General features: G+C 67.4%; 49 protein-coding genes (2 of these 49 running past the window's edge). 32 read left to right on the forward strand and 17 right to left on the reverse strand.

The genetic code is table 11. The features are described from left to right. Both ABD210_RS19865 and ABD210_RS19870 read left to right on the forward strand, forming a co-directional pair. A protein-coding gene (locus tag ABD210_RS19865; RefSeq protein ID WP_344113255.1) for an ROK family transcriptional regulator crosses the window boundary here: on the forward strand, positions 1-605 show its 3' end. It extends 700 nt beyond the left edge of the window; 605 of the gene's 1305 nt are visible here — the last part of the coding sequence; its start codon lies beyond the left edge, outside the window; it ends in the stop codon at positions 603-605. A 7-nt stretch (positions 606-612) separates the two neighbouring features. Further along, positions 613-1896, forward strand: a complete 1284-nt coding sequence (locus ABD210_RS19870; protein ID WP_344113257.1) for a glycoside hydrolase family 125 protein — start codon at positions 613-615, stop codon at positions 1894-1896. A gap of 14 nt (positions 1897-1910) precedes the next feature. On the opposite strand, the gene ABD210_RS19875 is transcribed toward ABD210_RS19870, so the two are convergent. The 5 genes from ABD210_RS19875 to ABD210_RS19895 form a co-directional block, all read right to left on the reverse strand. Next, entirely contained in the window at positions 1911-2756 is an 846-nt protein-coding gene (locus tag ABD210_RS19875; protein ID WP_344113259.1) for an ABC transporter permease subunit, read from the reverse strand. Further along, positions 2746-3666: an ABC transporter ATP-binding protein gene (locus tag ABD210_RS19880; RefSeq protein ID WP_344113260.1), complete on the reverse strand. Its 921-nt coding sequence runs from the start codon at positions 3664-3666 to the stop codon at positions 2746-2748. The genes ABD210_RS19875 and ABD210_RS19880 overlap by 11 nt, the downstream gene beginning before the upstream one ends. A 308-nt stretch (positions 3667-3974) precedes the next feature. After that, positions 3975-4640 carry a response regulator gene (locus ABD210_RS19885; RefSeq protein ID WP_344113261.1) on the reverse strand — a complete coding sequence of 222 codons (666 nt, stop codon included), beginning with the start codon at positions 4638-4640 and terminating at the stop codon, positions 3975-3977. Positions 4641-4705: 65 nt separating this feature from the next. Further along, positions 4706-5365, reverse strand: coding sequence for a response regulator (locus tag ABD210_RS19890; RefSeq protein WP_344113262.1), 660 nt, complete (start codon positions 5363-5365; stop codon positions 4706-4708). Further along, positions 5362-6513 carry a sensor histidine kinase gene (locus ABD210_RS19895; protein WP_344113263.1) on the reverse strand — a complete coding sequence of 384 codons (1152 nt, stop codon included), beginning with the start codon at positions 6511-6513 and terminating at the stop codon, positions 5362-5364. The genes ABD210_RS19890 and ABD210_RS19895 overlap by 4 nt, the downstream gene beginning before the upstream one ends. A gap of 93 nt (positions 6514-6606) precedes the next feature. On the opposite strand from ABD210_RS19895, the gene ABD210_RS32495 reads away from it, so the two are divergent. Beyond that, positions 6607-6885 (forward strand): methyltransferase domain-containing protein, encoded by a 279-nt coding sequence (locus ABD210_RS32495; RefSeq protein WP_425552690.1) that lies wholly within the window; start codon positions 6607-6609, stop codon positions 6883-6885. On the opposite strand, the gene ABD210_RS19900 is transcribed toward ABD210_RS32495, so the two are convergent. Then, positions 6864-7637 (reverse strand): FadR/GntR family transcriptional regulator, encoded by a 774-nt coding sequence (locus ABD210_RS19900; protein ID WP_344113264.1) that lies wholly within the window; start codon positions 7635-7637, stop codon positions 6864-6866. The genes ABD210_RS32495 and ABD210_RS19900 overlap by 22 nt on opposite strands. 77 nt (positions 7638-7714) lie before the next feature. On the opposite strand from ABD210_RS19900, the gene ABD210_RS19905 reads away from it, so the two are divergent. Beyond that, positions 7715-8926, forward strand: coding sequence for an alpha-hydroxy acid oxidase (locus ABD210_RS19905; RefSeq protein WP_344113266.1), 1212 nt, complete (start codon positions 7715-7717; stop codon positions 8924-8926). A gap of 128 nt (positions 8927-9054) precedes the next feature. Here ABD210_RS19905 and ABD210_RS19910 read toward each other — a convergent pair whose 3' ends face one another. The 3 genes from ABD210_RS19910 to ABD210_RS19920 all read right to left on the reverse strand — a co-directional run bounded on the left by ABD210_RS19910 (position 9055) and on the right by ABD210_RS19920 (position 11390). After that, a complete protein-coding gene (locus tag ABD210_RS19910) occupies positions 9055-10182 on the reverse strand; it encodes a sensor histidine kinase (protein ID WP_344113268.1) in 1128 nt (375 codons plus the stop codon). 108 nt (positions 10183-10290) lie between these two features. Beyond that, positions 10291-10929: a pyridoxamine 5'-phosphate oxidase family protein gene (locus ABD210_RS19915; protein WP_344113269.1), complete on the reverse strand. Its 639-nt coding sequence runs from the start codon at positions 10927-10929 to the stop codon at positions 10291-10293. Continuing rightward, positions 10929-11390 carry a hypothetical protein gene (locus ABD210_RS19920; protein WP_344113270.1) on the reverse strand — a complete coding sequence of 154 codons (462 nt, stop codon included), beginning with the start codon at positions 11388-11390 and terminating at the stop codon, positions 10929-10931. The genes ABD210_RS19915 and ABD210_RS19920 overlap by 1 nt, the downstream gene beginning before the upstream one ends. Positions 11391-11658: 268 nt before the next feature. Here ABD210_RS19920 and ABD210_RS19925 point away from each other — a divergent pair, with 268 nt between their 5' ends. Beyond that, complete coding sequence (locus ABD210_RS19925; RefSeq protein WP_344113272.1) at positions 11659-12093, forward strand: hypothetical protein; 435 nt, start codon at positions 11659-11661, stop codon at positions 12091-12093. A 140-nt stretch (positions 12094-12233) separates the two neighbouring features. Here the strand turns inward: ABD210_RS19925 and ABD210_RS19930 are convergent, their stop codons facing one another. Further along, complete coding sequence (locus tag ABD210_RS19930; protein ID WP_344113274.1) at positions 12234-12878, reverse strand: alpha-ketoglutarate-dependent dioxygenase AlkB; 645 nt, start codon at positions 12876-12878, stop codon at positions 12234-12236. Positions 12879-13088: 210 nt separating this feature from the next. Beyond that, on the reverse strand, positions 13089-13955 hold the full coding sequence (locus ABD210_RS19935) for an oxidoreductase (protein ID WP_344113275.1): 867 nt from the start codon (positions 13953-13955) through the stop codon (positions 13089-13091). Between the two features lie 149 nt (positions 13956-14104). On the opposite strand from ABD210_RS19935, the gene ABD210_RS19940 reads away from it, so the two are divergent. Further along, entirely contained in the window at positions 14105-14671 is a 567-nt protein-coding gene (locus tag ABD210_RS19940) for a TetR family transcriptional regulator (RefSeq protein WP_344113277.1), read from the forward strand. Positions 14672-14771: 100 nt separating this feature from the next. Here ABD210_RS19940 and ABD210_RS19945 read toward each other — a convergent pair whose 3' ends face one another. Further along, positions 14772-17654 carry a S8 family serine peptidase gene (locus ABD210_RS19945; protein WP_344113278.1) on the reverse strand — a complete coding sequence of 961 codons (2883 nt, stop codon included), beginning with the start codon at positions 17652-17654 and terminating at the stop codon, positions 14772-14774. 151 nt (positions 17655-17805) lie between these two features. On the opposite strand from ABD210_RS19945, the gene ABD210_RS19950 reads away from it, so the two are divergent. From ABD210_RS19950 to ABD210_RS19960, 3 genes are all read left to right on the forward strand, one after another. Further along, entirely contained in the window at positions 17806-18180 is a 375-nt protein-coding gene (locus tag ABD210_RS19950; RefSeq protein WP_344113280.1) for a YciI family protein, read from the forward strand. Positions 18181-18266: 86 nt separating this feature from the next. After that, positions 18267-19079, forward strand: coding sequence for a dienelactone hydrolase family protein (locus ABD210_RS19955; protein WP_344113281.1), 813 nt, complete (start codon positions 18267-18269; stop codon positions 19077-19079). A gap of 314 nt (positions 19080-19393) precedes the next feature. Further along, on the forward strand, positions 19394-20641 hold the full coding sequence (locus ABD210_RS19960; protein ID WP_344113283.1) for a hypothetical protein: 1248 nt from the start codon (positions 19394-19396) through the stop codon (positions 20639-20641). An 86-nt stretch (positions 20642-20727) separates the two neighbouring features. Here the strand turns inward: ABD210_RS19960 and ABD210_RS19965 are convergent, their stop codons facing one another. Next, complete coding sequence (locus ABD210_RS19965; protein WP_344113285.1) at positions 20728-22269, reverse strand: lectin; 1542 nt, start codon at positions 22267-22269, stop codon at positions 20728-20730. 355 nt (positions 22270-22624) lie between these two features. Between ABD210_RS19965 and ABD210_RS19970 the strand changes: the two genes are divergently transcribed. From ABD210_RS19970 to ABD210_RS20005, 8 genes are all read left to right on the forward strand, one after another. Continuing rightward, positions 22625-23905 (forward strand): ROK family protein, encoded by a 1281-nt coding sequence (locus tag ABD210_RS19970; protein WP_344113286.1) that lies wholly within the window; start codon positions 22625-22627, stop codon positions 23903-23905. Continuing rightward, on the forward strand, positions 23902-25407 hold the full coding sequence (locus ABD210_RS19975; RefSeq protein ID WP_344113287.1) for a sugar ABC transporter ATP-binding protein: 1506 nt from the start codon (positions 23902-23904) through the stop codon (positions 25405-25407). The genes ABD210_RS19970 and ABD210_RS19975 overlap by 4 nt, the downstream gene beginning before the upstream one ends. After that, a complete protein-coding gene (locus ABD210_RS19980) occupies positions 25407-26570 on the forward strand; it encodes an ABC transporter permease (RefSeq protein WP_344113288.1) in 1164 nt (387 codons plus the stop codon). The genes ABD210_RS19975 and ABD210_RS19980 overlap by 1 nt, the downstream gene beginning before the upstream one ends. Positions 26571-26650: 80 nt before the next feature. After that, entirely contained in the window at positions 26651-27694 is a 1044-nt protein-coding gene (locus ABD210_RS19985; protein ID WP_344113290.1) for a substrate-binding domain-containing protein, read from the forward strand. An 18-nt stretch (positions 27695-27712) separates the two neighbouring features. Then, entirely contained in the window at positions 27713-28876 is a 1164-nt protein-coding gene (locus ABD210_RS19990) for a Gfo/Idh/MocA family protein (RefSeq protein ID WP_344113291.1), read from the forward strand. Then, positions 28873-30036 carry a xylose isomerase gene (gene xylA / locus ABD210_RS19995; protein WP_344113292.1) on the forward strand — a complete coding sequence of 388 codons (1164 nt, stop codon included), beginning with the start codon at positions 28873-28875 and terminating at the stop codon, positions 30034-30036. The genes ABD210_RS19990 and xylA overlap by 4 nt, the downstream gene beginning before the upstream one ends. Before the next feature lie 124 nt (positions 30037-30160). Further along, positions 30161-35557, forward strand: coding sequence for a ThuA domain-containing protein (locus tag ABD210_RS20000; protein WP_344113293.1), 5397 nt, complete (start codon positions 30161-30163; stop codon positions 35555-35557). Between the two features lie 227 nt (positions 35558-35784). After that, the gene (locus ABD210_RS20005) at positions 35785-36786 is read left to right on the forward strand and encodes a sugar phosphate isomerase/epimerase family protein (protein WP_344113294.1); all 1002 of its coding nucleotides are present in this window, start codon (positions 35785-35787) and stop codon (positions 36784-36786) included. A 246-nt stretch (positions 36787-37032) separates the two neighbouring features. Here the strand turns inward: ABD210_RS20005 and ABD210_RS20010 are convergent, their stop codons facing one another. Continuing rightward, positions 37033-37965 (reverse strand): DUF1996 domain-containing protein, encoded by a 933-nt coding sequence (locus ABD210_RS20010; RefSeq protein WP_344113295.1) that lies wholly within the window; start codon positions 37963-37965, stop codon positions 37033-37035. Positions 37966-38273: 308 nt separating this feature from the next. Here ABD210_RS20010 and ABD210_RS20015 point away from each other — a divergent pair, with 308 nt between their 5' ends. Beyond that, positions 38274-40457: a discoidin domain-containing protein gene (locus ABD210_RS20015; protein ID WP_344113297.1), complete on the forward strand. Its 2184-nt coding sequence runs from the start codon at positions 38274-38276 to the stop codon at positions 40455-40457. 94 nt (positions 40458-40551) lie between these two features. Then, positions 40552-41580, forward strand: a complete 1029-nt coding sequence (locus tag ABD210_RS20020; RefSeq protein WP_344113298.1) for a LacI family DNA-binding transcriptional regulator — start codon at positions 40552-40554, stop codon at positions 41578-41580. Here ABD210_RS20020 and ABD210_RS20025 read toward each other — a convergent pair. Next, positions 41553-42428 carry a hypothetical protein gene (locus ABD210_RS20025; protein ID WP_344113299.1) on the reverse strand — a complete coding sequence of 292 codons (876 nt, stop codon included), beginning with the start codon at positions 42426-42428 and terminating at the stop codon, positions 41553-41555. The genes ABD210_RS20020 and ABD210_RS20025 overlap by 28 nt on opposite strands. Positions 42429-42551: 123 nt before the next feature. On the opposite strand from ABD210_RS20025, the gene ABD210_RS20030 reads away from it, so the two are divergent. The 4 genes from ABD210_RS20030 (at position 42552) to ABD210_RS20045 (ending at position 45665) form a co-directional block, all read left to right on the forward strand. Next, a complete protein-coding gene (locus ABD210_RS20030) occupies positions 42552-43061 on the forward strand; it encodes a MarR family winged helix-turn-helix transcriptional regulator (protein WP_344113301.1) in 510 nt (169 codons plus the stop codon). A gap of 413 nt (positions 43062-43474) precedes the next feature. Next, positions 43475-44272, forward strand: a complete 798-nt coding sequence (locus ABD210_RS20035) for a GNAT family N-acetyltransferase (protein ID WP_344113303.1) — start codon at positions 43475-43477, stop codon at positions 44270-44272. A 324-nt stretch (positions 44273-44596) separates the two neighbouring features. Next, positions 44597-44986, forward strand: coding sequence for a YciI family protein (locus ABD210_RS20040; protein ID WP_344113305.1), 390 nt, complete (start codon positions 44597-44599; stop codon positions 44984-44986). A gap of 211 nt (positions 44987-45197) precedes the next feature. Further along, positions 45198-45665, forward strand: a complete 468-nt coding sequence (locus ABD210_RS20045; RefSeq protein WP_344113306.1) for a GNAT family N-acetyltransferase — start codon at positions 45198-45200, stop codon at positions 45663-45665. On the opposite strand, the gene ABD210_RS20050 is transcribed toward ABD210_RS20045, so the two are convergent. Next, positions 45637-46428 carry an SGNH/GDSL hydrolase family protein gene (locus ABD210_RS20050; protein WP_344113307.1) on the reverse strand — a complete coding sequence of 264 codons (792 nt, stop codon included), beginning with the start codon at positions 46426-46428 and terminating at the stop codon, positions 45637-45639. The genes ABD210_RS20045 and ABD210_RS20050 overlap by 29 nt on opposite strands. A gap of 338 nt (positions 46429-46766) precedes the next feature. Here ABD210_RS20050 and ABD210_RS20055 point away from each other — a divergent pair, with 338 nt between their 5' ends. The 5 genes from ABD210_RS20055 (at position 46767) to ABD210_RS20075 (ending at position 51419) form a co-directional block, all read left to right on the forward strand. Continuing rightward, the gene (locus ABD210_RS20055) at positions 46767-47261 is read left to right on the forward strand and encodes a DUF2231 domain-containing protein (protein ID WP_344113308.1); all 495 of its coding nucleotides are present in this window, start codon (positions 46767-46769) and stop codon (positions 47259-47261) included. Between the two features lie 182 nt (positions 47262-47443). Next, positions 47444-47587, forward strand: a complete 144-nt coding sequence (locus ABD210_RS20060) for a hypothetical protein (protein ID WP_344113309.1) — start codon at positions 47444-47446, stop codon at positions 47585-47587. 81 nt (positions 47588-47668) lie between these two features. Continuing rightward, entirely contained in the window at positions 47669-50665 is a 2997-nt protein-coding gene (locus tag ABD210_RS20065) for a sacsin N-terminal ATP-binding-like domain-containing protein (protein ID WP_344113310.1), read from the forward strand. An 89-nt stretch (positions 50666-50754) separates the two neighbouring features. After that, positions 50755-51216, forward strand: a complete 462-nt coding sequence (locus tag ABD210_RS20070) for an ATP-binding cassette domain-containing protein (protein ID WP_344113311.1) — start codon at positions 50755-50757, stop codon at positions 51214-51216. After that, positions 51216-51419, forward strand: coding sequence for an ABC transporter ATP-binding protein (locus ABD210_RS20075; protein WP_344113312.1), 204 nt, complete (start codon positions 51216-51218; stop codon positions 51417-51419). The genes ABD210_RS20070 and ABD210_RS20075 overlap by 1 nt, the downstream gene beginning before the upstream one ends. Before the next feature lie 59 nt (positions 51420-51478). Here the strand turns inward: ABD210_RS20075 and ABD210_RS20080 are convergent, their stop codons facing one another. Next, on the reverse strand, positions 51479-53530 hold the full coding sequence (locus ABD210_RS20080; protein WP_344113313.1) for a phosphocholine-specific phospholipase C: 2052 nt from the start codon (positions 53528-53530) through the stop codon (positions 51479-51481). Between the two features lie 249 nt (positions 53531-53779). Here ABD210_RS20080 and ABD210_RS20085 point away from each other — a divergent pair, with 249 nt between their 5' ends. The 4 genes in view from ABD210_RS20085 to ABD210_RS20100 are tightly spaced (each overlapping or abutting the next) and all read left to right on the forward strand, a layout consistent with a single transcriptional unit that may run on beyond the window. After that, entirely contained in the window at positions 53780-56053 is a 2274-nt protein-coding gene (locus ABD210_RS20085) for a GAF domain-containing protein (RefSeq protein WP_344113314.1), read from the forward strand. Then, on the forward strand, positions 56050-56433 hold the full coding sequence (locus ABD210_RS20090; protein WP_344113315.1) for a response regulator: 384 nt from the start codon (positions 56050-56052) through the stop codon (positions 56431-56433). Before ABD210_RS20085 ends, ABD210_RS20090 begins: the two co-directional genes overlap by 4 nt. Further along, positions 56430-57560, forward strand: a complete 1131-nt coding sequence (locus ABD210_RS20095; protein WP_344113317.1) for an adenylate/guanylate cyclase domain-containing protein — start codon at positions 56430-56432, stop codon at positions 57558-57560. The genes ABD210_RS20090 and ABD210_RS20095 overlap by 4 nt, the downstream gene beginning before the upstream one ends. Then, a protein-coding gene (locus tag ABD210_RS20100; protein WP_344113318.1) for a peptide ligase PGM1-related protein crosses the window boundary here: on the forward strand, positions 57557-57671 show its 5' portion. Its footprint extends 1475 nt past the window's final position; only the first 115 of its 1590 coding nucleotides appear in the window; its start codon is at positions 57557-57559; its stop codon lies beyond the right edge, outside the window. Before ABD210_RS20095 ends, ABD210_RS20100 begins: the two co-directional genes overlap by 4 nt.

The raw sequence follows: 57671 nt of genomic DNA on the forward strand, positions 1-57671 counted from the left end.
CCGGTCTGGTGATAGGCGACGAGGTCGTCCGGGGTTCGTCGAGCAACGTCGGCGAGATCGGCCACGTCATCGTCGATCCTGACGGCCCGATCTGCTACTGCGGCCGGCGAGGCTGCGTCGGCGAGGCCAGCCAGCCCCGCTTCCTGGTCCAGCAGGCGATGCAGGCCGGAATACTTGCCCAGGGCATCGACTTGGACGATCGGCGCGCGGTCGATGGTGCCTTCGCCGCCCTGTGCTCGCAGGCTGGTGAGGGTGTCGAAGCCGCTCGGGAGATCATCACAGCGTTCGCGGCGCGGATCGCCAAGGTGGTCGAGGACATCGCGAATCTGCTGGACCTCGAGCGGGTGGTCTTCGGTGGTCCGCACTGGGACCAGCTGGCGCCCTTCTTCGGCGAGTTCGTCCGAGCGGCGATGGTGGAGCGCTTCCTGGTCCGCTCCGTGCACCCGTTCGTGGTCACGGGCACCGCGCTCGGCGCGGATGTCGGCGCTGTCGGGGCGGCGAGTCTGGTCCTCGACCACACGTTCTCGCCGAACCCCTCTGTCTTGCTGCTAGGACCCGCGGAGAGCGCTCTCGCTGCCGCGCAGGTCGTCTCTGTGGAAAGGTGATGTGTTCATGACCGGTATCGATCGCGAAGTCCTCGCCCGCGCTGTCGACGAGGTTCGTCGCGCGACCGGCGACCCAGTGATCGCGGCCATGGTCGAGCGCTCGATGGCCGAGAATCTTCCGGCGGTCGCCGAACGGTTGCCGGACGGGACCACCTTCGTGCTCACCGGCGACATCCCCGCGATGTGGTTGCGCGACTCCGCCGCCCAGCTCCGCCCCTATCTGATGCTGTGCGGTGACGACCCCGACCTGCAGGACGTGCTGATCGGCGTACTGCACCGCCAGCTCGACTACATAGCGATCGACCCGTATGCGAACGCCTTCAACCGTGAGGCGAACGGCGCCGGTCACACGACTGACGAGACCGAGATGTCGCCCTGGGTCTGGGAACGCAAGTACGAGATCGATTCGCTCTGCTACCCGATCGAGCTGGCCTACCGGCTTTGGCGGATCACCGGCCGCAAGGATGTGGTGGACCAGCGTTTCGCAACCGCGGCAACGGCAATCCTCGATCTCTGGACGGTCGAGCTCGACCACGAGGCAAGATCGCAGTACCGGTTCCAGCGCCACGATGAGGCGCCGACGGACACCCTTGTGCGGGACGGCCGTGGCCGGCTGACCCAGCCGACGGGAATGTCGTGGAGCGCTTTCCGACCGAGCGACGACGCGACCGAGCACGGGTTCAACGTGCCGGGAAACATGTTCGCGTCGGTTGTGCTCGGCTATCTCGAGGTGATCGCCGCCGAGGTGCTGAGGGACCACTTGCTGGCCGCCCGGGCGAAGGAGCTCAAGGCCGGCATCGATGACGGCATCGCCCGGCACGGCACCGTCGACCACCCGTCGCTCGGACGTGTCTACGCCTACGAGGTGGATGGCACGGGGGAGCGGTTGCTGATGGACGACGCGAACATGCCGAGTCTGCTGTCCATCCCGATGACGGGATTCGCGAGGGCCGACGACCCGACGTACCTGGCGACCCGGCAGCTGCTGCTGAGCCCCGAGAACCCGTTCTACTACAGCGGTTCACACGCCTCCGGTATCGGCAGCCCACACACTCCACCGTCGCACATCTGGCCGATCGCGCTGGCTGTCCAGGGACTCACCAGCACGTCCGCGGCCGAGCGGCAGCGACTGCTGGAACTCCTGCGCGACACCACCGGCGGCACCGGCCAGATGCACGAGTCCTTCCACTGCGACGACCCGACGGTGTTCACCCGAGAATGGTTCTCCTGGGCGAACGCCATGTTCTGCGAACTCGCCCTCACCCACGCCGGCCTGGCCATCCCGGAGTGATCACTACGGCGAACTCAGGTGACATCGCGGCGGCGGGTGGTGACCACGGCCAGGACGACGAAGACCACGGTGTAGGCGAGGAGCGTCAGGAGAGCGCGCTCTCCGCCGACCGCGTCACGGACTCCGGGTGGCGCGTTGGTCACGGCCATTCCCGTGACGCTGAGGACCAGGGCGCCTGCGTTCGCCCCGGGCATGGCGTCGGACAGGAACTCCAGGTCGGGCAGCAGGCTGCTCACGAGGCCGGCCAGCAAAGCCTCGATTCCCAGGATCCAGACGACTCCGAAGCCGATCGGCAGGGCAACGTTGCGGAAGGCAACGGCCAGGACGGCTCCGGCCAGACACCACATCGTCAACACCAGCCAGCCCCCGGCCAGACCTTGTAGCAGCTCCAGAGGTCCCGGCCAGTTCATCGGCGCCCCCTCTGCAGCGGTGATCCCGACGCTGCACAGTGCGCAGGCTGCGAAGATTCCCAGCACCCAGAGCGCGATTACCGTGAGCAGGCCGAGCAGCTGTCCGCCCAGCAGAGCACCGCGGCCCGGGCGCTGGGTGAGGATGGTCTTGAGCGTTCCCCAGGCGTATTCGCCACCGACCACGATCGCGCCGAGAACCAGAGCGAGCGCTCCCGCGAAGACCGGGAACCCGCCGATCGTGTTGTCCATCACGCGTTCGGGCAGCACTCCGCGTAGAACCTCGGCCCGCGGGATGCCGTTCGTCTGCTGGTTGTCGTCGCCGGTCACGTAGCCCAGATAGGGCAGCAGATAGCCGAAGATCAGGCTCAGCACGAGGCCGGCGGCGAAAAGCACCCAAACGGCTGATCGTTTGCGGAGCTTGAGCAGCTCGGCGCGATAACTACCTATCATCGGCCTTCTCCTCCGAGTCGGTCGTGGTCAGCTCGAAGAACACATCCTCAAGAGCCCGTTCGGTACTGCGCAGCTCCGAAACCGCGATCCCGGCCTCGACCAGGACGCGGTTGACCTCCGCCGCCCGGCTGGGATCCACCTTGATCCGGAGCGTGTCGTCGTACAGGTGGACGACGTCGCCGAGAACGCCTCGGAGAACCGAGCGAGCGCTCTCTGACGGCGCTGCCCGGATCACGAGCTCCTGCTGGCCGCGGAGTTCCTCGACGTGGTGCTCGGCGATCATCCGGCCCTCGTTGATGATCCCGACCCGGTCGCAGAGCTGCTGCACCTCACCGAGCAGGTGGCTCGACAGCAGCACGGTCCGGCCGTCGGAGCCGAGCTCGCGGATCAACCGGCGCATGTCGCGCATCCCGGCGGGATCGAGCCCGTTGGTCGGCTCGTCGAGGATCACCAGCTCGGGATCCTTCAGGAGTGCAGCCGCGACGCCGAGCCGTTGCTTCATGCCGAGCGAGTACGTCGAGAAGCGGTCCTGCGCGCGATCGGTGAGATCCACCAGCTCGAGTACCTTCTGGATCCGCGCTCGTGGCACGTCGGCGTACTCGGCCAACAGGCGCAGGTTGTCCAGCCCGGACAGGTACGGGTAGAAGGCCGGCGACTCGATCATCGAACCGGTCCGGGCCAGCACTCGGGCCTGTCCGGGGGAGCCGCCGAGCACCCGCACGGTTCCACTGGTCGGCGCGATCAGGCCGGTCAGGATCCGTAGCGTGGTGGTCTTGCCGGCGCCGTTCGGGCCGAGGAACCCGTAAACCTCACCGGGCTGGACCAGCAGATCGACACTGTCGACCGCGAGGGTGTCGCCATAGCGTTTCGTCAGTCCGGAGACCTCGACCAGCGGGGCAGTTTCACTCATACCCCCGACCTTGCCGCCCGGACCCCCGCCCCCGCGTCCCCTCCCAGTAGTCACCTCACCTACCGCCCCGGGAGTATCCACCTCCACACGCGGCGTACAAGAGCCCCAGCTCACCGGCCGACCTCGCCCCGATCCACCAACCTCGGGCGCACAAACAGCCCCAGCTCACCGGCCGACCTCATCCGAACCCGTCCAAGCTCACCCCGAGGGCGCAGCAGGCCCAGGTCGCCAGGCCAGCTCAGCACGGGCCTAGTTCACGCCGGGTGCAACCGATCCAGGTTCGATCGAGTCCTGTGCCGGACTCCGGGTCAGCCGAGCCAGCCGGGGCGGACGAGGCCGGTTTGGTAGGCGACTACGACCAGTTGTGCGCGGTCGCGGACGCCTAGCTTGACCATGGCGCGGCTGACGTGAGTCTTGGCGGTGGCTGGGCTGAGCACGAGGCGGCTGGCGATCTCGTCGTTCGACAGGCCCTCGCCGACCAGCGCGACGATCTCCCTCTCACGCTCGGTCAGTACATCCAGTTCCTTGCTCGCGTGCGGCTGTCGACTGCGGGCCGCGAACTCCGCGACCAGCCGGCGCGTCACGCCCGGCGAAAGCAACGCGTCGCCTTGCGCCACCACTCGCACGGCCTGCAGCAGTTCAACCGGCTCGGTGTCCTTGACCAGGAACCCGCTCGCACCAACCCGCAGCGCTTCGAAAACGTACTCGTCCAGGTCGAACGTCGTCAGGATCACGACGTGAACATCGCAGAGCGCTCCATCGGCTCCGATCTGCCGGGTCGCCTCCAGCCCGTCGGTGCCCGGCATCCGGAGGTCCATCAGTACGACGTCCGGCTTCTCGGCGCGGGCGACCTCGACCGCGGCCGCGCCGTCGGAAACCTCACCGATCACCGTGATGTCGTCCTCGGCGTTCAGCAACGAGCGGAACCCGGCGCGCACCAGCGCCTGATCATCGGCCAGCAGTACGCGGATCATGCGCACACGCTAGAGCATCCCCCGGTCACCCCACCGGCTCAGCCTCACCCGTCCGGAGCCGGGGGTCAGGCGAGGCCGGCGTCGTGGGCCAGGAGCGCGATCTGGGTGCGGTTGCCGAGGCCGAGCTTGGTCAGAATGTGCGAGATGTGCGCCTTCACGGTCGCCACGCTCATGTAGAGCTCGACCGCGATCTCCGCGTTGGCCTTGCCCTGCGCAACGGACAGCATCACGTCGTACTCCCGCGGGCTCAGCTGAGAGAGCGCTTTCTGTGCCTGCGTATGAGCGCCCGCCTGCGTCGCCGCACGATCCATCAGCCGCCGAGTGATCGCGGGCGACAGGATGGGATCACCCGCCGCGACCCGCCGTACCGCCTCGACGATCTGGGCCGGCGGCGTGTCCTTCAGCAGGAACCCGCTCGCTCCCGCGCGCAACGCGTGCAGAACGTTCTCGTCGGTGTCGAAGGTGGTCAGCACCACGACCTCGGGCGGGTTCGTCCTCGCCCGCAGCCGCCGCGTCGCGACGATCCCGTCCACCCGCGGCATCCGCAGATCCATCAGCACCAGATCGGGGAAGTGAGCATCGATCGCCGCCGGCACCTCGTCCCCATCGGCCGCCTGCCCCACCACGGAGATGCCGTTCGCGCCGTCGAGCATCATCTCCAGACTTGCCCGGACCAGTGCGTCATCATCCACGACCAGGACCCGGATCGTCTCGGCTTCGCTCATGCCGGCCACGGTAGCGAGGCGTGCAGTCGAAACCCGCCATCGGCTGCCTTCCCGTGATCCAGCGTGCCGCCTGCCAGGTGTACCCGCTCGGTGAGTCCGACGAGCCCTGTACCGCTGCCAGGAGCAAGCGGTACGCCGTTGCTGCTGGGATTGGTCAGCTCGATCTGGAGCGTCCCGCCGGGTTGACCTCTGACCAGGAGCGTGACGGGATACCCCGCGGCATGTTTCCGCGCGTTGGTCAGACCTTCCTGAACCACCCTGTACGCCGTACGCCCCGTTGCTGGTGGCAACGACTCCGGCGCGGTGACGGCTTCGTCGTACCGGATCTCGGCGCCGGCATCCCTGGACTCGGCGACCAACTCCGTCAGGTCGCTGAAGGTCGGCTGGGGGCGGCCGCCGGGCAGGTCATCGCTCTCGGTGTCGCGCAGCACACTGATCACCTCTCGGAGTTCGTCGAGCGCCTGGTGGACCCCGGTGCGAATCACGCCCGCGGCGCTGGCCAGCTTCTCCGGAGACGAGTCAGGCCGGTACTCCAGCGCGCCCGCGTAGGTCGCAAGCAGAGAAAGGCGATGTGCCAGTACGTCGTGCATCTCGCGGGCCATCTTCGTCCGCTCCAGCGTGCGTGCTTCGGCGATCCGGCGACCTTGCTCGTTCTCAGCCCGGAGAGCGCGTTCTCGCAGGGAATCGAGGAGTGCCCGCCGGGCCTGGGTCCATTGGCCCCAGCCGAGCAGTGCGGCGTGAACAGCGAGGTCGAGGATCACGTACCACAGCAGGCTCAACCCATCGATCGGCCGCCAGATCCCTTGCACTAGATGGCCGGCGACTCCAGCCAGTGCGACCAGCGCGGCAAGTCGGAGCGGCCGGCGCTGAGCGATTGTGAGAGTGCCAACCGTCGATGGGGGTGTGGCAGCCGGAGAGAGGGCGGCGAGTGCGGCCAGCAGCACAGCGGCCGGCACGGGACGTCGCGAGAGCAGCGGCAGAAGGGCACAGGAGATCACGCCGACCGAGATGTCGAAGATCAGCCAGCCGATTCTCTCGGCGCTGAATTGGCGGCCGACGATCGTGAGCGCGGAGAGCGCTCCAATCGTGATCACCGCGACGGCGTCCGCCCCCCGACTCCGCCTCGCAGTACCGCAGGTCTCCTCCATGCCGCCGAGAGTAGGCGCGCTGCCAACCCACCGCTACCGACCAAAGTAGAAGCCTCACCGACTTACTGCCGTGCCACTCCCGCCGCACGGCCGATGCTCAGGATCGTGCTCTCCCAGAGTCTTGCCTCATCAGTCACCAGATCTCGTAGAACCCAGCGGGACTCAGCGGAGAGGGCGCGACACCTCGGGAGCTGGCAGGTCGTTGCTGCGCCTGCTGAACCAATCCCGTTGCCTGCAGCAAGCGTCGACGCGGTTCTCTGCTCGGTGGACGACCTGAGCGCAGTACTGGATGAGGTACTGCGAGTTCTGCGGCCGGGCGGGGCGGCTCGTGTTCTTCGAGCATGTCGCGGTCAGAGGCGGGCTGCGCGGTAGAAGCCTTCGATGTGGTCGACGACGAGTCGCGCGGCGTCGTCCGGTTGGCCCGCACGGATCGCGGCGAGGATGGCGCGGTGCTCTGCGCGCAGGCCGACAGCGGTCGCGTCCCAGTCGGCGAGGTTCGGCACCGCGGCCAGTACATATCCGTGGATCGCGGTCCGGAGCGATGACATCACCGCGGCGATCAGCACGTTGCCCGCCAACGCCGCCATGGCGACATGGAACTCGGCATCGAGCAGATGGAATTCCTCCGGCGTGAGCCCCTCCACGTCCATCCGATCCAGCAGCCCTTCCGCAACAGCAAGCGCAGCACGATCAGTACCCCGGTCGGCGCCCGGCACAGTGCCGGCGGTGGGATTCGGTGCTGTCGCGCCGTCAGGTTCGGCGGTTTGCTGTCGGGCCGCCTGGCGTGCGGCGGCTTGGCGGGCGGCCCAGGATTCGAGCAGTACGCGGGTCTGGACGATGTCGCCCATCGGCAGGTGGTTCGTTGCCAGATGCAAGCGAAGAAGGGCGGTCAGCGGCGAGGCCGGTTCGGCCACGATCACCGCGCCCGCGTCAGGCCCGGAACCAGTGGCCGTCCGGACCACACCCATCGCCTCGAGCACCCGGACAGCCTCGCGGACGGACGGGCGGCTGATCCCGAGCTGTTCCGCCAGGGAGCGCTCTCCGGGCAGTCGCTCACCGAGCCGCAGCCGGCCGGCGGCCAGATCTGCCTCGACCCGGTTCAGGACCAGCTCGTAGTTCTTCACGTGGCGACTATAGCTGTGTGGTCAGACCACAGGCTATGCTGTGGTCCGACCACACAGTTCCCGCCTGGAGAGCCCCGATGACTGATCGCCAGATGCCTCGCTGGTCCGAGCTGAAGCCGCTGCTCCGGGCCAAGCCGGTGACCCTGAATCCGACCGACCGGCGACTCGAGAGAGCGCTGACCATCGCGGACCTCCGCGCGATCGCGAAGCGCCGGACGCCGCGCTCGGTGTTCGACTACACCGACGGCGCGGCCGAGTCCGAGATCAGCCTGCAGCGGGCCCGCCAGTTGTTCTCCGAGATGGAACTGCAGCCGTCCATCCTGCGCAACGTCTCTGACATCGACCTCGGTACGACGATCCTGGGCAAGCGGTCGGAGTTGCCGTTCGCGTTCGCGCCGACCGGGTTCACCCGGATGATGAACCACGAAGGCGAGAGCGCGGTGGTCAAGGTCGCCGAGCGGATCGGCATCCCGTACGCGCTCTCCACGATGGGCACCACCTCGATCGAAGATGTGGCAGCCGCTGCTCCGGAGGCCCGGAAGTGGTTCCAGCTCTACGTCTGGAACGACCGCTCGGCCGGCGAGGACCTGGTGAAGCGTTCGGCCGCGGCCGGCTACGAGGCGCTGATGCTGACTGTCGATGTTCCGGTCGCCGGAGCACGCCTCCGCGACGTACGGAACGGATTCACGATTCCGCCGTCGCTGACGGTCAAGACAGTGCTGGACGCGTCGATGCATCCGGCTTGGTGGGCGAATCTGCTGACGACCCGGCCGTTGACGTTCGCGTCGCTGTCCAGCTGGGGCGGAACGGTCGCGGACCTGCTGAACCAGCTCTTCGACCCGACGATGACCATCGATGACCTGAACTGGCTGCGCTCCATCTGGGACGGCCCGCTGATCGTCAAGGGCATCCAGACCGTCGAGGATGCTCGCCGGGTCGTCGATGCAGGCGCGGACGCGATTGTGCTGTCGAACCACGGCGGCCGCCAGCTCGACCGGGCGCCGACGCCGCTGCGGATCCTGCCGGCTGTCCGAGAGGCCGTCGGCACCGATGCCGAGGTCTACCTGGACACCGGCATCATGAGCGGCGCTGACATCGTCGCGGCTCTGGCGCTGGGTGCGGATGCCTGTCTGGTCGGACGCGCCTACCTGTACGGGCTGATGGCAGGGGGAGAGCGCGGCGTTGCCCGGGCTGCGGAGATCCTCACTACCGAGGTCCGGCGCACCATGGCCCTGCTCGGCGTCCCCAGCGTGGCCGACCTCAACCCCTCCCACGTCCGCCTGCCCTAGAGGACCCCGCGGCTCCTGGCCTCCCTGGCGTAGCAGCCCCCGCCCGGAAACTGTTGCGCCAGGACTTGCCCTGCTCTAGCAAGGCCCTGGCGGCCCGTTGCGTTGGCAAGGAGCTTGCTGGGGTTGGTCTACAGCGGCAGCTGGGCCGTGATCCTCAACCCGCCGGTCGGAGTACGGCTGGCTGTCAGCGTGCCGCCGAGCGCGGTGGCACGCTCGCGCATTCCGATGATGCCGTTGCCTTCCTTGGGCGGCCCCACGAGGGAGTCGCCGTCGTCGTCCACCTGCAGCACGAGCGCCTGCTCGCCGTACTGGATGCGTACGGTCGCGGCGGTGGCCTTCGCGTGCCGGACGACGTTGGTGAGCGACTCCTGGATGATGCGGAATGCCGCGCGGTCGAGGCCGGTCGGGAGAGGTCGCGGGTCGCCGTGGACGATCGCGTGCACCTCCAGCCCGGCGCGCGACGTCCGGCTGATCAAGTGATCGAGGCGATCGAGGCCTGCCACGGGTTGGCGTGGTGCTGCCTCGTCGGGCTGGCGCAGGATGCCTACGATCGAGCGCAGGTCCACCAGCGCCTCCTTGCTGGCCTCCTTGATCGCTGCGAGCGCCGGACCGGCTTGCTCCGGCTGCCGATCAACCAGGTGTAGCGCCGTCGACGCCTGCACGTTGATCAGCGAGATGTGGTGAGCCACCACGTCGTGCAACTCCTGTGCGATCCGCAGACGTTCCTCGCCTGCCTTGCGAAGTTCCTCCTCGCGACGGGTCTCGTTGGAAGCCATCACGCGCTCCCGGTGGCCACGGAAGAGCTCGGCCACGAATCCGAGCACGACGAAGCAGGTACCGACCAGCAGGATCTGGTAGATGCCCTGCCCGTTGATCCCGAGGACCAGCCGGCCCAGGACGTGCCCGGCGTACAGCGCGACGATCGCTGTCCAACCGGCCAGTCGGTGGCCGGTGCGGATCGCTGTGAAGACGGCTATGACGAAGCTGAAGATCACCGGGCCGTACGCGTATTGCATCAGCATGTAGACCAGCGTCGAGAGGACTGTTGCCCACAGCACCGGGACGGGCCTGGTCCGGAGCCAGTAGAGCGACACCGAGCCGATCAGCACGAGCACGATCATGAACCAGTCGGCGGCCCGCCGGTCCTGCTCGCCGCGTGATGCTCCCAGCGAGCCGAAGACCGCCACGAACGACACCACCGCAGGCAGCAGTACCCGCCTTGCGCGGGTCGCGAGCGAGGGCTCAACAGCGGTCACCCTCGAACCGTAAGGGCCAGTACGACCCGCTGTCATCGGCGCCACGGCGTACTTCGCGCTGCTTCGTCTGCAGTACGCCGAACTGCGCTTGGGTGGCCCAGTACTGGCTCAGTACTTCGTCTTGTAGATGTTTTCCTCGTAGCTGGGCCCGTAGTAGTTCTCCAGCTCGGCCAGGTCGTCGCCCTGTCGGTCCAGCGCCTTCGCGATCTTGGCACGACTCGGTACTGCGTCCGGGTTCCACGTCTCGGGCTTCCACACCTTCGACCGCAGGAACGCCTTCGAGCAGTGGTGGAAGATCTCTTCGATCTCCACCAGCAGGGCCAGCTGCGGCCAGCTGCCCTTCACCACCATGTCGTCGAAGAACGGCGCGTCCCGCACGATCCGGGCCCGGCCGTTGATGCGCAGGGTCTCGCCCCGCCCCGGCAACAGATAGATCAGCCCGACGTGCGGATTGCTGATGATGTTGGTGAAGCCGTCGATGCGGCGGTTGCCGGCCCGCTCCGGGATGGCGATCGTGGTGTCGTCCAGCACCTTGGTGAAGCCAGCCGGGTCGCCCTTGGGGGAGACGTCGCAGCTGCCGTCGGCGGCCGAGGTGGCGATCAGGCAGAACGGCGATTCCGCGAGCCACTGCCGGTCGAGCTCGTGCAGCTCCTTGCGGGTCTTGTCCGAGGCGTGCTGCAACGGCTGCGGTACGACCTCGCGCAGCTCGTCGTACGAGGTGATCTCGACCATTCCGGCGATGTCCATCAGGCGGCGCACTCCTCTACCTGAGACGACTGGGCCACCCTGCTGGCGGACCGCGTCCGTGCGGCCCATCGTACGGCGGGACCAGTCGCGCAACTGGTCCCCAGGAACAGTGCACCGACCACCATCCAGCCGATCGGACCCCAGCCGAGTACCAGTGTCGTCAACAGGGCTGGGCCGAGCATCCGGGCGATCGCGGGTCCCGTACCGAAGAAGCCTTGGTACTGCCCTTGCTTGTCGGCCGGAGCCAGTCCGAAGCTGATTTCCCGCGCCCCGGAAGCCAGCTTCATCTCACCAACGGTCAGTAGCGCCGCAGCGATCGCCAGTACTGCGGCAGCGCCGGCAGGGGCCATCCCGAAGGCGGTGAGGGCGAAGACTCCGCACGCCGCCAGCATCGCGACTCCGGCGAACCGGATAGAGCGAGTGGCCGTACGGAGGTTGGCGACGCTCCGGGCAATCCGCACTTGGAACAGCGTGACGCCAAGCGTGTTGATGATCAGCAGCGACGGGTGAAGAAGAGCGCCGAGGTGACGATGAATTTCGATCTGTCACCGTGCTGGTCATCTCGGTCTCCTCGGTCTCGATGATTCGAGCCTAGGAGCGTGGCGGCCCAGAGGTCAGATCCACTTCTGGGCGGTTTCGATGGGCCAATCTCCACGGATCGTGGAGCTTGGATCGATTGCCCCTGTGGACAACCACGGATCGCGCCGAAAGCGACGGCACCTTTTAGGTATGAGCTTTCAAGACCTTCCCAAGAACTGGTCCGAGTTCCCCCTCTCGGACCCCACCCTCGCCGCCGATGTCGTCGATCTGCAGATCAACGTGGGGGACCGGCGGCTCGGCATCTTCAAGGCCCTGCTCTGCGACCAGGAGGACCGCTTCTTGATGACCGTCGACCTCAACCTGCCCGGTCGCATCCAGGATGTGCGACCGAGTTCCTGCAGCAAGCTCCTCGAGCCCGTGGCGATACCGCTGCAAGACCTGCCGGGTGGTGGTGCCCTCGTACTGGCGCTGGGGCGACCAGGGCCGGCTGAGTGGCCCGCGGTCGACAGCGAATGGGCCGAGGCGGCCACCCAGGCCTGCCGCGCGGTCGGCGTGCGACTGATCGGCTTCTACATAGCCACGACCTACCAGGTCCGAAGAGCGGAGGTCTCCGCCATCGCATAACCCCGACCTACTGCAGCCAACTGCGCCCGCCTAGATGGCCGAGTACAGCTAGAAGCGGAGCGGCCGTGGCGTCGTGCCGACCTCTGTCGCCTCTTCGTCCGTGTTGCCACCGTCGGACTGGCGACGTCTGTCCGTCGGGACTACCTGACGCCGCGGGGACGGAACTGAATGCTGATGCGCGGGCCGATCCGGCCGGACGCCTTGGGAATTGCGTGTTCCCAGGTGCGCTGGCAGGAACCGCCCATCACGATCAGGTCGCCGTGCCCGAGCGGATACCGGATCGTCGAACTGACCGGACCGCTCGCGCTTCCGGGGCGCGGGCGCAGGGCCAGGACCCGAGGCTCGCCCACCGAAAGGATCGCCACCATGGTGTCCTCCCGATTACCCCGGCCGATCCTGTCGCCGTGCCAGGCGACGCTGTCCCGCCCGTCGCGGTAGAAGCACAATCCGGCGGTCCGGAACGGTTCGCCGAGCTCGTCGACATAGTGCTCGGTCAGTAGGTCGCGCGCCTCGTCGAGGATCGGCATCGGAAGGTCGTCGGTCTCCCCGTAGAAGCACAACAGCCGGGGCACGTCCACGACCCGGTCGTACATCCGCCGGCGCTCCTCGTGCCACGGCACGTCGGCGGCCAGCCGCTCGTACAACTGATCCGCTCCGGTCAGCCACCGGGGCAGCACATCGATCCACGCACCTTGACTGAGTTCCGTCCGCTGGATCCCGTCCAGCGAACCCAGCGCCGGATCCTCGAACGCGTCCAACAAGGAGGCCTGAAGGTCAGCAGCCATACCCCTACAGTACCTGAACTCGAACAGACGTTCGTATCGAACCCAGATGTCCCGTCCCAGCCGAATCGTCTCGATGCCTCTGGCCGGCCGCCGGCGGCACGTCGACGCGTTGGTGGGTGTCGTGGTGTCACCGGCGTATCGCCCGCCCAGGATGTCGCGGCGTCGCCGACTGTATTGCCCGGCAAGGATGCCGCTGCATCGTCGCCGGTGCTACCCGCCGATGGAATCGAGCTCCGCGACCGCGTCGGCCGGCAGGACCAGGTCGGCGGCGGCGAAGTTCTCGCGCAGGTGGTCCACGGAGGAGGTGCCAGGGATCAGGACAGTGGTCGCCGAGCGCTGTAGAAGCCAGGCCAATGCGACCTGCTGCGGCGAGGCGCCCAGCCGGGCGGCGACGTTGGTGAGCGTCTCGGACTGGAGTGGGCTGAAGCCGCCGAGCGGGAAGAACGAGGCATAGGCGATGCCCTCGGCTGCACAGCGGGCCACGAGCGCGTCGTCGCTCCGGTTGGCCAGGTTGTAGAGGTTCTGCACGGTGACGACCGGCGCGATGGTCTGCGCCTCGGTGAGCTGGGCATCGGAGACGCCGCTAAGGCCCAGGTGGCGGATCAGTCCCTGCTGCTTGAGCTCGGCCAGAACGGTGAACTCCTTCTCGATGGACTCGTCGGTCGGGCCCTCGACCGCGCCGACGCGCAGGTTGACGGCGTCCAGGGTGTCCAGGCCGAGGTGTTCCAGGTTCTCGCGAACCTGCGCCTTGAGGTCCCCCGGCTCCAGTGAGGGAATCCAGCTGGCGTCGTCGCCGCGGCGAGCGCCGACCTTGGTGACGATGTGCAGCTCCGCCGGATAGGGGTGCAGGGCTTCCTTGATCAGTTCGTTGACGACAACCGGGCCGTAGAAGTCGCTGGTGTCGATGTGGGTGATGCCCAGCTCGACCACCTCGCGCAGTACGGCGAGGGCCTGGTCGCGGTCCTTCGGGGGTCCGAAGACGCCGGGGCCGGCCAGTTGCATAGCGCCGTAGCCCATCCGGCTGATGGTGAGGTCATCCGCGAGCGGGAGGGCGCCGCCGGGAAGGGTGGAGGTCATGGTGTCGCGCCTTTCGGTTTGCTCTGGATACTGCAGCTCGGCTACCTGGTCGCCGCAGGAGAATTGACTAACCGGTTACCCAAAACACAGTACTTATGGCTAACCAGTTAGTCAATCGCTAGACTGCGGCCGACAGGAGAGGTGATCTGATGGGCAAGGCGGAGGCGACCCGGGAGCGGATCCTGGAGGCGGCCATGGCGGAGTTCTCCGCATACGGCGTGGCCGGGGCGCGGGTCGATCGGATCGCCAGGAACGCCGGGTGCAACAAGAACCTGATCTACGTCTACTTCGATAACAAGGAGACGCTGTTCACCACGGTGCTGGAGAAGAATCTCCTACGGGTCTACGAGGACCTTGCGTTCACGGCGGACGACTTGCCGGGCTACGCCGCGCGGGTATTCGACTACACGATGGCGCATCCCGACCTGATGCGGCTGATGGCGTGGTCCAACCTCGAACTGAAGGCGGCCAACCCGGCCACGCGAGCCGAGGTCCACGGAGGCAAGGTCGCCGAGCTGGCAGCGGCGCAAGACAACGGCAAGGTGAACCCGGCCTTCCCGCCGACGTTCCTCCTGACGACCATCATGACGCTGGCCACCGCCTGGACCGCGGCGAATCCCTACGGTCCGTCCCTCGACCCCGAAGCGGTCAAGGATCCCGCTGCACTACGCGAAAACATCGTCGAGACCATCAAGCTGATCACCCGACCCGAGTAGCGCAACCCGTCCGCGAACTGTTCGGCCGGCGACTGCCCGCGAACAGCAAGGTGCCCTGGTCCCCGAACGGAGAGCAGGGCACCTCTGCAGCTGGAGGAAACTAGCTGACGCTGAACGTCTTCGTCGCGGACACGCTGGTTGCGTGATCGGCGTCGGCCTGGAAGACCGCTCGGTAGGTGTAGCTGCCGCGGGCGGTCGGCTTGATGCCGAAGGCGTAGTTGCCCGTCGAGTTCAACTTGGTCGAGGTGATCGTCGTCCAGGTGGATCCGCTCAACCGCTGCAGATAGATCGGCGAACCGGCATGCTGCGGGCGGACGTATCCGTAGAAGCTGGTCGACGACCCCAGCTTGATCGCTGTAGAGGTGAGGTTCGCCGTGATCGTCGGCCGGACATCGATGGTGAAGTTGCCCGTTCGCGAGCCCAGCAGGTCGGGCGAGCCGTCATAGCCCCACGCGACCACGGTGTTGACGCTCGGCTTGTAGGACACGCTGAACGTTCCGGTCGCACTGGTCGTCAGCCAGGTGATCGCGCGCCAGGTCGTGCCGTTCTTGTCCCGCCCGTAGAGGGTGATCTTCTGACCAGCCACCGGCGCCTTCGTGTCGATCCGGGTCACGGCGCCGCTCAACGTGACCGCGCTGCCGTAGTTGATGATCGTGGCGCTCCCGCTCAACGTGGTCGCCGTGCCGATCAGCCGCGTTGTGACCGGAGCACTCAACTTGCCGCCCCGGTCCTTCACGAAGGCACTGAACGCGTAGCTGGTCGCGTTCGACAGACCTGTTGCCGTGACCGAGCCGCCTTCGCCCGCATAGACCGCGGTACCCGCGTCCGCCGTCGCCGGGGGAGTCGTGCCCGACAATCGACGGATCACGACCTGGTCCAGGTCGGTGATACCGACTGGCAACGTCCACGACAGTGCCGCGGTCGTGTAGGCGCCGGTCGCGTCGAACGCACTCACCGCGGCGGGCTTCTCGTCGACCGTGCGGAAGACAGTGCTGAACCCCCCGGTGTAGAGCTCCGTCGTCGCGCTGTCCTGAACCGCGCCGACCGAGACCCGGTACGGCGTGTTGTCCACTAGCGGCGCATCCGGCGTGATGCTGGCCGTCCTCGTGGTCTCGTCGTAGGCAACCGCACTCGGGACTGCACTGCCGGTCTTGCCATTGAGCAACCGGACCGTTTCCGCGGTGACGCTCGCGGGCGTCAGATCCCGCGCAAAGGTGACCGTCGGCTTGGCAGTTAGGGCTGCATCACCTGCGAAGTCGGCGGGCGAGATATCCCTGATCCAGAAGCGGTCGGACGTGTTGGTCACCGGCGATCCGTCACCGACGGTCACGGTGTACGCGCGGCCGTCCCGTGAGCCGTTGTAGTTGCGAACCGCGATGTAGTTGTCGCCGGCCTCGAGGTTGGCGTCGACGTAGACGCTCAGCGCCGTGGGGGTGCTGGGTTCGGTGGCGACCTGCGCTGCGCTGAGGAGTTGGAGCTGGAAGTTGCTGTACACGGAGAGGACGGGCGCGAAGTTCTGCGCGCGATTCGCCCAGTCGTACACCGGTCCGGTGACCGTCACGCGGACGGTGCGTGCAGCAGGCTCGGTGACCTTGTACCAGTCGACGTCGCCCTCCGGGCCGATGCTGCCGGTGGCGGAATTGTTGGTGATCGCCGTGGCGCGAGCTGCGACGTCGTTGCCGTCCGGGCCCGCGCTCCAGAACTCGGCCGCCCACGAACCACCCAGTGCCCTGGCGGCGTCGAGGATGCCGGCGCCGTAGTACGGGTCGAGACCGCGCGGTCCGGCGTCACGCGCCGTCGACTTGAGTCGGGCCTCGATCTGGGCGGGCGTGTAGCTCGGGAACTTGTTGCGCAGTAGCGCTGCGACTCCCGCGACCATCGGAGCCGAGAAGGAGGTGCCGCTGTTGATCCAGTACGGCTCGTAGTCGGGATCCGTCAGCGCGCGCGGCCCGGGAGCGATGATGTTCCAGCCGGGGGCCGCGATGTCGACCCAGTCGCCGTGGGTGCTGAAGCTCGTCAGCGCGGCGTTGTTGTCGGTCGCGCCGACCGCGATGACCTCCGGGTAGGCGGCCGGGTAGTTCGGCGCGTCGACACCGGTGTTGCCGGCCGCCGCGACCACGACGATGCCCTTGGCGACCGCGGCGCTGATCGCATCGTGCAGCAATGAGTTGTCGCCGTCACCGCCCAGCGACATGTTGATCACCCGGGCGCCGTTCGCCGCGGCCCAGTTGATGCCGTCGATGATCTGGGAGTCCGTCCCGCTGCCGGAGGAGTCGAGGACCTTGACCGGAAGGATCTTCGCGTTCCAGGCGACCCCGGCGACTCCGACCGCGTTGCTCGTGCTGGCGCCGATGATGCCGGACGTCATCGTGCCGTGCCCGTTGTCGTCGTTCGGCGCCTGGCCGGGGGAGATCACGTTGCGGCCCGCCAGCACCTTGCCGGCCAGGTCCGGGTGGCCGGCGTCGATGCCGGTGTCCAGCACGGCGACGGTCTGCGTGCCGGCGCTCTTGCTGAGGTCCCAGGCCTCGGGCATCCGGATCGTTGTCAGATAGGGCTTCTGGTACTGCGTGTAGAACTGGTCGTTCGGCACGGCGGCCGCCTTGCGGATGTAGTCCAAGGAGGCGAGCGCGACACTCGGGTCGGCCTTCAGCTTCTTCAGCAGGTCAGGAGCCGCCTGGTCGCTGGTGACCTTGACGACGTCGCTCGTGACCGAGTCGGCCGTGCGGCCCTGGGCCTTGCCGAGCGCCTTCTGCCGGGTCGCGGACGACGTACGAGCCTTGAACTTCACGAGCACGGACTTCGCGTCATAGGCGGGTTTCCCCGCGTCCGCGGAGCGACCGGCGGACTTCACGTGGTACGGCTGCGGTTGCGCGGCGACACCGGACGAGCCTGTGACGGTGACCAGGGTGGCGGCTACCAGAGCAGCGGGCACGCCGAGGCGGAGCAGTGAAACAGGGCGGATGAACAACGTGGACCCCCCCAAGGGGCTCAGAGTGACATTCTGGCGGGAGTATGTCAGAGGCGGGGACCAACTTTCGGGGAAGCCAGGATGTCAATAGCTGCAACTGTGCTCCGACGTTCCGGCGGAACCGCCCGTGCCGGGCGGGATTTCCGGGAGCTGGCGAGGAGAATCCATGAAGTACATGCTGCTGATCCGACCAGACGTCGACTTCTCCGGTGAGGTGCCGGCCGATATGGTGGCCGCCACCGAGGCCTGGGTGAAGGAGATGACAGAGCGCGGCGTGCGGCTGCACGGGGATGCGCTCCGGCCGGCCGCGGAGGGGAAGGGCGTCAGTCGGCGGGCGGGCAAGGTGGTCACGACGGACGGTCCGTTCGCGGAGGCCAAGGAGCAGATGGGCGGGTACGACCTGATCGACTGCCGCGATCTGGACGAGGCGGTCGAGATCGCGTCGAAGCATCCCGTCGCCGCGATCGGCATGGTCGAGATCCGTGCCGTCCAGGACCTCGGCAGCCGCGCTGATCACGGTGATCCGGGAGGGACTCGGTAGCACGGGGCGCAGGTGACGTGTCTCGCGGTGGTGAGCGGGAGTTGCGGCCCTACGCTGGGATCCCGACTGCGAGGAGACCGTCGACCATGGCTGGATCCGCACCGAGTTCCGACCTGACCGGCTGGCAGAAGGCGCCCTTCTCGGGCGGCGGACTGACCTATGACTGCTACGAGAAGGGCGCGGGCCCGGGCGTCGTCCTGATCCCTGAGATTCCAGGGATCACGCCGTATCTCCTGGGATTCGCGGATCACCTGGTCGACGAGGGCTTCACCGTCGTGATCCCCTCGCCGTTCGGCGAGCCCGGCCGCCCCGAATCTCTGGGCTATGTACTGCGAGTCGTCGCGCGGCTCTGCGTCTCCGCGGAGTTCCGCGCATTCGCCGCAGACGCCAAGCGCCCGATCACGGCGTACCTGAGAGCGGTTGCCGGCGATCTCGCAGCCCGTACTCCGGGACGCGGGGTAGGCGTGATCGGCATGTGTTTCACCGGGGGATTCGCGCTGGCGACAGCAGTCGACGACGTCGTCCTGGCGCCTGTCATGAGCCAGCCCGCGACGCCGTTCCCGCTGGGCGCCAAGCGGCGCCGCGATGCCGGGGTGTCCCACGAAGAGCTCGAGCGCATCGTGGAGCGCTCTCGCACGGACGGTCTCTGCGTTCTCGGCATGCGCTTCAGCGAGGACAGGGCAGTCCCGCCGGAACGGTTCGCCACGCTGCGCGAACAGTTGGGCGACGCCTTCGAGGTGATCGAACTCGACTCGAGCCCCGGCAATCCGGGTGGGTTCCGCAAGAGCGCCCATCAGGTCCTCACTGCTGAGGTACGCGAAGAGCCTGGCAACCTGGCCCTGGCAGCTCGCCAACGCACAGTGGAGTTCCTCCGCCAGCACCTGACCGCGCCCGCTTGATCCATCGATGGTCGAGCACGGTCGCCGGTACTTACAGGCGTTGTGCGATTACCGTCGGTGGGCATATTCGTTAAGGCGGGGTATGCAATTCCGGGGCTGTGATTAGCGCCTACGGAGATGGGGAACCGGAACAGCAAACTCAAGGTGCGTCGGTGCGGTGGGCCTACTTCCAGGCGGCGGAGTGAGTCAATTCGTTGCTCTGCGCAAAGCGGTGGGAGCCCTGTGTGAACCTCGTTGATTTGCTCTGGTCGCACCCCCTCCGGGCATGACACCATCGGCCGTCGGGGGAGAGTCTGTTATCAGGGGGCAAACGAATGGCGAAAGCCAAGCGGGTGGACCACGAAAACGGTTCCGAAGGACCGAGCTGGTCGCTGGACCGTTCGGCAGGAGACGCGGAGGTCGATTATTCGGACTGGGATCCGGACGACACCGAAGAACGTCGTGTCCTCAGCTCGGGCCAACACGACGGGTCACCTGATGAAACCGGCCGGCCGGCCAAGAACGGTCATGGCCAGAACGGAGCGGCTGACGTGAACGGATTGTCCGCCGCCAGCGTGGACCAGCCAGGCGGCCACAACACCCGAGGCGCGCGGAAGCCCCGCAGCAGCCAGAACACTGACGACAGCGAGAAGACGAAGGCCGACCAGAGCGGCGGCGCCGACGAGAGCCCCCAGGCCGACCAGCCGACTCCGATGGACGAAAACACCGAAGCCGGCCAGACCGCTGAGATGGACGAAAGCACCGAAGCCGGCGAGACCGCTGTGGCGGACGAAAGCACGGAAGCTGTCCCGGCGACGGTAGTGGACGAGAGCGCCGAGAGCGACCAGGTCACTGCGGTTGACGAGGGCACCGAAGCCGACCACACCACGGCGGTAGATGAAGGCACCGAGGCCGACCAGACCACGGCGATTGACGAAGGCACCGAGGGCGGCCAGGATCTGCAGTCCGACCAGGACGTGCGGGGCGGCCAGAACGGAAACGACGCCGGCGTCGACGGGCAGGACGATCAGGTCCGCCCAGGTGGTTGGCAGGCGGAGTACGAAGCTGGTCACAGTGCTCAGGAGGTCACGCAGCCGCGTCCAGCGCACTTCGGGACGCCGGTCCGCGTGGACGAGATCGCCCTTGCTGCCAAGGCGTTGTCCGAAGAATTGCACTCTGCGGTCGAGGGGCTGTCCCAGTCAGTCGAGTCCCGGCAGTTCCGGCGCGAGCTGGATGAAGCCGCCGACACGATCCGTTCGATCGCCACTGAGCTGGAGACGACCGCCGGCAACCTGGTTCGCCTTGTTGCGAACGAAGGTGAGTCCTGCGGAGTCACCTGGGGCGTCTGCCCAGAACACGGCCTCACCTTGATGAACGTCGGTGAGACCGTCAGCTGCCACGTGCTCGGCTGCTACCTCGAGCCCGAGGGATCGGTCGAGCGCTGCGCTCACCCCGTCGCCTACAAGGTCGTCGATGCGGCCGGGCCGGCGTTGTTCGCCTGCTCAGGTCACGCGATCGCTTGCCGGCTGCACTTCGAAGGCGCCGTCATCACCTTGGCCACAGATAACCTCGAGCTGCTCTGACAGCTACCTGCCGTTCCGGCAGCATCCTGACAGGTTGGTCCGCCGTCTCGACGGACCAACCTTCACCGTGGAACGTCAGAGAGCGGTTACTGGATGCGGCAGGACGTCAACTGGTCGTTGGCGTTGGGGCTGAGTGTGGTGAAGTTCTGGGTGTCAGCAGTTCGGGTCCAGCTCTGACCGGTGAAGTTGTCCTCAGCGTAGATGGTGACCGACCAGCCCGCTGGAACACGCACCGAGGACGCCCAGTTGTCCTGGACGCCGGCCGCTTGCAACTGGGCTCGGGTGTAGTTGCCCTTGGCAAGCGTGCTGCCGGCTGCCCCGCCGTAGTCCACGTGCTCGAAGAAGATCACGCCACCGGTGCCCTGGCTCGGCATCGGCGGCGTCGGCCTGGTCGCGGTCAGCGGGATCTGGCCCTTGAACATCCGGCCCCCGTCATTGGTGAGCCGCAGGTAGTAGTCCGACGAGCAGGCCGTGCCGTCCTCGTTGAGCGCGCGGATCCCTGAGCCGGTGGGAACCCAGGCAGAGGTCTCGGCGGTCTTGGCGATCTGGTTGCCCTCGTTGTACTCGTCGAACATCGAGATGTAGAGGCCCTGCACGCCGACCCTTTTGAGGTTGTAGAACTGTCGCCACATCAGGTCGCCGTGCCGCCGGTGACCCGACTGCAGATCGCCCGGGATCACGCACGGCTGATAGTCGATGCCGTGCGCGTTGCAGTCGGCCTGGTCCTGCTGATTCACGTTGTTGTAGTAGTGATCCGCGCCTGCGACGTCGCTGATCCGGCCGACCATCCAGGGCGAGATCATGTTGAACGCGTGGTAGACGTCGAGGTAGCCGGGGCGCGAGTCCTCGTTGCCGGGCAGCCAGTGCGTCGGCACCCCACCGATGACGTAGCAGCCCTGGCCCTTGAACCAGTTGATGACGTCGAGACAGGCCGAGGCGGGGAACGCCTTGTTGGCCTCGTTGAACCCGAAGCCCCAGATGCAGACGACCGGCTTGCCGTTCTGTCGCGCGTACGCCGGGGACGACGTGTACGCCGACATCTTGTTGGTCCAGTCGGCTTTCATCTCCGGCTGCATGTTCGTCCAGCCGGTCGCGTCGTACATGATGTAGAACTTCCGGCCGTACTGCTCGGCGGCCTGCCGGACCTTGGCCGCCATCGCGTCGCGAGTGGGTCCCTCGTCGCCGGTCGGATTGAACCGCTGTAGTGCGGCCGTATCACAGCCGTTCTGCTGCATCCAGAGGAAGTGCGTGTTGACGGTTTGCTGGTCATACGACGAGAACAGCTTGGCCGGCTGGCCGTTGCCGAGGTTCGCGTACGCCGTCTGGAAGGTCCTCGTGTACTCGCGGACGTCGGGCCAACTGGCGATCGTGGTGTTGCTGGGTGACGGCGGCTGGGAGCTGTCGCGACTCCAGTGCCACCATCTGTTGATGGGGGAGCCGTCGCCGGTGCAGGCGAACCAGCCCTGGTAGCCGACGCTGATCTTGCCGACGACGTCGCCGACAGGACTGGCCATCGGGGTGGCTGTCGTGGAAGAGGCCGCGGAGGCGGCGACCGATCCGGCGACCGTGGTTCCGGCAGCTGCGGTGGCCGCTGATGCGGCCAGGAAAGTACGGCGTGTGAGTGCCATGTGCAGGCTCCTGGTGGGGGCGGGCAGGACTGCGGAGAGTGGCGCCGAGCGTACAAACGGTCGCTAGACAGCGCAAGTGCTCGCTGCAAAAGCTTGACGAAGTTCTGCAAAATCGGGATCTATCTCTCTCAGAGACCGTTCCCGCATGGCGGAGAGCGCGGTCTCGCCGCCTGACGGCAATCTGATGGTGATCCGAAGAAACTTGCGCGCAACATCTTGACGCAGCGTGTGCCCGTACTTAGTTTGTTGGCTCAACAGACAAAGTCTGTGATCGGCATCACAGTCCTGTTCCGACCGTCCATCGGTGCAGGCGCAGCGGAGGTGCCGTTCTCCTGTCGGGAGGGGGTGGGGCGAAATGATGCTGTCCGACGGCAGCCGTCCGGGCCGTGGTGTGGTCGCCGCGGACCACGTGTCGCTCCGCCGCAACAACCTGTCCGTCGTCCTGCGGCACGTCCGGGAGATGGGATCGCGCTCTCGCGCTCGCATCGCCGCGGACACGGGGCTCAACAAGGCAACCGTGAGCAGCCTCGTCGCTGAGCTCGTCGAGCGCGGCCTGCTCCGCGACGGCCGGGCGGAGTCGGAGCGCGGTGCTCTCGGCCGCCCGGGCCAGCTCGTCGAACTCGACGGAAGCGCCGTGTGCGGTGTGGGCGCCGAGATCAACGTCGACTACCTCGCGGTGACCGCACTGGACCTCAGCGGCGTGACGGTGATCGAACGCCGCGTCCCGCTCGACGTCGCACACCTGGACCCCGGTACGACGCTGGACCAGCTGGCCGAGCTGATTCGTGAGGCGGTGACCGCGGTGCATACCCGTGGCGGTCAGACGGCCGGCGTCACCTTGGCTGTGCCCGGCTTGGTCCAGAGTGCGACCGGCTTGCTCAAGCTCGCGCCGAACCTCGGCTGGACAGAGGTCCCGGTGGTAGGGGAGATGCGCGCCCGGCTCGGCGACCCGTCGTACCCGGTGCGGGTGGACAACGAGGCGAACCTGGCCGCGCTCGCAGCGTATTCGGAGCTGAAGGGCGGCGCCGAGGGCAAGGCCGAGGACATCGTGCTGCTGACGGGTGCGGTCGGTGTGGGCGGTGGCATGGTCACCGGCGGGCACCTACTACGCGGTGGGCACGGGTTCAGCGGCGAGGTCGGGCACATGCCGGTCGCCCCGGCCGGTGGCATCTGTGGTTGTGGCCGGACCGGTTGCTGGGAGACGGTCGTCGGCCTCACCGCTTTGTTGAACAAGGCAACTGATCCGGACGATCCGGTGCGCGACCCGTCGCTCGACGTGGAGCAGCGGCTGGCGGAGATCACCCGGCGGGCCGATGCAGGGGGAGCACGGACGCTGCGGGCGTTGGCAGATGTCGGTACCTGGCTGGGAATTGGGGGAGCGATCCTGGTGAACATCCTGAACCCTGACGTGCTCGTGCTGGGCGGTTACTTCGCCGTGCTCGGGCCATGGCTGAAAGAACCGCTGGAGAGCGCGATCCGGGACCGGGTGATCGCCCCTGACGGCGGCGGCTGCCGCGTGGTCCAGTCCGAGCTCGGTTTCACCGCGGCGGTTCGCGGCGGTGCGCAGATCTCGCTGGACCAGGTCTTCCTCGACCCGACCCTGGTCGGTCGTGACGCGGCAGGAGTAGCCCAATGACCGAAGAACTGCTGCGGATGACCGGGATCGTCAAGGAGTTCCCCGGGGTACGGGCGCTGGACGGTGTCGATCTCGACGTACGACGAGGCGAGGTGCACTGTCTCCTCGGTCAGAACGGTGCTGGGAAGTCCACGCTGATCCGCGTCCTCACGGGGGCGCACCAGCCCGACGCCGGCACGATCCTTGTCAACGGCAACGAGGTCTCGCTGAACAGCCCGACGGACTCGATGCGGCTCGGCATCGCCGCGATCTACCAGGAACTGGATCTCGTACCTGACCTGACGGTCGCCGAGAACGTGTTCCTCGGACACGAGCCGGCCAGGTTCGGCCTGACCCGCCGACACGAGGCGAACGTCCGCGCTCGCGAGCTCCTGAAGGGCCTCGGGCACGGCGAGATCCCGCCCGGTCGGACAGTCGGACTTCTCTCGGCCGCGGGTCAGCAGGTCGTGAGCATGGCCAGAGCGCTCTCCCGTGAGGCTCGGCTGATCGTGATGGACGAGCCCTCCGCGGTGCTCGACTCCGAAGAGGTCGACAACCTGTTCCGGGTGATCCGCGACCTGACTTCTCGTGGCGTCGCCATCGTCTACATCTCGCACCGGCTCGAAGAGATCCGGCAGATCGGTGACAGGGTCACCGTGCTGAAGGACGGCGCCACCGTCGCGACGGGCCTCGACGCCCGGCAGACCCCGACGGCGGAGCTGATCAGGCTGATGACCGGCCGCTCGATCGAGTATGTCTTCCCGCCGCGTGCCGAGGTCCCGGCCTCCGCGCCGGTCGTCCTCGAGGTGGAGAACCTCTCCCGGCCGCGGGAGTTCGCCCAGATCGCGTTCTCCGTCCGCGCGGGCGAGATCCTCGGCCTCGCCGGACTCGTCGGCTCGGGCCGTTCCGAAGTACTCGAGACCGTGTACGGCGCGCGCCGGGCCGCAACCGGCGTCGTCCGGGTGGACGGGGTGGAACTCCGGCCGGGCCAGGTGCAGGCCGCGGTACGCGCTGGGGTCGGGTTGGCTCCGGAGGAGCGCAAGAGTCAGGCGTTGCTGCTCGACGAGGCGGTCTACAAGAACATCACCGTGTCGAGCCTGGGCCGTTTCGCCAGCGGCGGGTTCCTCAACGGCAGAGCCGAGCGCGAAGCCGCGGAGGACCTGACGAAGGCGCTGGATGTCCGTCCGGCCGGCGTGGAGCATCCCGTCCGCAACCTGTCCGGCGGCAACCAGCAGAAGGTCGTGCTGGCTCGCTGGTTGCTCCGGGACTGCCGGGTGTTGCTGCTCGACGAACCCACCCGGGGAGTCGACGTGGGAGCGCGTTCCGAGATCTACGCGCTCGTTCGCAAGCTGGCCGCAAACGGGGTCGCGATCGTGCTGGTCTCCAGCGAGGTCGAGGAGGTGCTCGGTCTGGCCGACCGGGTCGTGGTGATGCGGGAGGGGCGGGCCGTGCACACGGGTCCCGCGCAGGACATCGACGAGCATCGGGTCCTGGACCTGGTGATGGAAGGAAGTGCCGTGTGATGAGTGAGGAAGTCGCACGATCCGAGACAGCCCAGGCCCAGGCAACGCAGGATCAGCCGGCCCAGGACGGGGCAGCCCAGGACGGGGCAGCCCAGAACGGGGCAGCCCAGAGCCAGACGGGCCATGGCCAGGCGATGATCGAGGTCGACCCGACCGCGCCGAAGTCGCCCCGCGACGGCCGCGGCAGCGGAGCGTCCACCACGGTCGGCAATCTGCTGAAGGGCGGAGCCGGCCGCAACATCGGCCTGGTGGTCGCGCTGGTCCTGCTCTGCGTCGTCGGCGTCGTCACCGCGGGCGACCGTTTCGCCAGCGGCCCGAACGTGCTGACGATTCTCCGGCTGGCCGCCGTGATCGGCGTGGTCAGCATCGGCATGACCTTCGTGATCACCGGCGGCGGCATCGACCTGTCCGTCGGGGCGATGGTCGCGCTCGCCTCCGTCTGGGCGACCACGCTCGCCACCCAGCAGTTGGCCGCGGACTACCACTGGATCTTCATGGTCAGCACCGCGCTGCTGGTCGGTGCTGCTTGCGGCCTGGTGAACGGACTACTAGTTGCCTACGGCAAGATAGTTCCCTTCATCGCGACGCTCGCGATGCTTGCGGGCGCCCGCGGTCTGGCGGAGATCCTGTCCGACCGCAAGACCCAGATCATCAGCGTCAACTCGTTCCTGGACTTCTTCGGCGGCTCGCTGCTCGGGGTCCCGGTGCTGGTCTGGATGTTCGTCCTAGTCGCCGCCGCCGGCTGGGTGCTGCTCAACCGGACCACCTTCGGCCGTCGTACCTTCGCGGTCGGTGGCAACGCCGAAGCCGCCCGCCTCGCCGGTATCAAGGTCCAGCGTCATACGGTCGCGCTCTACGTGCTCGCCGGTCTGTGCTGCGGTATCGCCGCGGTGATGTTGATGGCCCGTACGACGACCGGCAGTGCCACCCACGGGCAGCTCTATGAGCTCGACGCCATCGCTGCGGTCGTGATCGGAGGCACGCTGCTCTCGGGTGGTCGCGGCACCATCGTCGGCACCGTGTTCGGCGTGCTCATCTTCACCACCCTGAACAACGTCTTCACCCTGAACAACCTGAGCATCTCTGCCCAGTCGGTGGCGAAGGGCCTGATCATCGTGATCGCGGTCCTCCTCCAGCAACGCCTGGCCGCCCGAGCCACCTGACTGGGCGATGGCGTGGGGTCAGCAATGACACCGCTCCCTAGATATCAGCAAGCCCCTGTACAAGCACTTTGGAGGACAGCATGTCCGCACGTTCCCGGTTACTGTTCACCGCCGGCCTGGTCGGCCTGAGTTCGATGGCGTTGATCGCCTGCACCAGCAACACCCCGGAAGCCCAGAAGACCACCGACAGCGCGACCAAGGCCGCCGCCGTGGCCAACGACGCGCCCGGCAAGAAGGTGAAGATCGGGTTCTCCGCGCCGGCTGCCGACCACGGCTGGATGGGTGCGATCACCAAGGCCACGAAGGCCGAGGCCGCGAAGTACCCCGACGTCGAGCTGGTCGTTGCCGAGGGCACCAACGACGTCAACCTGCAGATCAGCCAGGTGGAGACCTTCATCAACCAGAAGGTCGACGCGATCGTGCTGCTGCCGTTCGACGGCGCGGCACTGACGGCGGTGGCCACCAAGGCGATGGACGCCGGGATCACGGTGGTCAACGTCGACCGTGAGTTCGACAGCTCGTTCGCCGCCCGGACCACCATCCTCGGTGACAACCACGGCATGGGCGTGTCCGCCGGCACCTACGTCTGCAACCAGCTCAAGGGCAAGAAGGACGCGGTCGTCGCCGAGATCGCCGGGATCGACTCGCTTCCGCTCACCCAGGCCCGCAGTACGGGGTTCAAGGAGGCGCTCGCCGACTGCGGTCTCAAGGTCAGCAACCGGGTGGCCGCCGAATTCACCGTCGAGTCCGGCGAGAAGGCCGCGGCGAACCTGCTCCAGGCCGCGCCGAAGATCGACGCGATCTGGAACCATGACGACGACCAGGGTGTCGGCGTGATGGCCGCGATCAAGAACTCGGGCCGCAAGGAGTTCTTCGTGGTCGGCGGTGCCGGTTCGGCGAACGTGATGCGCGACATCAAGGCCGGCAACACGCTGGTGAAGGCCACCGTCATCTACCCGTCGACGCAGGGTGCCGACGGCGTCCGGCTGGCCCGCCTGCTGGTGCAGAAGAAGGCTCTCGGCGACCTGGTGGAGGTCGAGGTGCCGCGCACCGTGCAGCTCTACGCTCCGGTCGTCACCAAGGACAACGTCGACCAGTACCTTCCCACTGCCTTCGAGAGCTGAACTGAGGAGTAAAGACGTATGACGAACCTGGGCATCGGCCTGATCGGGTACGCGTTCATGGGCGCGGCTCACTCGCAGGCCTGGCGGAACGCGCCGCGGTTCTTCGACCTGCCGCTGGACCCCGCGATGAACGTGCTGTGCGGCCGCAACGCCGAGGCGGTGCAGCAGGCCGCCAAGAAGCTCGGCTGGAACGAGACCGAGACGGACTGGCGCAACCTGCTGCAGCGCGACGACGTGCAGTTGATCGACATCTGTACGCCGGGGGACAGCCACGCCGAGATCGCCATCGCCGCGCTCGAGGCCGGGAAGCACGTTCTCTGTGAGAAACCGCTCGCCAACACGGTCCCGGAGGCCGAGGCGATGGCGGCCGCGGCGGCCAAGGCGGCCGCGAGCGGGATCAGGTCGATGGTCGGGTTCACCTACCGGCGGGTGCCGGCCATCGCGCTGGCCCGGCAGTTGGTTGCCGAGGGCAAGGTCGGCACCATCCGGCACGTGCGCGCGCAGTACCTGCAGGACTGGATCGTCGACCCCGAGGCACCGCTGTCCTGGCGGCTCGACAAGGAGAAGGCCGGCTCCGGCGCGCTCGGTGACATCGGCGCGCACATCGTCGACCTCACGCAGTACATCACCGGCAACCGGATCGCCGAGGTCAGCGGGCAGCTCGAGACGTTCGTCAAGGAGCGGCCGGTTGCCGCCAGCCACAGCGGCCTGTCCGGTGAAGCGGGCACCGAGCGTGGTCCCGTCACGGTCGACGACGCCGCGATCTTCCTGGCCCGCTTCACCGACGGCGCGTTGGGTGTCTTCGAGGCGACGAGGTTCGCGACCGGACGCAAGAACGCGATCCGGATCGAGATCAACGGCAGCAACGGCAGCCTCGCCTTCGACTTCGAGGACATGAACCTGCTGCACTACTACGACGCCACCGAGCCGGCGGAGACCGCCGGTTTCCGCCGGATCCTGGCCACCGAGCCGGTCCACCCGTACGTCGCGGCCTGGTGGCCGCCCGGGCACCTGCTCGGTTACGAACACGGCTTCACCCACCAAGCGGTCGATCTGGTCAACGCGATTGCCGAGGGCAAGGACCCCGCGCCCTCGTTCGCCGACGGCCTGCAGGTCCAGCGGGTGCTGGCCGCGGTCGAGGACAGTTCGACCTCCCGACAATGGCAGGAGATCCCTGAATGAACTCATACACGCCGGCGAAATCGGACAAGTTCTCCTTCGGCCTGTGGACCGTGGGCTGGGAGGGCGTGGACGTCTTCGGTACTGCGGTCCGTGCGCCGCTGGACCCCGTCCTGGCGGTGGAGAAACTCGCCGAGCTGGGCGCTGCCGCGGTGTCGTTCCACGATGACGACCTGGTTCCCGACGACAGCCGCCGCCAGCAGGTGCTCGAGCGGTTCACCAAGGCGCTGGCCGACACGGGACTCGTCGTGGAGATGGCGACGACGAACCTGTTCAGTCACCCGGTGTTCAAGGACGGCGGCCTGACGGCCAACGACCGCGACGTACGCCGGTACGCCCTGGCGAAGGTGCTCCGTAACATCGACCTGGCCGCCGAGCTCGGCGCGTCGACGTACGTGCTCTGGGGTGGCCGCGAGGGCTCGGAGTCGGGTGGTTCGAAGGACGTGCACGCGGCCCTCGACCGCTACAAGGAGTCCATGGACCTGCTCTGCGCCTACGTCCGCGAGCAGGGCTACAACCTGCGGTTCGCGATCGAGCCGAAGCCGAACGAGCCGCGCGGCGACATCCTGCTGCCGAGCATCGGGCACGCGATCGCGTTCATCAACGGCCTTGACGATCCCGAGCTGGTCGGGATCAACCCCGAGGTCGGCCACGAGCAGATGGCGGGCTTGAACTACGCGCACGGCATCGCCCAGGCGCTGTGGCACGGAAAGCTCTTCCACATCGACCTGAACGGGCAGCACGGCCCCCGGTTCGACCAGGACCTGCGCTTCGGTGCGGGCAATCTGCGTGAGGCGTTCTGGACGGTCGATGTGCTGCAGGGCTCGTCCGGTGGACCAGGCTACGACGGCTACGTGCACTTCGACTACAAGCCGCCGCGGACCGAGGACCTCGACGGCGTCTGGGAGACCGCGCGGGGCTGCATGCGGAACTACCTGATCCTGCGGGAGAAGGTGCAGGCCTTCCGCGCGGACCCCGAGGTCATCGAGGCGGTCGCCGCGGCTCGGGTGGGCGAGTTGTCGCAGCCCACTCTCGGCGCGGGGGAGACCCTCGACGAGTTGCGCAAGGCGACGTACGACCCGGACGCCCTGGGCGCCCGCGGCCTCGGCTTCGAACGGCTGGACCAGCTCGCGATGGACCATCTGCTGGGCGTTCGTCAGTAGTAGATCCCGCGCGGGGCAGAGCACGGGAACGCAGTAGCTGAACAGCAGTACCAGGGCCGACGCCCGGGGACCCGCCCCGGGACCGATGGAGCGCGCACCTTATCCGACCCATGAGGAGCTCCCGATGATCCAGCTACGCAGGCGATTGCACGGCACGGTGATCCGCGCCGTCGTGCTCGCCCTGATCGCCGCACTGGCGATCCCTCTCACTGCGACCCCCGCGCGGGCCCATCCCGGGCACGGCGACGAGACGTTCAACGCGCTGATCTTCAGCAAGACCGCCGGCTTCCGGCACGACTCGATCCCGGCGGGGATCCAGGCGATCAAGGACCTTGCCACCCAGAACGGGTTCACGGTCACCGCGACCGAGGACGCGACGATGTTCAACGACACCGAGCTGGCCAAGTACGAGGTGGTCATCTGGTTGTCGACCACCGGCGACGTGTTGAACGCGGACCAGCAGGCGGCGTTCGAGCGGTACATCCGGGGCGGTGGCGGATACGCCGGGGTGCACGCCGCCTCGGACACGGAGTACGACTGGCCCTGGTACGGGAAGCTGGTCGGCAGCTACTTCGCCAGCCACCCGGCCGGTACGCCGAACGCGAACGTGAAGGTTGAGGACCACGCGCACCCGTCGACAGCGGAGGCGCCGACGACCTGGAACCGCACGGACGAGTGGTACAACTATCAGTCCAACCCGCGCGGCGCCGTGCATGTGCTCGCCTCGATGGACGAGACCTCGTACTCCGGCGGCACGATGGGCGCCGAGCACCCGATCGCGTGGTGCCAGGACTACGACGGCGGCCGCGCCTGGTACACCGGCATGGGCCACACGATCGAGTCGTACGCCGACCCGGTGTTCCGCAAGCACCTGCTGGGCGGCATCAAAACCGCGGCCGGCGTGCAGCCGGCAGACTGCGGCGCGTCGCTGAGCGGCAGCTACCAGAAGGTGACCCTGGACGACAACACCTCCAACCCGATGGAGTTGTCGATCGCCGAGGACGGCCGGGTGTTCTACATCGACCGCAACGGCGCGGTGAAGATCGTCAAGCCGGACGGTTCGGTGGTCACCGCGGGCACGCTGAATGTCTACACCGGCCAGGAGTTCGGCCTGCTCGGCATCGCCCTCGACCCCGCGTTCGCCCAGAACGGGTTCATCTATCTCTACTACTCACCGGCCGGCAGCGACGCGTACGACAAGGTCTCGCGCTTCAAGGTCACCGGTGACACTCTCGACCTGACCAGTGAGAAGCAGGTACTGCGGATCGACACCCAGCGCGAGCAGTGTTGCCACGCGGGTGGCGCGCTGGAATTCGATGGCCAGGGCAACCTTTTCGTTGCCACCGGCGACAACAGCAACCCGTTCGACTCGGACGGCTATTCCCCGCTGGACGAGCGAGCCGGGCGGGCGGCCTGGGACTCGCAGCGCAGCGCGGCGAACAGCAACGTGCTGAACGGCAAGATCCTCCGGATCCACCCGGAGGCTGACGGTACCTACACGATCCCGGCGGGCAACATGTTCGCGGTCGGGACGGCGAAGACGCGGCCCGAGATCTACGCGATGGGCTTCCGGAACCCGTTCCGGATCGGGATCGACCCGACCACGAACCACCTGTTCGTGGCCGACTACGGCCCGGACGCGGGGCAGGTGTCGCCGACACGTGGTCCCGACGGCCGGGTCGAATGGGACATCCTCGACAAGCCTGGCTTCTATGGTTGGCCCTACTGCGTGGGGAACAACACGCCGTACAACGACTACGACTTCGCGACCGGCACCTCGGGTGCGACCTTCGACTGCAACGCGCCGGTGAACAACTCGCCGAACAACACCGGCCTGACTCAGTTGCCGGCGGCGATCCCGGCGAGCCTGTGGATGGGCAAGTCGACCAGTGGTGTGCCGGAGATCGGCGGCAGTGGTGCGCCGATGACGAGCGGCGCCTACAAGTTCAACGCCGACAGCGCTTCCGACCGGAAGTGGCCCGCGTACTTCGACGGCAAGGCGGTGTTCGCGGACTGGAACAACAGCCGGTTGTTCTCGGTGCAGCTGAACGACGACCGCAGCAAGGTCGCCGACGTGTCGAGGATGCTGGAAGGCCTGAACTTCATCCGGCCGCATGCGCTGCAGTTCGGGCCTGATGGAGCGCTCTACGTGATCGAGTGGGGCAGCGGGTTCGGCGGCAACAACGCCGACTCCGGGATCTACCGGATCGACTATGTGCAAGGGAACCGGGCGCCGATCGCGCAGTTCAGCACGGACAAGACGTCCGGCCCGGTGCCGCTGACGGTCGCCTTCGACTCGACCGGCTCGCGCGATCCCGACGGCCAGCCGATCACGCTCGCCTGGGACTTCGACGGCAACGGTACGACGGACAGCACCGAGGCCAAGCCTTCGTACACCTATACCGCGGCCGGTGTCTTCACAGCCAGGCTGACGGTGACCGACAGCGATGGCAGGACGGCTGTCTCCAACCGCACGATCACGGCCGGGAACACCGCACCGACGATCACGGTGGACGCGCCTGTCGACGGCGGGTTCTTCGACTTCGGGGACACGATCCGCTACAAGGTGACCGTCACCGATCCCGAGGACGGCACGGTCGACTGCAACGACGTGATCACCCAGCCGGGGCTCGGACATGACGAGCACGCGCACGGTTACGAGCAGTACCACGGCTGCGAGGGGACCTTTCCGCTGCCGGGTGACGAGGGCCACGTCGGGGCGAACATCTTCGGCATCGTGACTGTCACGTACACCGACAAGGGCGCTCCCGGCACCGGCAAGATCACCACCCAGAAGGTGGTCCAGCTGCAGCCGAAGACCCGCGAGGCGGAGTACTTCAACGAGACCGGTGGCCCGGGGTCGACGCCCGGCGTACAGGTCGAGGACACCGGTGATGTGGCCGGCGGCGGCAAGAACATCGGCTTCATCGAGGACGGCGACTGGTGGGGTTGGAAGCCGACCAACCTGACCGGGATCGACCAGATCCAACTGCGGGCGGCGTCTCCGGATGCCGGCGCGACCGTGCAGGTGCGCACGGGCTCACCGACGACTGGTCCGGTGGTGGCGACCATCCAGGTCACTCCGACCGGGGGATGGCAGACGTACGGCAACTTCACGGCTGCCGTTAGCGGTGCAACGACTGACAGCGGGCCTTTGTACTTCGTGAAGACGACGGGCCAGCTGAACGTCAACTGGGTGAAGTTCATCGGCAAGGGCATCACGGACAACCAGCGTCCGGTGGTCACCACTACCGCCTCCGCTGTCCAGGGCAAGGCTCCGCTGAAGGTCGACTTCACGGCGTCTGCCACGGATCCAGAAGGTGACGTGCCGCTGTCCTACGCGTGGAGCTTCGGCGACGGTTCCACCGGTTCGGGCGCTTCTGTCAGCCACACTTACACCACGTCCGGCACGCACACGGCAGCCGTGACGGTGACGGACGCGCGCGGGGCTGCCGGGACCTCGACCGTTCAGATCAAGGTGGATGCGAGTGCTCCGCCGACTTGTCTGACCGGCCGCTCCGACGGCTTCGATGGTACTGCGGTCAACACCGGCCGCTGGAATTCCATTGTCCGGGGCAATCAGGAACTCGCTGTCAGCAATGGCAACCTGGTGCTCCCGTTGACCGCGACGGACATCTACGGCACGGGCAACACGGGAACGCCGAACATCGTGCTGCAACCGCTCCCGAACGGTGCTTGGCAGGCGACGACGAAGCTGACGCTGACGGCCCGGCTCGCCTACCAGCAGGCGGGGTTGATCGTCTACGGCGACGACGACAACTACGCGAAGATGGTGCTGCAGGGTCGTTCGACCGGATCGGCTTCGGCCGCGGACCGGATCTTCCAGTTCATCCGCGAGGAAGCCGGTGCGCCGCACGAGGTGGCCGCGTCGAACACGGCGAACCTGGGCGCGGCGTACCCGGATACCGTCTGGGTGCGGTTCACCAGCGACGGGGCGAACCTTCGGGCGTCGTACAGCGCTGATGGTGCGACGTTCGTCGAGATGCCGGAGACCAAGCAGTTGGCCGGGATCTCCAACCCGAAGATCGGCGTGTTCGGGCTGGCCAACCGGACCGAAGCGCTGCCGCTGTCGGCTCAGTTCGACTACTTCAGCATCACCCCGGACGACACCGCGGAACTTCCTACGCCGGACGACGAGTTCACCGGTACTGCGCTGGACGCGTGCAGGTGGTCCGCGATCGTGCGGCCCGACCCGACCGCGTACCGGGTGACCGGTGGCGCCGCCGAGATCGACACGAGCAAGGGCGACATCTACCAGGGCACGGCCTCGAACCCGAAGAACCTGCTGCTACAGCCGGCTCCCGACGGTGACTGGACCGTCGAGACGAAGGTGGATGCGTCCTCGTTCAACGAGGCGTACCAGCAGGCGGGGTTGATGGTCTACTCCGACGACGCGAACTACGTGAAGCTGGACTTCCTCACCACCAACGCGGTCGGGGGCGCGGTCTCCCGGGAGATCGAACTGCGCAGTGAGGTCTCCAACGCAATCGTGCAGCCGGCGCCGAATGCCTCGCCGGCACCCACCCAGGGTGTCTGGTATCTGCGGTTGGCGAAGAGCGGCTCGACCTTCACGGGGTCGTACAGCGCGGACGGGGTCACGTGGAAAGCGCTCCCTGCGGTCACCAACACCGCTCTCGCCTCGGCGAGCTTCGGGATCTATGCCTACGGGGCTGACCAGGTCGCATCGAAGACCGCGAAGTTCGACTACTTCAAGATCGTCCGGGACACGGTCGCACCGCAGGTGAACCTGTCGGTGAACCCGTCTGCCCCTTCCGGCCTGGACGGTTGGTGGACCGATGCCGTTGTCGCTACTGCGATGGCGACCGACGACCAACCGGGGCAGGTCTACCTGGAGCAGAAGGTCGGGGACGGCGACTGGACCGAGTACACCGCTCCGTTGACCTTGTCGGCTGACGGGACGCATACAGTCCAGGTCCGGGCCAGTGACACGGCCGGCAACGTCTCCGAGGTCCAGTCCGTGACGGTGAAGGTGGACCGGACCGCGCCCAAGTCGACCGTGTCAGGTCTTGCCAGTGGTGGCCGGCTCGGGGTCGCCTCCGTGCTCGACGTCGCGGCGATGGCCGAGGACGCGCTCTCGGGTGTCGCCGGGGTGACGCTCGCCGTCGACGGGAAACCGCTCTCTCCGGCTGGGAAGCTGGATGGGGTCCTGCTTGGCCTGGGTGCGCATGAGCTGGCCGCGACGGCGAAGGACAAGGCCGGCAACACCTCCGTGACGAAGGTGCCGTTCACCGTCGACACGTCGTACGCGGAGGCCATCAAGCTGGTCGAGCGGTACCGGGTTGCCAAGACGTTGCCGTTGGCAACGGCGACGGTGATGAAGGTCCAGCTCGGCCTGGCCGATCAACAGCAGCGCCGGGGCCGTCCCGCCGTGGCCGCCGCGCACCTGGAGATCTTCCTGGCGCAGGCGCGCTCGGTCCGCGACGTACCGGCCCGCACGCTGCTGACAGCTGTCGGACAAGACCTGAAGAACAGGCTCTGATCCGATGACGTCACCGTGCGAGATCGCATCCTGTCCGACGCGGAGAGGCGTGCAGGAGCTGTCGTTCCCCGGGGTGGTTCGGCCCCTTCCCGGGGAATGGGAGAGCGGTTTCGCACGGTTGGCGGGGGACCGGTTCGCCGGCCCTCGTCCCCGGTGCCGCGGCCAGCGCTCCGGTCGCGGCACCGGGGACACCACCATCACCTCATGGGACCAAGGAGTGGAACGTCATGGCTCGACCGATCACCCTGTTCACCGGCCAGTGGGCCGACCTGCCGTTCGAGGAGGTGGCCCGGCTCGCCTCCGAATGGGGATACGACGGGCTGGAGATCGCCTGCTGGGGTGATCACCTCGACGTCCGCAAGGCGGCGGAGGACGACGCCTACGTGCAGAACCGGCTGGACATCCTGGAGAAATACAACCTGAAGGTCTGGACCATCTCGAACCACCTGCTCGGCCAGGCGGTCTGCGACGACCCGATCGACCAGCGGCACAAGGCGATCCTGCCCACGCACATCTGGGGCGACGGCGATCCCGAGGGCGTGCGACAGCGCGCCGCCGAGGAGATGGGAACCACCGCACGGGCGGCCCGGCGGCTCGGTGTCGACGTGGTCGTCGGGTTCACCGGATCATCGATCTGGAAGACCGTGGCGATGTTCCCGCCGGTGCCGCCGTCGATGATCGAAGCGGGCTACCAGGACTTCGCGGACCGGTGGAACCCGATCCTCGACGTGTTCGACGAGGCCGGCGTGCGGTTCGCGCACGAGGTGCACCCGTCGGAGATCGCCTACGACTACTGGTCGACCACCGCGACCCTCGAGGCGATCGGCCACCGCGAGGCATTCGGGCTGAACTGGGACCCGAGCCACTTCGTCTGGCAGGACCTCGACCCGGTCGGTTTCCTGTGGGACTTCAAGGACCGGATCTACCACGTCGACTGCAAGGACGCCAAGCGCCAGGTCGGCAACGGCCGCAACGGCCGGATGGGCTCCCACCTGGCCTGGGGCGACCCGCGCCGCGGCTGGGACTTCGTCTCGACCGGCCACGGCGACGTCCCGTGGGAGTCGTGCTTCCGGATGCTGAACACGATCGGCTACACCGGCCCGATCTCGGTCGAGTGGGAAGACGCCGGCATGGACCGCCTGGTAGGCGCCGCCGAGGCCCTGCGGTTCGTCCGCTCGCTGGCCTTCGACCCACCCACCGCATCCTTCGACGCCGCGTTCTCCTCCTAATCCGAAGCGACCGGACGAAGTCCCGGATATCAGTGGCCGGGAGGCCGGGGGTCTGCAGAGCAGCGAAATAACCCCCGGCCTCGTACTCGGTGAAGTGCGCGTGCCCGACCGTTTCCAGCAGACGATCGAGTTCGACGCCGTACGACCAGCCGATGGCGTCCAGCTGGTGGTGCTGGGGCTCTGCCCAAGCCTCAGCACCACAGGAGGTTCAACCAGCAGGACGACCACTGGCCGCCGTGTGGAGGGTCACGGGCGCCCGGGCAGCCGGTAGTTGTCCCCGAGAACCTGGCCGCGGTTCGGCTTGTAGAGGTCGAAGCCGCGCGAGTCGCACTGCAGACCACCGTTGATGCAGTGACTCACCAGGGCCGCCAAGGTCGTCGGATCCCACGCGTTGAAGAAGTCGTAGTGCCATGAGTACCCACGCCCGCTGGCCAACCGGATGCCGCTCAGGTCGCCGTCGGCGGGAAACGCGATCTTGAACTCGAGCATCGGCACCGGCACCGGGTGATCCGCCGGGCAGACGCCGTTGACCGGATACGCCATGTGGCTTTTGTGATCGGCGGAGTCCAGGTGGACGCCGTCCCAGCAACTCGGCGCCTGGTAGCGGATGTTGAGTTGGGTCCCGACCGGGCAGTTCGCCGGGAAGTCCCAGTTGTGGAAGCTGTCGCCGCACTCCCAGCCCTCGACGGCGCCGGGCGCGGTTCGGAAGGCATCCTGCGTCGCGGCAGGGCTGCCGACGACGAACCGGATACCGGGTGGGAACGGACGGACAGCCTGGTAGTCGAGGATGCCTGACTTGTAGTAGATGGTCTGCGCCCAGGTCTGGACGACAGGCTGGTCGCCGCGGAACATCGTCGGCCACCAGTACGCCGAGAGGTCGTCGGGGTTGAGGCAGGTGGTTTGGTACGGTCCCGCGGCGTTCAGGGTGTCGAGGGTCGTGCCGGCATTGGTCGTCGTGTTGCCGACGAAGCTGTGCTCGTGCGAGGCCCCCGGCAGGTTGGGGAACACGATCGGGTCGTCGGTCGCGCGGTGATGAACCGTGCAGTTCACCTGGAACTCGTGATGTGTGACCAGATCATCGGCTTCGGCGGATGGACCGATCGCGGCCGTCAACGACGCGGCCAGGGTCAGGGCGGCAAGGCCGCCGGCGGACAGGGCTTTCTTCCTCTTCTTGAACACGGATCTCCTCCTGTCGGGGGATTCCGCGGGGCGGTGGCCATGCTTCGAACTACGGCGGCAGCCCGCGGTGGGGACGCATCGCGGGAGAGCGCTCTCTGAAACAGCCTCATCCGGACCACCCGGAGTGTCAAGGGCTGCTCGGTTCCGGAACCGGCTGAGCGTGTCCAGGCGTTGACAACCAGGCGATCCAGCCGCAACTATCAGCTCGCGAGAGAGCGCTCTCTGATCTCTCGGCCACCGGCAGTCAGGGACGTCCGCGCCGGTCGCTGTGCCGTTCCGCCCCCCACGCACACAGCGAGGAGTACCCGATGAACTTCGCGACACGTCACGACCGGCTGGATCCCCGAAGGCGCAGCCGTCGCGGCCGCTCGGCGATCGCAGCCCTTGCAGCGGCGGCCACCGTGCTGCTCGGCAACGTAGTACTGCTGGCTGAGCCCGCACATGCCGCGACTCTGCTGTCGCAGGGCCGGCCGGTGACAGCTTCGTCAGCCGAAGGTGCCGGCACACCGGCTGCCGCAGCCGTGGACGGCAACCTGAACACCCGTTGGTCCAGCACCTTCAACGATCCCCAGTGGCTTCAGGTGGACCTCGGCTCAGCCGCGGACGTCAGCCAGATCGTGCTGCGCTGGGAGTCGGCGTACGCCACCGGCTACCGCATCGAGGTGTCGGACGACGCGCAGAACTGGAGCCAGGTCTACAGCACCACGACTGGTCATGGTGGCACCGAAACCCTCGCAGTGAACGGCAATGGCCGCTATGTCCGGTTCTACGGCACGCAGCGTGTGGGCGGCTACGGCTACTCCCTGTGGGAGTTCGAGGTGCACGGCACGCCGGGCAGCGGTGGTCCTCCGCAGGGCAACGGCACGGTTCGAGTCGCAGGTGGCCAGGGGAGTTGGCAGCTGCTGGTGAACGGAGCGCCGTACCAGGTGAAGGGGCTGACCTGGGGGCCGCCGGCAACGGAAGCTGCTCAGCGGCTGCCGGAGCTGCGCTCGATCGGCGTCAACACAGTGCGGACGTGGGGCACGGACGCGAGCTCCAAGCTGCTGTTCGATGCAGCAGCGAGCAATGGAATCCGTGTAGTGGCAGGCTTCTGGCTCCAACCTGGTGGTGGGCCCGGCAGCGGTGGGTGCGTCAACTACGTCACCGACACGAACTACAAGGACACCATGCTTGGCGAGATCCGCCGCTGGACCACGGAGTACAAGGACAACCAGGGCGTGCTGCTCTGGGATGTGGGCAACGAGTCTGTGCTCGGCATGCAGAACTGCTTCTCCGGCGCGGAGCTCGAGCAGCAGCGGATCGCCTACGCGACCTTCGTCAATGACGCCGCCAAAGCCATCCACGCGATCGACCCGAACCACCCGGTCACCTCCACGGATGCCTGGACCGGAGCGTGGCCGTACTTCACGCAGTACTCGCCCGACCTCGACCTGCTCGCGGTCAACTCGTACGGACACGTCTGCCAGGTGAAGCAGGACTGGATCGACGGGCATTACACGAAGCCGTACATCCTGACCGAGGGCGGCCCGGCCGGCGAGTGGGAGGTCCCGGACGACGCCAACGGAGTACCGAACGAGCCGACCGACCTTCAGAAGCGGGACGGCTACCTCCAGGCCTGGAACTGCATCACCGCACACGCGGGAGTCGCGCTCGGTGCCACGCTGTTCCACTACGGCACAGAGAACGACTTCGGCGCGGTCTGGTTCAACCTCACACCCGGCGGCGAGAAACGACTCTCGTACTACGCGGTCCGCCAGGCCTACGGTGGTCCGTCGGGCGGGAACACGCCGCCGGTGATCAGCAACATGACGCTCAGCCGTACTACGGATGTGCCGGCCGGCGGGACGATCTCGGTCAACGTCGGCGTCAGTGATCCCGACGGGGACGCGTTGACGCATGAGTTCAAGGTCGGCGGCAAGTACATCGACAACAGTGCGGCTCTGGTGACCACACCGTCCAGCGGCAACGGGCCGTTCACGGTGACTGTGCCGCAGCGGCTCGGGGTGTGGAAGCTGTACGACTACGTCCGCGACGGACACGGCAACGTGGGGATCGAGACCAGGTCGTTCCGCGTGGTCGCGCCCCCTGTTGAGGGCACCGACGTGGCTCGCGGCCGGCCCGCGACGGCCTCGTCGTACCAGCAGGTTGGGAACGGGGCGCCGTACCCGCCGTCGAATGTGACGGACGGGAACAACACGACGCGCTGGGCGAGTGACTGGTCGGATCCGCAGTGGGTGCAGGTCGATCTGGGGCAGGTGACCTCGTTCGACCGGATCCAGCTGATCTGGGAGAGCGCGTTCGCGCGTTCTTACCGGCTCGAGGTTTCCGATGACGGCAACGCCTGGAGACCGCTCTACAGCACCGCTGACGGGAACGGCGACGTCGACGACCTCGCCGTCGGAGGGACCGGTCGGTATGTGCGGCTGACCGGGACCCAGCGAGGGACGGGCTTCGGGTACTCGTTGTTCGAGTTCGGGATCTACCGGCGCTGATCAGTCGGGAGCTGGCGGTCGGCGGACGGCCGGCCGCCAGACCTGTGGACAAAGGACGGAGGGCTGGTCATTGGCAGGGATACGATCCGGTGCCATGAGCTCAAAACCCGCGAAAGGCACGCCCACCTTGGTGGATATCGCCAAGCTGGCCGGTGTTTCGCGGGCGACCGCGTCCCGCGTCATCAACGGAGTCCCCACCGTCGACAAGGCCATGGCCGCGGCCGTCCGGAAGGCGGTGAAGTCCACCGGCTACACACCGAACCCGGCCGCGCGGTCATTGGTCAACGGCAAGGCCGGGTCCATCGCGCTGGTCATTTCGGGGTCGGACGGTTCCGCCGAGCAGGTCTTCGGTGACCCGTTCTTCGGCCGGGTGACCGGTGGGGTGGTGAAATACCTCGGCACCGTGGGGATCCATCCGTCGCTGGTGCTCGCCGACTCTGATCAGGCGCGGACGGACGCGGTGAACTTCGTCCGGCGTGGCAATGCCGACGGTGCGTTGCTCGTCTCCACCCACGCGGACGATCCGTTGCCCGGGCTCTTCGTTGCTGAGGGCATCCCGGCGGTGCTGTTCGCCAGACCGGCGCGACCGGTTCCGATCAGCTTCGTGGACCTGGCTCATGGACGCGGTGCGGCGATGGCGGCCGAGCGACTTGTCGAGCGGGGTTGTCAGCGGGTGGTCACCATCGCGGGTCCGGCCGACCTGCCTGCCGCGCAGGACCGGCTGACCGGGTTCCGGCAGGCGATGGCGCAGTACGGGAAACCGTACGTCCCTGTTGCTGAAGGCAACTTCACGCTGGCGAGCGGAGAGGCGGCGATGGCCACACTGCTGGCGGAGCAACCTGATCTCGACGGCGTCTTCGCGGCCAACGACCTGATGGCCTCGGGGGCTCTCCGGGTGCTGCGTGACCGCGGGCGCTCGGTCCCCGACGACGTGGCCGTGATCGGGTTCGACGACAGCGAGCCGGCCCACGCAGCTCGCCCGCGCCTGACCACCATCGCGCAGCCCATCGAGGAGATGGCGGCCGAGATGTCCCGCATCCTCCTCGACCTCATCGCCGACCCCAGCGCTCCGCCCATCTCGAAGATCTTCGACCCCTACTTGGTCACCAGAGACTCCGCCTGACCTGGCTCGCCGTGTGTCGGCCGGCCGGGACCTGACTCGCCGGTTGGGTTCATGAGTGCAGCTGTCTGGGCTTCGAGGAAGTGGAGGTTGAGTTGGTGAGACCAGCGGTGCACCTCGGTGGCGAGGGCGGCTGAGGCGGCGGGGTTGCCTTCGTCGCGGGCGAGAACGGCAAGGAGCGCCTGCTGGGCGAGGGCGCCGAGGAGATGGCCGATCTTCTGGCGTAGTTCGGTGGAGCGCTCCCACTGGGTGCGGGCCAAGACCAGGTCGCCGACGGTGTGGGCGTGATCGCCGAGGTGGCGCAGCGCCAAGGACTCGAGCAGGTTGTCGCCGCTGCGTTCCCCGAGTTCCAGTGCCGAGGTGTAGTTGGCGAAGGCCTCGGTCGGGAGGCCGCGGACGTTGTCGGCGATCAGGCCCGCATAGAACGCCACGTGGCCGGTTCGCTCATCCGTCGGTGCGCTGAGGCGGAGTTGCTCTGCGCGTTTGGCGAGTGCTTCACCAACGGCTGGGTCGCGGCCATCCGGACCGAAGTGCAGCTCGTGGTCAGCGGCGAACAGCGCAGTGCCGTAGTCCTTGCGGAGCTTCAGGAACCCGAGGTCCCAACTGAGCGTCGGGTCAGGCGCCTCAGAGAGCGCTATCTCGGCGCTCTCGAGCGCGGGCCCGGCGGTGTCACGGCCCTGGGCGAAGTCCTGGTCGACTGCTATCTCCGCGACGGTGATCGCGATGATGGCCCGCTCGGCCGGGTTCTCCGTTTCAGCGGCGGTGAGGAGGCGATCGGCGTCGTCCCAGCGGGCTGCTCGCATCAAGATGGTGCTGGCGTCGACGAGTTCGGAGAGCGGGATCTCGACCATAGAGGTGCCTCGTTTTCGGGGTGAGCTGGTTCGGATGTCAGCGGGAGCGAGTTGGATCTCGACAGAATATTTCGATGTCAAAAGGTTTGACAATTAAGGTTCAGCGGCTGAATAGTTCGGTCGGTGAAGGATTCGGTGACGGACTCGGTCGATGGGCACGTCGAACTCTGGGCTCGTGAGCTGCCCGGGCTCGACCTGCGGGTGGAGGGAATCGCCGTCCGGCTTCAGGCGCTCGCCCGGTATCTCGATCGGAGGCGCGACGCCGTTCTCGCCGGCTATGGGCTGCAGTGGTGGGAGTTCAAGACGCTGCACATGCTCCGCCGGGGAGGTTCGCCGTACCAGGCGACGCCGGGTGAGCTGGCCGTACAGCTGGGGCTTTCACCGGCCGCGTTGACCAATCGGATCGATGCGCTCGAGCGTCGAGGGTATGTGCGACGCGAGCACGATCGCGATGATCGGCGACGAGTGGTGGCGACCTTGACCAAGGCGGGGAGCGAGGTCTGGCAGCGCGGGATCGGCGACATCCAGCGGGTTGAGGAGGAGCTGATCCGGCAGTTGGACCCCAAGTCCCAGGAAGCACTGGAGGGTCTCCTCCGCCGGCTCGTCGTCGCGACGGAGCAGAAGGCGAACTGACGCCCTCGGTCCTCGATGCGACCGGATAGTCGTGCTCGCGATGCGCGACCGGGCTCGTGGTGCGCGACCGGGGCTCGTGGTGCGGCGAGTGCGCGGCTGGGGTCGCCGTGGCGTGATGCCCGGAGACGGATTTTGTCAGGGCCGGGATGTCAAGATCCGTCCGGGGGATCCGATGTACCTGTGAAGGCGCCTGACAGGGGAGCCCGATCAGGAGGACAGAGCAGTGGAACCCGTGAACCTGATGGTGGCGCGAAAGGTCGTGGCTGACGAGGTGCGCCGCTCCGCGGCCGGTCAGGACCGGGAGAAGATCAGGCGAAACGCTCCGTGGAGCGCTCTCTGGCGCAGGGTGACCAGGCGCCGGGCAGCGGTCGAGACGCAGGCGCCATGCCCCCGTCTCGTGTCAGAGTCTCCCGGTGACTGAGGCGACGAACAAGGCAGCCGTCCTGTTGGCGGCGTACGACGACCAACTCCGGGGCGGGAGCGAAGCGGCCGACGTGCCGACGAGTACCGACGGTCCGCTGATCCGGGTGGAGTACCCGAACCGCGGGCTGGTCAGTTACCGCAGTCTCGAGGGTCTCGACGAGGCCGAACTGGACGCGTTGATCGCCCGCCAGCGGGACTACTTCGCGGCGAAGAACCAGCCGGTCGAGTGGAAGACCCGCGGGCACGATCTCCCCAAGGATCTGCCGGAACGGTTGACCGCGGCGGGGTTCGTTCCCGAGGAGCGGGAGACGGTGGTGATCGCGGAGAGCGCCGACATCGTCGAGCGGTTGCGGGGTCGCGGGTCGGTCGATGGCGTCACCATCCGGAGTACCGGCGAGCGAGCCGACTTCGAGCGCATCGCCGCGATGGAGTCGACCGTGTGGGCCATGGACTGGTCCTGGCTCACCGACGATCTCGTGCGCCGTCAGGCCACCGGTCAGACCGACGTCTTCATTGCGGAGGTCGACGGCGAAGTGGTGTCAGCTGCCTGGGCGGTCTACAAGCGCGGGACCGACTTCACCGGTCTGTGGGGTGGTTCGACCCTCGCGGACTGGCGCGGCAAGGGGATCTACAAGGCTCTGGTCGCCGTCCGTGCCGCCCGGGCGGTGGAACTCGGCTACCGCTACCTCCAGGTGGACGCATCGGACGACAGTTCGCCGATCCTGCAGCGCCTCGGGTTCTTGGCCGTCACCACGACTACGCCGTACGTGTACACGCCAGGTAGGTAGCTGATAGACAGCAGGACGTGCTGGGCGGGCTCCGCAAGGCTGAGCTGGTCATGGTCTCGGACGAGGCAACCGTAGGGAGATCGCGCCCGGTCACCGTCTCACCAGCGGGCCGACGAGCAGATGCTCAGCGGGATGAGCGCCGATGATCAGCGGACCCTGGCGAGACTCCTCGGCTCCTGCGCGGCGACCTCGATGGCAAGCGGGACACTAGCTGCCGCGTGGTCGATGTGGTGGGGTGTGTCGAGAACGGGAAAGTGGTTCCGACGTTGCTCGTGAGCGACACCGGAGTGTCGTCGTACACGTCGATCAGGAGGAGCAGGACAGATGAAGTACATGCTGCTGATGCATTCGAACAAGCAGGGCTGGGACGACATGCCCAACACTTGGTCCCAGGAGGACATCGGGGTGATGGTCAAATACATGCGCGAGCTGGACAGCGACCTGGCCGATTCCGGCGAGCTTGTCGAGTCGCGCGGGCTCGCCGGCCCAGACGAGATGAAGACGTTGCGCGCACAGGACGACGGCGAGCCGATCATCACCGACGGGCCGTTCAGCGAGACCAAGGAGGTTTTGGCCGGCTACTGGGTGGTCGACGTCGCGTCCGAGGACCGCATCCGGGAGATCGCTCTCCGCGTTTCCCGAACCCCTGGTCCGGGCGGCCGCCCGCTGAACCAGGCCGTGGAGATCCACCCGGAAGGCGTCGCGCCGGCGTGACATCTCACCGCCGGCCGATGGATTCGTAGAGAGACCGACGCTGGCCGGGTGCTGCGTCTGCCGGAGGGCTTCTGCCTCATCAGCCGCGGCTAGGCCGGACTGCGATCATGCCCGGCCTAGCCGCTGAGATACTTCGGCCATGGATACGAATGCGCGGGCGGACCGGAGTCGGCCAGGTCAGGCGACGCCCAGGACCGAGCCGAGCCATCCCATGGAGTGGGTTCTGCGTTCCGCAGAGCCCTCGGATGTCGAGGTGATCGCGGAACTGCGGGCGACGGTGATGCGTCCGGACCTGCAGCGGTTGGGACGGTTCGATGAGCATCGGGTCCGGCAGCGACTGCGGGATACCTTCTCCCCTCAGCACACGTCGGTCATCGTGGCAGGTGGCGCCTTCGCCGGCTGCGTCACCATGCGCCCGGCGGAGGAAGGGCGGTGGCTGGAGCACTTCTACCTCGTTCCGGGCCTCCAGGGTCGGGGGCTCGGAACGGCCGTGCTGCGAACCCTGCTAGAACGGTCGGACTCCGAGGGCGTTCCGGTTCGCCTGAATGTCCTGCAGGGCAGCGCCGTCCGGCGGCTCTACGAGCGCAACGGGTTCACCGTTGAGGTCCAGGACGCGGTCGACGTCTATATGGTGCGGCGGCCGGGTGCGGTCAGTCGGCGGTTCGGAGTTGCTGGATGACGAGATCGGCGACCGCCGCCATACCGGCTTCGTTCGGGTGGTAGCCCACCCCGCCGCCCGGGCGGAACCCGAAGCCGGTCGTCCACGGCTCGGCCGACCCCACACCGTGGTCGAGGCTGGCCGCTGAAGCGGCCACCAGTTCGGCGCCGGATCTCGCGGCGGCGTTCGCGAAGGCCTGCGCAAGCCCCTCCGCCATCATGACCACACTCGGCAGCTGCTCTTCATTCAGCGGTACGTCGAGCCGCGGCCGGGTGGTCGGCCCGGCCACGGTCAGGTAGTCCACCAGCAGGATCCGGCTTCGGGGAGCGCTCGCCCGGATCCGGTTCACGATCTCGACGAGCCGATCCGCGACCGCGTCGTACTCGGCCTGCTCCCTCAAGTAGCTCACTCGCGCCATGATCCGGTTGCCCAGCCGTTTGGAGAACAGGCCGACCGGCCGAGCCAGGGTGTTCATCGTGCTGCCGCGCAGGAAGATGCCGATGTAGTCGAGGTCGTTGCCCCCGACAGTCACCGTCACCAGTTCGGTATCGGGGCCGACGGCATCGACCTGTGCAGGCGCGTCGCCCTGGGGCTCGGAAAGGATGTTCGCCGTCGTCGCACCGGAATACGTCACGTCGGTCAGGTCGAGGTCGAGTGCCTCGGCGACCAGGTGCGGATAGTTGCGTCCCGAACGCGACGCGGCCTTGTCCAGCTGCGGCTTGATTCCGGGGCCGGCGGCAAAGGAGCTGCCCAAAGAGACATACGAACTTCCAGGTGAGATCACCGGACCGAAGATATCCCGTCCAGCTGTCACGACGAGCAGAACGACTCTACAGAAAAGAGTCACCTAGTCCGACAGCCGTAGTTCGTGATGATGCCTTTCGGCAGGGGCCGCGGAGGGCTGGGTGGTGTGGCCTTGACCAAGAGTGGGGGCCTGGGACAGGTAGTCGGGGCCTTGAACACGTTATTTCGTGTCCGCGGTCCCTGTTTGGTGTTCAAGGTCGCCGCTTCGGGAGTGCTGCGCAGTCCGGGCCTGTCCCCGCAACATCACAAACTCCGGCTGTAGCACTAGGGGTGTCGTCCGGGGTACCGGATTGTCGACGACTCACGACTGGAGGATTCATGGAGAGCAGAGCGAAGGCGGCGGGGCACAGCATTCACCCCGTACTGATCGTCTATCCACTTGGCCTCTTGTCGACGGCCGTGGTTTTCGACCTCCTGAAGTTGATCACGGACCGGCCCGGCTTCGCGGTCTCGGCCGCGTACACGATGGCGGCTGGGCTCATCGGCGGAGTGGTGGCCGGTGTGTTCGGCCTGGTCGACTGGCTGTCGATTCCGTCGGGCACCCGGGCTCGCCGGATCGGCGCGCTGCACGGGCTGACAAATGTCGTCGTCCTCCTGTTGTTCGCTGTCAGCTGGTTCGTCCGCAACGGCAACGAGGACTGGGAACCCGGCTGGTTCTCGATCACGCTGGGTCTCGTCGGGCTGGTTCTCAGTGGGGTTGCCGGCTGGCTGGGTGGCGAACTGGTCGAGCGGTTGGGCGTCGGTGTTCACCACGGTGCCAACCTGGATGCCCCGAGTTCGCTCAGCGGGTGGCGGGCCGATTCGCCGCACTGAGCGGCGAGGGAGACAGCGGTCAGGAGGTCCAGCGGCCGCGGTGGATGAGATCAGTGTCGACGTCCCAGTAAGGAACCGGCCACCAGTCAGTTGCGAACCATCTGACGTCGACGCACCACATCCTGGAATTCCACCCCCAACGTACCGGCCAACCAGGCCTCGCTCGGGCGTATCGTGCGGCCATGAGAAGGCTGTTCTGCCATCCCGTCGTGCAGGGCCACGGCTGCCGGTTGTTCCCCGATGGATTCAGCGCGGACCTCGAACTGACCGACCTCCGCGGATTCGACGGCGGCGTCACCCTCGCCGAATACCGCACCACGTCCTGAACCTTCCGAGCGACAACGCGTCGTGGTCCGACGTCGAGGGCGGCGTGCGAGTGTGGGCTGTGCAGACGGCATACTCCAGGCGTGAGCGACGTGTTCGGGACTGCGGGTATTCGGGAGCGGGTGCTGGCCGGTTGGCGGGCTGCGCCGGTTCGGTTCAGGGAGGACGCGAACGCCGAGGAGGATCTCGCGCTCGGCGGGTATCTCGACCGGGTGGTCGTCGAGCTGGCCCAGAACGCGGCCGACGCGGCCGCACGAGCGGGCGTTCCGGGACGGGTCCGGTTCTCGTTCCGGGATGCGACCCTGGTCGTCGCGAACACCGGTACGCCGTTGTCGGCCGAGGGAGTCGAGTCGCTCGCTACCCTGCGCGCGTCGGCCAAGCGCGATGAGGCGGACAGCGCTGTCGGGCGGTTCGGCGTCGGATTCTCGGCGGTGCTCGGCGTTACTGACGAACCGGTGATCCTGTCGAGGACCGGTGGTATTCGTTTCTCCCGCGCTGACACGGCCGCAGCTGTTGCCAACCTGGGATCGGCCGAGTTGGAGACCGAGGTTCGCCGGCGCGACGGCCACGTGCCCGCGTTGCGTCTGCCATTCACCGCCGAGGGTGAACCGCCGGAAGGCTACGACACTGCCGTGATCCTTCCGCTTCGCGATGAGGCGGCCGCCGAGTTGGTCCGGCGGTTGCTCGACGAAGCGGATGACGCGTTGCTGCTCGCGTTGCCGGGACTCGAGCGCATCGAGTTCGACGTTGACGGCGCCGTCCGGGTGCTCGCCGATGCCGAGTCGCGCTGGCACGTCCAACGGGCCGCGGGAACGTTCGACGAGGACGACAGAGAGCGCTTGCTCGCGGACCGGCCGACCGAGGAGCGCGCCCGGCCGCACTGGTCCGTGCTCTGGGCTGTCCCACGGGATCCTGCGACCGCGCTGCCGGGCGTGGTTCACGCGCCGACCCCGACGGACGAGCCGTTGTCGCTGTCTGCGTTGCTGTTGGCAACATTCCCGCTTGATCCGGCTCGACGGCATGTTGCCCAAGGCCCGCTGACCGATCGTCTGGTCCAAGAAGCCGCCGTTGCTTATGCGGAGCTGCTGCGGAATCGCGCCGAGCACGGGGCGGACACCCTGCCGCTGGTACCGACGGGCTTGGCCGCGGGTGCGGTCGACCGCGCCTTGCGGGACGCGATCCTGGCAGAGCTCCCCGGCACACCGCTGATCCCCGCTGTCGAGGACAGATCGTTGCTTCGCCCCCGCGATGCCGTAGTGGTCGAGGGCTCCGACGACGCGTTCAATGCCGTGCTGGCGCCGATCGTCCGCGGGCTCGTGCGTTCGGGCCGACACGACCGGACCGCTTTGGACGCGCTGGGGGTACGACGGCTCGATCTTGCTGAGCTGGTCGATCAGCTGGGCGCCGTGGCGGAGGCGAAACCGCCGGAGTGGTGGCGAGACGTCTATGGAGCGCTCTCCGGTATGGTCGCGGATCCCTTGCTGCGCGAGTCGCTCGGGACCTTGCCGGTTCCGCTCGCCGACGGTCGCCTCGTCCGCGGTGTCCGTGGTGTGCTTCTGCCTGGCCACGACCTTCCCGCTGGCGTGTTGGCCACCTTCGGCGAGTACGGCGTACGAGTGGTTCACCCGGAGGCGGTGCATGAATCGCTGGAACGTCTTGGAGCGCTCTCCGCGTCTCCGAGGACGTTGCTCGAGGACAGTGCCGTGAGAGTTGCCGTGGAGCATTCGGCCGAAGCGGATGACCCCGAAGGGATCACCGAAGCAGTGCTCGCCGTCGTCGCCTCGGACCCGGCCCAGGCCGCCGGACTGTGGTGGCTGTCCGACCTCGTACTGCGGGACGCCGATGGCGAGCTGGTTCCGGCGAATGCGCTGGTGGTTCCCGGATCGGAGGCGGAGGCGGTTCTCGACGAGGAAGAGGTGGCGGCGGTCGATCGGGCGCTGCTGGAGCGGTACGGCCTGGAGACACTGGAAGCGGTCGGGGTCCTCAGCACTCTCGGGGCTGTCTCCGCGTCGGATGTCACGCTCGACGAGCTGCCCGAATCACTCGCGGATCTGGACGGCATCGAAGACTGGGCCGATGACATCGCGCCGGACGGTTCGAGGTTCGGCGCGACCGTTGGTGAGCTGTCGGCGGTTCGCGACCTCGACTGGATCACCGATGATGCCTGGCCGCGGGTGTTCGAGCTGCTGGGGTCGTCACCTGAGCTGCGTCGTGCTCTGGTCGGGCAGGTCCGCGTGGTCGGACCGGACGATCGGGCCCACGGAGCGCCGTCGTACACAGCTTGGTGGATCAGAGAGCGCGTTCTCTGCCCGGACGGCGAACCGCTGGCCGGCCGCGCGGATCCTGAGGCCGATCCGGTGCTCGCGAACTTCTTGGACGAGGCGCCGGAGTGGACCGGGCGACTCGACCCGGAGATCCGGACCGCAGTCGGCCTGGTCCGCGAGGTGGCAGACCTCGATTCCGAGGGCGTCGAACTGTTGCTGAGCAGGCTCGCTGATCCGGAGCGGGTGGTGCAAGAGAGCGCGATCTTGCGGCTCTGGAACCAGCTGGGCACGCTGACGGCTTACCCGGCGCAAGCGCCTGATCGAGTCCGGGTGCTCGCCGATGGGGGAGTCACCCGGGTGGTCGGCGCCGGTGAGGCGTTGGTTGCCGACTCGCCGATGTGGTTGGAGCGGACTGACCTCGGTGGTTTCGTCGTCGCGTCCGGCGTCGTCGCGGATGGTCTGGGGGATCTGCTCGACATCCCGATGGCGCAGGAAGTTGCCGCAGGCAAGATCGATGGTGAGGGGACGGCTGCCGACGTACCGCAGATCGTTCGTGAGTTGGTGCCGCAGGTGCCCGACACCTGGTGGGAACACGAGGAGCTCACCGTCGATGACGTCGAGGTGTCCTGGTGGGTGAACGAAGACGGGGAACCGCACGCGGCGACCTTCAACGGTCTCGCCAAGGCGCTGGCGTGGGCAGCCGGTCGCTGGGATCAGCGACACGTGATCCTCGCGATCCTGACCGACCCCACCCGGGCCTCCGAACTCCTCATAGACGCCGCCTTCGACAGCACCCCTACCGACGACCCCAGCTGACCCCAACCCCACGGCTGGGCCATTAGTCGTCGATGGCGCGGCCGAAGGTTATGGCGTTGAGGACGGATCGGGGCGCGAGGGAGCGGTAGTTGGCGTCAGGGCGGGCGCGGGAGACCGTCCCGGAGAAGCTCGCGCGCCTGCACGACTCGTTGCGTCCGAACGCGCGTGGGGCGGGACCCGCGCCTCTTCGGACGCAAGGAGGTGGTGAGTTCGAGCGCGAACGCTCTCGACGTGACGATCTGCAGAAGCCGACGTCCGGCACCGTGCAGTACGGCGGCAAGGACATCTTCAAACTGACCCGGACCGAGTACGACGGGTACCGACGGAACGTGCAGCCGGTGTTCCAGGATCCGTACGCAATCTTCAACCCGTTCTACCGGGTCGACCGGTTGCTCTGGAAGGCCGTCAAGAAGTTCTCGCTGGCCTCGGGGCGGGCGACGGGACTCGCCTTGATCGAGGAGTCCCTGCGGGCGGTCAAGCTGGAACCCGAGCACGTGCTCGGGCGGTATCCGCACCAGCTGTCCGGGGGCCAGCGGCAACGAATCATGTGATGGTGATCAACAAAGGCGTGATCGTGGAGCGCGGTCCGGTGTCGACGGTGATGCACGAGCCGTCGCATCCGTACACGAGCCTCCTGCTGGACTCGATCCCGCAACCAGATCCGGAGCTGCGCTGGAAAGACCGCATCACGGTCGACGAACTCGCGAAGAAACCCGTACTGGACGACTCGACGGAAGGTGCTCCGGTGATCTGAGCACCCCGAACCACGCCGCCGCTCGCCAGGCCATCAGCGGGCGGCGGCGTGCTGTCGAGTCAGGCGGTGATGATGGCGGGGTCGCTGACGCCCGGCTCACCGGTCTCGACGTGGCCGGCGAACCTGCGCAGGAACGCCTTGTCGCCGGCGGCAACAACCGACACGTCGTACCAGCGCTTGCTGTGGTTGAGGTCCACCTTGTACGTCGTGGTGCCACCGGCGCGCAGCTTGAGCCGCTTGGGCCGGCCGTCGTAGGAGTTCGTGATGGTGAAGGTGACCTCGGTGCTGCCGCCGTTGGTCAGCGTGAGGTCGAGGTCGCCGGTGCTGGAGTTGTGCCGCGCCTTCACCTCGGGACCGGCGACCGGCTTGCCCTTGAAGGTGCGCAGGAAGCCGTTCGGGCCGAACACCGTGAGGTCGTAGGCGCCGCTGGAGTACGCCGTGTTCCAGGTGTCAGAGAGCGTTCTCCCCGCTCCCGTGGTGTACGTCCACGGGCCGTCCGTGCGGTTCGCCGAGGTGATCAGGAACTGCCCGGCCGCGCCCGCGCCCGACTCGAAGGTGAGGCGGAACTTGCCCCTGGCAACTGTCGCGCCGTCGACACTCGGTGCATAAGGCAACGGCCTGGTACGCCGCGAGCCGCGCTCCTGGCCCGGGATGCTCCCAACCGCCGGCGGCGTCGGCACGTAGTCGGGGTGACGGACGTGGTCCGGCGGCTGGTACGTCGCCGTGTCCGGCAGGCTGGCCGGCCTCGTCACCTCGGTGCCGAAGTCGAACGCCGAGGACAGGTCGCCGCAGACGGCCCGGCGCCAGGGCGAGATGTTCGGTTCGTGCACGCCGAACCGGCGCTCCATGAACCGGATGATCGAGGTGTGGTCGAACACCTCGGAGCAGGTGTAGCCGCCGGTGCTCCAGGGGGACACCACGATCATCGGTACGCGCTGCCCGAGGCCGTAGGTGCCGGCAGCATACCGGGCGCTGCCGGGGTACAGGTCGGGGCCGACCTCCACGGTGGACAACCCCTGCGAGGCCGACGACGGGGGATAGGGCGGCACCGCGTGATCGAAGAACCCGTCGTTCTCGTCGTAGGTGATGAACAGTGCGGTCTTGCTCCACACCTCCGGGTTCGACGTCAGCGCGTCGAGCACCTGGGAGATGTACCAGGCACCATAGTTCGCGGGCCAGTTCGGGTGCTCCGTGAAGGCTTCCGGCGCGGCGATCCAGGAGATCTGCGGCAGCTTGCCGGTCTTCACGTCCTTGCGAAGGAGGTCGAACAGCCCGTCGCCGTTCTTCGCGTTCGTGCCGGTCCGCGCCTTGTCGTACAGGGGGTTGCCCGGGGCAGCGGTGCGGTACTGGTTGAAGTAGAGCAGCGAGTTGTCGCCGTAGTTGCCGCGGTAGGCGTCGTCGATCCAGCCCCAGCTGCCGGCGGCGTCCAGACCGTCGCCGATGTCCTGGTAGATCTTCCAGGAGACGCCGGCCTTCTCGAGCCGCTCGGGGTAGGTGTTCCAGCCGTAGCCGACCTCGTCGTTGCCGAGCACCGGACCGCCGCCGGTGCCGTCGTTGCCGGTGTAGCCCGTCCACAGGTAGTAACGGTTCGGGTCGGTCGAGCCGATGAACGAGCAGTGGTACGCGTCGCACAGGGTGAACTTGTCGGCCAGCGCGTAGTGGAACGGGATGTCCTCGCGGGTCAGGTAGGCCATCGTGGTGGCGGTCTTGGCCGGCACCCACTGGTCGTACTTGCCGTTGTTGAACGCGCGGTGCCCGTCGGACCAGCCATGTGCGAGGTCCTGGATGAACTGCATCCCGAGGTTGTCGACCTCAGGGCGGAACGGCAGGACCTCGTTGGCTCCGTTCGGCTGGTGCCACACCGACTTGCCGCTGGGCAACGTGACCGGGCGGGGGTCGCCGAAGCCGCGGACGCCTCGCATGGTGCCGAAGTAGTGGTCGAACGAGCGGTTCTCCTGCATCAGGACGACGATGTGCTCGACGTCCTCGATGCTGCCGTACCGTCGATGGGCACCGATGGCGGCGGCCTGCTCGATGCTGTTCGACATCGCGGCGAGGGCGGCGGTGCCACCGGCGAGCTGGAGGAATCTCCGGCGGTTGAGCTCTGGCATGACTGGGCCTCCTCGTAGGGCGGACGGGGTGGAGCGTTCAACACCAGCACTGCATCCGAGGCACCCTAGTCAGAACAGCTGGTGGACGGAATATGAAGTCTGCTGTTCGTATCTCGTAGTTCCGATCGCTGATGTGCGGCCGCGCGGAGGTCGAGCCCCGCCGATTGGGCGGGCGCGGGCGATTGCCCCGGGTGTGGATCGGCGGCAGACTCGAAGGGGTCGCCGCGTGGCCGGCGATGGGGAGGGGCGATGGTCGAGCGGGCGCCCGCCGCGGGCGCCGTCAGTCTGATGGAGCACGAGCGGCTCCTACGCAACTTCGCGGCCCTGAACGAGCAGTTCGAGGCTGCCAACGAGGTCCTGTTCGCAGTCGGCCGGTCGGCCGGGGACCCAGACACCGTCCTGACGACCATCGTCGAGAGCGCACGGCGGCTGTCCCGCTCCCAGGCCGCGCACCTCTATCTGCTCGAGGATGGCCTCTACCGGATGATCAAGGGCATAGGCCTGTCCGAGGAGTCAACCCGGTACATGACCGGCCATCCGGTGCCGAGGGACCGCACCACGCTGGTCGGCCGGGTCGCACTCGACCGCAAAACTCAGCAGATCGCCGATGTACTGGCCGATCCTGACTACGGGCGGCAGGACCTGCAGCGCGTCGCGGGGTTCCGGACCACGATGGGTGCGCCGATGCTGATCGACGACGAGGTCGTCGGTGCGCTGGCGGTATGGCGCAACGAGGTCAGCCCATTCGACGAGCGCGAGCAGGCGATCGTCACCGCGTTCGCGGGCCAGGCGGCGATGGCGATGAACGGCGTCAAACTGGTCCAGCAGTTGGAGAGCCGCGGCGCCGAGCTGGCCCGGAAGGTCGGCGAGTTGGAGGCCCTGCGCGAGGTCGGCGAGGCGGTCAACTCCAGCCTCGACGTGGCGAACATGCTGTCGACGATCGTCAAGCATGCGGTCGAGCTCTCGGCCACCGACGGCGGCTCGATCATGGAGTACTCCGAGGACGAGCACAGTTTCCTGGTGAGAAGCGTCTACCGCACCGAGTCGAGCGTGATCGAACGGCTGCGGACGACCCGGATCCATCTGGACGAGACACTGGTTGGTCGCGCGGCCAAGGTCGGCCGTTCGCTGGCAGTCACCGACCTGGCGACTGTCGAGCGCGATCCCCACCTGCAGGTTCTGTACGACGCCGGCTGGCGGTCGCTGGTCGCAGTACCGCTGCTCCGGGCCGGGCAGATCGTCGGCTGCCTGGTTGTGCGCCGCAAGCGGCCCAGTGAGTTCTCCGACGAGACCCTCGACCTGCTGGAGATGTTCGCCGACCAGTCCGCGCTGGCGCTGCTGAACGCCCAGTTGTATCGCGAGCTCGAGGAGCGCAGCGCCGAGCTAGAGGTGGTCAGCCGGCACAAGTCGGAGTTCCTGGCGAGCATGTCGCACGAACTCCGGACGCCGCTGAACGCCGTACTCGGCTTCTCGGAAGTCCTACTGGAGAAGATGTTCGGCGAGCTGAACGACCGCCAGGAGGAGTACCTGCACGACATCCACAGCTCGGGCAAACACCTGCTGGAGCTGCTCAACGAGATCCTGGATCTGTCGAAGGTCGAAGCCGGCCGGATGAAGCTCGCCTACTCGACCTTCGAGCTGCGGCCGCTGCTGGAGCACACCACCTCGATGTTGCGCGAACGGGCTGCTACGCACGGGATCAGCTTGACCGTCGAGGTGGGTGGCGATGTCGGCGCTATGTACTCCGATGAGCTCCGACTCAAGCAGGTCCTGCTCAACCTGCTGACGAACGCGGTGAAGTTCACACCCGACGGTGGCTCCGTGGTGGCTCGTGCCGTCCGGAACGGGTCCGAGATCGACATCACCGTCACCGATACCGGCATCGGCGTACCGCCGGAGGATCGCGAGCGGATCTTCGAGTCCTTCCAGCAGGGCGGCCGTGGCGCCTCGAAGGAGGAAGGCACCGGGCTGGGTCTCACCCTGTCGCGCCGGATCGTCGAGTTGCTCGGCGGCCGGATGTGGCTCGACAGCGAGGTCGGGGTCGGCAGCACGTTCGGATTCTCGTTGCGCAGCAGGGAGACGGCGCGCCCGGCGGTCGCCACGCGGGAGCCGGTCGGCGACATCGTCATCATCGAGGATGATCGGCCGTCTCTCGACCTGATGACCGCCTACCTGTCGGGTGCGGCGCTGCGGGTGACGTCAGCCGGTGACGGTCAGTCCGGCCTCGACGCGGTACGCCGGGTGCGGCCGGCCGCAGTACTGCTGGACATCCGGCTGCCGGGCATCGACGGGTGGGCGGTCCTGCACGCGCTGAAGGCCGAGGCCGACACAAGGGACATCCCGGTGATCGTCGTGTCGATCATCGACGAGCGTGCACATGGTGCGGAGCTGGGGGCCACCGCCTATCTCGTCAAACCTGTCAGCCGGGACGCGTTGCTCGACGCCCTGGCCGCGGCCGGTGTCCTGCCTGATCGCCTTGAGCAGTTGGGCGACGGAGCGAAACCCGAGGGGGAGCTGTGGTGAGTCCTGGCCGGATCCTGGTCGTCGAAGACAACCCGAAGAACCTCAAGCTGCTCAGGGACGTGCTGCAGTTCAACGGTTACGAGGTGATCGAGGCGACCACGGGTGAAGACGGGGTGCGGCTGGCCGGTGAGGAGTCGCCGGACCTGATCCTGATGGACCTGCAGTTGCCCGGGATCGACGGGGTCGAGGCGTTGCGGCAGATCAGGGCGAGCGACTCCGGCCACGGCGTACCGGTGGTGGCGGTGACGGCGTTCGCGATGAACGACGACCGCGAGCGGGCGTTCGACTCCGGGTTCACCGGGTACGTCGAGAAGCCGATCAACGTTCGCGGCCTTCCCCAGCAGGTGCGGGATTTCCTCAGGCTCGGAGGCGTGACATGACCACCCAGAAGTCCACCGTGCTGGTGGTCGACGACCAGCCGCCGAACGTCAGGCTGCTGGAGGCGATCCTGGCGCCGCGCGGGTACGACGTACGCACCGCTGCTTCCGGCGAGGAGGCCTTGCGGCTTATCGCCGAGGACGACATCGATCTGGTCCTGCTCGACATCGTCATGCCGGGGCTGGACGGGTACGAGGTGTGCCGGCGGATCCGGGAGCAGGTGGACACCGCCTACCTGCCCGTGGTGATGGTGACGGCCAGCGGCGACGAGCAGAAGGTGAAGGCACTCGAGGCCGGCGCGGACGACTTCCTGACCAAGCCGGTCAACAAGAGCGAGTTGCTGGCCCGGGTGGCGTCGCTGGCCCGCATCAAGCGCTACCAGGACACCATCAAGCGGCAGGCCGGCGAGCTGACGGCGTGGAACCAGGAGTTGGAGTCGCGGGTCCAGACCCAGGTGTCACAGCTGCAACGGATGGGCCGGCTGCGGCGGTTCCTCTCACCGCAACTGGCCGAGCTGATCGTCGACTCCGGCGACGAGTCGTTCCTGGAGAGCCACCGGCGCGAGATCGTCGTCGTCTTCTGCGACCTGCGCGGCTTCACCACGTTCGCCGAGGCCAGTGAGCCGGAGGAGGTGATGGGCGTGCTGACGGAGTACCACCAGGCGCTCGGTGACCTGATCTTCCGGTTCGAGGGCACGCTGGAGCGGTTCGCCGGCGACGGGCTGATGGTCTTCTTCAACGATCCGGTCCGCTGCGACGACGGACCACTGCGCGCGATCCGGATGAGCGTGGCGATGCGGACCAGGGTGCGCGGACTAGCCGAGTCTTGGGCAAGGCGGGGGCACGACCTCGGGATGGGGATCGGGATCGCCCAGGGCTACGCCACGCTCGGGAAGATCGGCTTCGACGGGCGCCTCGACTACGCCGCGATCGGCAGCGTGACCAACCTGGCGGCCCGGCTCTGCGCCGACGCGCTGGCCTGGCAGATCCTCGTCACGGAACGCGTGTACGCCGCGGCGGGCCACCTGGCGGTCGGCGAGGACAGCGGCTATCGCGACCTGCGGGGATTCAGCCGGACCGTCCACACCTTCAACATCAAAGGCATCGACAACGCGAGGACGGTTTCATGACCAGCGACCTGCGGACCGGACCCGCCGTACCGAGCATCTTGTCCGCCCTCAGTGCAGAAGACCGCTACCAGCTGTTCGATCGGCTGCAGGCGCGGATGGCCGACGTCTGGG

The organism is Kribbella alba, from assembly GCF_039529635.1.
Classification (GTDB): Bacteria; Actinomycetota; Actinomycetes; order Propionibacteriales; family Kribbellaceae; genus Kribbella; species Kribbella alba.

Excerpts from the sequence above, each read along its gene's own strand:
- ABD210_RS20085 (WP_344113314.1), top strand. The coding sequence starts at position 53,780 with ATGGTCGAGCGGGCGCCCGCCGCGGGCGCCGTCAGTCTGATGGAGCAC.
- ABD210_RS19885 (WP_344113261.1), bottom strand. The coding sequence starts at position 4,640 with ATGATCCGCGTACTGCTGGCCGATGATCAGGCGCTGGTGCGCGCCGGG.
- ABD210_RS20055 (WP_344113308.1), top strand. The coding sequence starts at position 46,767 with ATGGAGAGCAGAGCGAAGGCGGCGGGGCACAGCATTCACCCCGTACTG.
- ABD210_RS19915 (WP_344113269.1), bottom strand. The coding sequence starts at position 10,929 with ATGGACATCGCCGGAATGGTCGAGATCACCTCGTACGACGAGCTGCGC.
- ABD210_RS19890 (WP_344113262.1), bottom strand. The coding sequence starts at position 5,365 with ATGAGCGAAGCCGAGACGATCCGGGTCCTGGTCGTGGATGATGACGCA.
- ABD210_RS19870 (WP_344113257.1), top strand. The coding sequence starts at position 613 with ATGACCGGTATCGATCGCGAAGTCCTCGCCCGCGCTGTCGACGAGGTT.
- ABD210_RS19985 (WP_344113290.1), top strand. The coding sequence starts at position 26,651 with ATGTCCGCACGTTCCCGGTTACTGTTCACCGCCGGCCTGGTCGGCCTG.
- ABD210_RS19980 (WP_344113288.1), top strand. The coding sequence starts at position 25,407 with ATGAGTGAGGAAGTCGCACGATCCGAGACAGCCCAGGCCCAGGCAACG.
- ABD210_RS20075 (WP_344113312.1), top strand. The coding sequence starts at position 51,216 with ATGGTGATCAACAAAGGCGTGATCGTGGAGCGCGGTCCGGTGTCGACG.
- ABD210_RS19960 (WP_344113283.1), top strand. The coding sequence starts at position 19,394 with ATGGCGAAAGCCAAGCGGGTGGACCACGAAAACGGTTCCGAAGGACCG.
- ABD210_RS20040 (WP_344113305.1), top strand. The coding sequence starts at position 44,597 with ATGAAGTACATGCTGCTGATGCATTCGAACAAGCAGGGCTGGGACGAC.
- ABD210_RS20060 (WP_344113309.1), top strand. The coding sequence starts at position 47,444 with ATGAGAAGGCTGTTCTGCCATCCCGTCGTGCAGGGCCACGGCTGCCGG.
- ABD210_RS19935 (WP_344113275.1), bottom strand. The coding sequence starts at position 13,955 with ATGACCTCCACCCTTCCCGGCGGCGCCCTCCCGCTCGCGGATGACCTC.
- xylA (WP_344113292.1), top strand. The coding sequence starts at position 28,873 with ATGAACTCATACACGCCGGCGAAATCGGACAAGTTCTCCTTCGGCCTG.
- ABD210_RS32495 (WP_425552690.1), top strand. The coding sequence starts at position 6,607 with ATGCTCAGGATCGTGCTCTCCCAGAGTCTTGCCTCATCAGTCACCAGA.
- ABD210_RS20020 (WP_344113298.1), top strand. The coding sequence starts at position 40,552 with ATGAGCTCAAAACCCGCGAAAGGCACGCCCACCTTGGTGGATATCGCC.
- ABD210_RS19955 (WP_344113281.1), top strand. The coding sequence starts at position 18,267 with ATGGCTGGATCCGCACCGAGTTCCGACCTGACCGGCTGGCAGAAGGCG.
- ABD210_RS19895 (WP_344113263.1), bottom strand. The coding sequence starts at position 6,513 with ATGGAGGAGACCTGCGGTACTGCGAGGCGGAGTCGGGGGGCGGACGCC.
- ABD210_RS20095 (WP_344113317.1), top strand. The coding sequence starts at position 56,430 with ATGACCACCCAGAAGTCCACCGTGCTGGTGGTCGACGACCAGCCGCCG.
- ABD210_RS19940 (WP_344113277.1), top strand. The coding sequence starts at position 14,105 with ATGGGCAAGGCGGAGGCGACCCGGGAGCGGATCCTGGAGGCGGCCATG.
- ABD210_RS19930 (WP_344113274.1), bottom strand. The coding sequence starts at position 12,878 with ATGGCTGCTGACCTTCAGGCCTCCTTGTTGGACGCGTTCGAGGATCCG.
- ABD210_RS20080 (WP_344113313.1), bottom strand. The coding sequence starts at position 53,530 with ATGCCAGAGCTCAACCGCCGGAGATTCCTCCAGCTCGCCGGTGGCACC.
- ABD210_RS19950 (WP_344113280.1), top strand. The coding sequence starts at position 17,806 with ATGAAGTACATGCTGCTGATCCGACCAGACGTCGACTTCTCCGGTGAG.
- ABD210_RS20045 (WP_344113306.1), top strand. The coding sequence starts at position 45,198 with ATGGAGTGGGTTCTGCGTTCCGCAGAGCCCTCGGATGTCGAGGTGATC.
- ABD210_RS20005 (WP_344113294.1), top strand. The coding sequence starts at position 35,785 with ATGGCTCGACCGATCACCCTGTTCACCGGCCAGTGGGCCGACCTGCCG.
- ABD210_RS19990 (WP_344113291.1), top strand. The coding sequence starts at position 27,713 with ATGACGAACCTGGGCATCGGCCTGATCGGGTACGCGTTCATGGGCGCG.
- ABD210_RS19925 (WP_344113272.1), top strand. The coding sequence starts at position 11,659 with ATGAGCTTTCAAGACCTTCCCAAGAACTGGTCCGAGTTCCCCCTCTCG.
- ABD210_RS19970 (WP_344113286.1), top strand. The coding sequence starts at position 22,625 with ATGATGCTGTCCGACGGCAGCCGTCCGGGCCGTGGTGTGGTCGCCGCG.
- ABD210_RS19875 (WP_344113259.1), bottom strand. The coding sequence starts at position 2,756 with ATGATAGGTAGTTATCGCGCCGAGCTGCTCAAGCTCCGCAAACGATCA.
- ABD210_RS19880 (WP_344113260.1), bottom strand. The coding sequence starts at position 3,666 with ATGAGTGAAACTGCCCCGCTGGTCGAGGTCTCCGGACTGACGAAACGC.
- ABD210_RS20015 (WP_344113297.1), top strand. The coding sequence starts at position 38,274 with ATGAACTTCGCGACACGTCACGACCGGCTGGATCCCCGAAGGCGCAGC.
- ABD210_RS19965 (WP_344113285.1), bottom strand. The coding sequence starts at position 22,269 with ATGGCACTCACACGCCGTACTTTCCTGGCCGCATCAGCGGCCACCGCA.
- ABD210_RS19905 (WP_344113266.1), top strand. The coding sequence starts at position 7,715 with ATGACTGATCGCCAGATGCCTCGCTGGTCCGAGCTGAAGCCGCTGCTC.
- ABD210_RS20025 (WP_344113299.1), bottom strand. The coding sequence starts at position 42,428 with ATGGTCGAGATCCCGCTCTCCGAACTCGTCGACGCCAGCACCATCTTG.
- ABD210_RS19975 (WP_344113287.1), top strand. The coding sequence starts at position 23,902 with ATGACCGAAGAACTGCTGCGGATGACCGGGATCGTCAAGGAGTTCCCC.
- ABD210_RS20000 (WP_344113293.1), top strand. The coding sequence starts at position 30,161 with ATGATCCAGCTACGCAGGCGATTGCACGGCACGGTGATCCGCGCCGTC.